A 49,544-nucleotide genomic window follows, 5' to 3' on the forward strand; every position below is an offset into this window, starting at 1 on the left:
CGCAGCCAGTTGCACTGCCGCGGAAACACCGACGGCTAGGCCGCCGATCGCCGCGAAGACGTGCCGCCAGGCTTCCGACGGCACGAGCAGCGCCGAGATCCCAAGCACCGCGTGGTAGCCGGCCACGACCGCCGGTGCGGCGAACAGCAGCGCGATGACGGCCCGCAGGGCGAGCGAGCGCACGGACGCGAAAAGCAGCTGTGCGGCGAACAGCGCCACCACGCCGGCGACGAGGCCAACCAGCGCCGCGCCGATCACGCCCGCGCCCGTCTCGAAAGCCCACATGCCGACCGTCAGCCCGACGAAGATCGGCACGGCGTAGATGGCGAGCGTGAACAGCAGCACGAGCGCCGTGCCGAGGCCGAACAGGCTGACGACAATGCCAAGCGTCATGCGACCCTCCCCGGTCGAGGCGCGATGATGCGCCCCGATTGTAGCGGATCGCGGGCGTGCAGCGGTTCGCCTTTGCGCGAGCGCATCATGGTGCGGGCGGCGCTACCCGCCGCCCCCGCGGAAGTCGAAGAGTGGGATGCCGAGGCGCTTCGCCTTGTCGGCCAGGTTGTCGGTGACACCCGAGCCCGGAAAGACGATGACGCCGATCGGCAGCGTCTCGAGCAGCGCGTCGTTGCGCTTGAAGGGCGCGGCCTTGGCGTGGCGGTGCCAGTCTGGCTTGAAGACGATCTGCGGCACCTTGCGCTGATCGGACCAGCAGGCGGCGATGCGCTCGGCGCCCTTCGGCGTGCCGCCATGCAGCAGCACCATCTCGTGGTGCTTCGCGTGCACGCGGTCGAGCGCGGCCCAGATGCGCTGGTGATCGTTGCAATCGACCCCGCCGGCGAAGGCGATGCGCACGCCCGGGGGCATCAGTGGCTCGGTCTCGGCGCGGCGCCTGGCGGCGAGGAAGTCGCGGCTGTCGATCATCGCCGCGGTCATCGTGCGCCGGCTGACCATTGACCCCGCACGCGGGCGCCAGGCGGAGCCGGTGTGGTTCTCGAAGTGCTCGGCCGCGGCGTCGCGGAGGAACTCGAAGGCGTTGCGGCGCTCGATGAGCGTGAGGCCCTGGGCGAGGAGGCGTTCCAGCTCGACGGAGCGGACCTCGGAGCCGTCCTGCTCGCGCTGGGAGCGCTGCTGCGCGGCCTCGTTGGTGTCGAGCTCGCGGCCGATGCGGTCGATGCCGCGATGGAAGAGGTTGACCAGCGACCAGAGGAGGTCGGGCAGGTCGGGCTCGAGGCGCGTCTCGCCGAGGCTTGCGACGAGTGCGTCGAAGATGTCGCCGACGGCACCGGAGAGGCGGTCGGGATCGGGCAGCGGCCGCGGATCGGGCTCGTCTGCGAAGGGGCGGTAGCCGTGGAGCTGCAGCTCGTCGAGCAGGTGCGCGGTGGCGGTGGCGGCGTGGGTAGGTTCGGCGTCGTCGAAGCGGTCGGTCATGGCCGGGTCCTCGCTGTCACGGGCCGCGCCCATCGCGGCCTTCGTGGCGATCACCCGGCCGGGGGCGGGCCGGACCGGCACCCGCAGGCGAAGCCGGAGGGCCGCAGCGCAGCGGAGGACGGCGGCGCGCGGCTTTCTTGCCTCGCGAGGAAGCGGCCCGTCAGGGCCGCGGGGAAGAAAGGCGCGCGACGGCGTTGCGGGGAGGGAGCGGCTCCGGCCCGATCGCCGGGGAGAAGGCCGTGGACGCGGTCATGTGCGAGGAGAGCCGCTTGGATGAGTTCAGCGCGCAAGAATCCCGAGTGAGTCCCAGGCATCCGAGCATGTCTATCGCGTCGACATTCGCGCCTTGCCGCAATTGAACGGCTGCTTCTGGCGGAGACTGGACAGTCCGCCTTTTCGCGCTGGGCGGCCTCTATACGGACATCGCCTCATGCGGGCGTGAGTCGGTTATGTCGCGAACAGATGACCAGGCGCTTTGCGCCGCGTGTCATCGCGACGTAGAGATGCCTGCGGTCCATCTCGGCGGGATCGAGGATAACTGCGAGATCCGCCTCAAGTCCTTTGAGCAGCAGCGTGCTGCCGACGGTCCGTCGCGCAAAAGGTCGTCCGACCAGCCGCGATCGCTCGCGCTCCTGAACCGCTGCTTCGGCAGGAGCCAAGGTGGCGTCGTCGCTGCAATTCTTGAGCATGCGCAAAGCGCCGCGCAGGATTGCAGGCCGGTGGGTACGGACGCCCGCCTCCTTGCCGATTTCGACCAGAAGATCCGCAGCGGAGCGGTAGCAGGGCGCTCCCGCGAATCGCACCGCAGCCGCTTCGGCCGGCGAGGCGGGTTTACGCTCGCGGCCCTGGCGCAGGGTGGCCACGCGCGCGAGCAGGTTGGTACCCCCGGTGTTGGTCATGACACTGCTGGCAAAATTTACAACATGCTCCAGGGCCCCCGGCGAGGCAAGATCGAGCCCTTCGCCGAATGCGACGAGATCGCGCATATCGACGTTCTCGACCGTGACCGCCCCAACAATCTGACTGGCGAACTGGCGCTGGCCAGCCGGGTTGCGCGAGTCGGCGATGATCAGAACCTTTTCGTCCTCGGCTGCCGCTATGCCGCCTGCACGCAAGCGTTCCTGATGGTCGCTAGCGCCGTCGAGACGGATCCAGGAAACATTTCGTGGTGCTTCCGCGAGATCGATGCCCTGCCCTGCGATCAGCGCGCGGCGAACATCGAGAAGATAACGGCCGAAGCCCTCCTCCCCGACATTGATCCATCGCCAAGGCGTATCGAGTTCGGCTGCAATCGGGAAATACGCGCAGACATGCTTGTCCCAGTCTGCGAGCGCATTGCCTTGAAAGCCAAAGATCGCCTGCAAAGGGTCACCGAGAACACAGGTGTCGAGACTTCGCGCCGCGAAGGCCACGATGGCGTGCTGGATTTCCGAGCAATCCTGATATTCGTCGACGATAAGCCGAGCGTATGTCGCGGCGAGCACATCGGCGACATGGCCGTCGCGCAGCACGATGGCCGCTGCGCGGCGGATTGCCGGGTAATCAGTGCGCGGATTCTGAATCGACATGATCGCCGGATCGTGCCCACCCCGCTTGGGGAACAGGGTCAGCAGGCGAATGCACCAGCCGTCGATGGTCGACAGCCGGTACTGCGACGGCCTGACCCCCGCGTAGTCGAGCCGCGCGCGGAGAGCCGCCACACCGGCGTTGGTGTGCGTGAGGACAAGGATTGGCTTCGAGCTCTCGTGGCGCCCGAGCGCCTGAGCAATCAGATGTGTTTTCCCGCATCCAGCGGGCGCCGTCACGGTGCCACGGGCGATCGAGAGAAGATCGACCTCAGGCATCCGCACACCAGTTGAACACGGCCTCGATCGCTGCGCGAAACTCGGGGCGCGCATTCGGCAGGTCGGGGCCGATGATGTCGCGCGCGGCCTCTTCCATGCAGCTCACTGTCTTGAACCAGCTGTTCTTCTTGTACTTGGCGGCGTCGGCGAGAGTAGTCCGGATAAGGTCTGTCATCCGTCCGCGGCAATCCGCGAGGCTCATGATCCCAGACGAGGTGGTATCAATGTGCGCGGCGATCAGCTCCTCGCCGTGGATTTCGACCGCCCTTTCCAGCAACAGGTGGACCCCATTGTCGCTAACTCCGGCGAACAGCGCCTGTTCCAGCGCCTGCCCGTCCTGCCATTTGAACAGATCACCGCCCCCAACCTCGAAGACACCTTCCTCGCCCGCGTCGGGTTTCACGTCGTCGTCGCGTAGCACTGCAACGCGGTAACCGAGCGACGCTAGCGCGTTCGCTCGAACGTAAATCTTAGTAACGCCGCCCGCGTCGACCAGCGCGACGCCATGGGCATTAAGGGATACTTGGCCGGCGGTCATTCGGTGCAGATCGAGCCCACGAAGGAGGCCGACCTCGCTGGCACCTTCACAGATGAGCACCGATCGCGCGAGAAAGGCGTCAGGCTGCACACGAATCGTTCCCTGGATCGCGTCCTCGGTGCCGACTAGCCCGGATTATGCGCGAGGGCTGCCTGTGGTGGAGTTCCTCGAGGCTCGCCGGCATGAGGGTCTCGGGACCTACGTGTTTCCCGGCCAAGGCGATGACAACGCCTTTGGCAGCTTCCCGAACCATTGGCGGCAGATCTTCGAAGACACGGCGCTCTCCGACATCACGCCCCACGTCCTGCGGCACAGCTTCGCCAGCATCGCCAACGACCTGGGCTTCACCGAGGTGACGATCGCGGCGCTGGTCGGCCACTCGAAAGGTTCGGTGACGAGCAACTACATCCACACGCTCGATACGGCGCTGATCATGGCCGCCGACACGATCTCGGGCTACATCCAGGGCCTGCTCGATGGGATCGAATTCAAGCAGACGGCCTACGCCCTCGATCGTGACTCCCACAAAGCGGCCCTCGCTCGGTTCCTTCAGAAGGCTGTCGGAGACGTAGACGGGGTGAACGATGCTGAACAGCGCCTCGCAGCATGAGCGAGGTAGCGAGATTTCAGTTATTGCAGTTATAGCCTGTCCGACCTATATTGGTCGGGCAGGAGAAAGCCATGACCAGCCAAGTCGTCCAGTTCACCGGGCTGTCTGACCAGGACCGCAAAAAGGTGTCTCCTTTGCCCAAGCTGGCGGAGGGCGATCATGTCGAACTGCACGTCCGACGCCCCGACGGCCGGGAACAGACCTTGTCACTCCCGCCAGCCGCGAACAGCGTCGTCGAGGCGCTGCTGTCGCGCCTTCTCAGCGGCCAGCGCGTCGCGCTGCTGACCGAGGATCAGGAGCTGAGCCCAATGGAAGCGTCGGCAGTGCTCGGCATCTCACGACCGCTCGTTGTCCACCGGATGGACATCGGCGATCTGCCGTTCCGCTATGTCGGCAAGCACCGCCGTGCTCTGCTGAAAGACGTGCTTGTCCTGAAGGACCGTCTCGACGCGCATCAGAAGGCGCTCGACGCGCTGGCCGAGGACACAGAGGACTTGATCAGCAAGCATGGGCTCTAAACCACCTGTCGCGGTCTATGATGCCTGCGTCCTCTATCCCTTCCACCTTCGCAATGTCCTGATCCAGTGCGCCGTCGACGGCTTAGTGGTGGCGCGCTGGACGGACGACATTCACGCGGAGTGGATCAGGAATCTCGCGGCCAATTCGGGCATCCCGATCACGCGGCTCCAAGCCACGCGCGACCGGATGAAGGCTGTCCTGCCGGAGGCCGACGTCAGTGGCTATCAGACTTTGATCCCGACTCTGTCGCTGCCAGATGCCAACGACAGGCACGTTCTTGCCGCCGCCATCAACGGCGGCGCCGCGGTGATCGTGACCTGGAACGCGAAGCACTTCCCGACCGCGCAGCTATGCCATCATGCCTAGCCCGAGCGACCCCTAGGGTCAACAGACTCGACCGTCTTCTACCAACCTCTCTGACGGATCGTCCGACGCCCGCTCTCGCACGCGACATCCTATCCATTTCCCCGCCATCGCTTCCCCCCAAGCTGCTTACGCGATGCTTACGCGGGAAATTTTGCTGGCGTGGCGTTTGCCAGAGAGGCCTCTAACCTACTGTCATTCCGTATCTTTTTCAACAACCTTCGGGCGCAGACACCCTTGACACAAGCCTTCGGAGCGTATCCGGAACGATTTCGCCAAGCCTTCTCTTTCTACGCCATAGCCCTCTAACCTACTACGTAGATTGAGTTTTCCTGGCATCTCCCTCCGCATCGCGTATCCGTCTGCACGTCGAAGTTTCGGCCCGGGTGCTGCCGTGGTGCTTCCGGAAATGGAGCCCACGGGTCCCAACTCGGACCAGGAGCACAGGACGTGGGAAAGCTCAGCAAGCGCACCGTCGATCAGGCAATGCCGCGGGATGCGGACTACTTCATCTGGGATGACGAACTGCCCGGGTTCGGCCTCCGGGTGTTCACCTCGGGACGGCGCAGCTACGTCGTACAGTATCGTGCCAAGGGGCGCACCCGGCGATTCACGATCGGCGTGCATGGCGTCTGGACGCCGGAGACGGCACGGCGGGAAGCCCGCGTGCTCCTCGGCCGCATCGCGCAGGGCGACAATCCGGCAGAGCAGAGGGAGCTCGACCACCGCGCGATCACGGTCAAGGAGCTCTGCGAGCGGTACATGGCCGACGCGAAGGCAGGCCTGATCCTCGGCAAGAAGCAACGGCCGAAGAAGGCCTCGACGATCTACACCGACGAGGGGCGCATCAAGCGCCACATCGTCCCGCTGCTCGGCACGCGGCGCGTGAAGGACCTCACCAGCGCCGACGTGACGCAGTTCATGCGCGACATCGCGTCCGGCAAGACGAAGGCTGACGTGAAGACGCGCAGGCGCGGGCGCGCCATCGTTCGCGGCGGCATGGGGACGGGTCGCCGCACGGTTGGCTTCCTCGGCGCGCTGCTGACCTATGCGCGCGAGGCCGGCATCATCGACTCCAACCCGGCGCATGGCATCCGGAAAGCCGCTGACCAGAAGAGGACGCGGCGCCTCTCGGAAGACGAGTATCGGCTGCTCGGGAAGCTGCTGGCGAAGGCACTCGCTGACGATCAACTCCGCACCTCGGCGAAGATCACCCGTCTGCTCGCGCTGACCGGATGCCGCCGCGGCGAGATCCTCAACCTGACCTGGTCCGAGGTGGACACCGCCAACAGCTGCCTTCGTCTGCACGACACGAAGGAGGGCGCATCCGTCCGTCCGATCGGACTTCCCGCCGTCGACATGCTGGAGGCGGATCGGCCGCGTGAAGCGGTCGGCCCGGTGTTCCGCGGCTTCCTCGATGGCAAGCCGTTGATCGGCTATCCGAAGCACTGGGACAAGATCTTCGCGAAGACACCGCTCGCCGATGTCACCCCTCATGTCCTGCGCCACAGCTTCGCCAGCATCGCGAACGATCTCGGCTTCACTGAGTCGACCGTCGCCGCGTTGCTGGGACATGCGCAGGGATCGGTGACCAGCCGCTATATCCACGCGGTCGACACGTCGCTGATCATGGCTGCGGATAGGACTCACGCCGGAGTAGAGATTTCGGGGCAGCAGAATGACGCCAGACAGAGTCGGAGCGACGCATATGCGTGGACATGGTGCTGCGAGCAGCGACGATAGCAACAAGGTGGGTGCCGTCTGCTCTCCGCACGCTCAGCGACGGCAGGCTTCCGGCTGGCCTGCTCCCTTTGTCCGGCCCAAACCATAGAGCGCGGCGCAAGGCAGCGACCGACACAAGGAGCCTTCATGCAGTCCTTCCGCTACCTCGTCCCGCAGCTGCGGCTGTTCCAGGGTGCTGGCTGCCTTGCGCATCTCGGCCGCGAACTGGCGCGCCTCGGCAGCCATCGAGCCGTGATCGTCTGCGGTTCCTCGGTGAGCAGCGGACCGCTGGTCGAGCTCGCCCGCGAAGCGCTGGGCCCGCGCTTTGCCGGAATCTACGCAGGCGTACGCCCCCACAGCCCGCTGCCGGCCGTGCAGGAGGCGGCCGAGGCGCTGCGCCGGCTGGATGCGGACGCCGCGGTGGCAATCGGCGGCGGGTCCGCCATCGTCACCGCGCGTGCGGCCGCGATTCTGCTCGCAGAAAATGCGGATGTCGCTGCCCTCTGCACCCAGCCGGACGCCACCGGAGAGCTGAAGAGCCCCAAGCTGGCAGCGCCAAAGATCCCGCAGATCGTAGTCCCGACGACGCCCACCACGGCAATCCCCAAGGCAGGCAGCGCCATTCTTGATCCTGTTGCCAATTCGAGGCTGGCCCTCTTCGACCCCAAGACGAGGGCACAGGCCATCTTCCTGCCGCCGGAAGCCGTCGAAAGTGCGCCGCGACCGCTGTTCGCGAGTGCGGGCGTCAACACCCTGACGTTGGCCGTCGAGGGCCTGCTGTCGCGCCTGGAGAATCCCATCTCCGATGCGCTTCTGATGCACGCCGTGCGCCTGCTGAAAGCGCGCCTGCCCGATACCATGCGCAGCGATGATCCTGCGATGCGGGCCGATCTGATGGCGGCCTCGATCCTGGCCGGTCAGGGGTCGGACTTCACCGGGGCGGGCTTGGCGATCCCGCTTGGTCACGCGATCGGCGCGAGATTTCACGTGGACAACGGCGTCACGGATGCGATCGTCCTGCCGCACGTTGTACGCTACAATGCGCCTTTCGCGCGGAAGGGGCTGAGGAAGCTGGCCGATGCCTTCCAGGCTCCAACTACGAGCGAGGAGGAGCTCGAAGCTGCGGTGATCGCCGAACTGGGGGCGATCTCCACGGCACTCGGCTTTCCGCGGCGGCTGCACGACATCGGCGTTGGGGCAGAGTGCTTCGACGACCTGGCCAAGGTGACGTTGCAGGACTGGTTCGTCCGGAACAATCCGCGCCCCATCGCCGACCCAGCGGAAGTACGGAATGTCCTCGAGGAGGCCTGGTGAGGAGTCTCCCCCAAGAGTCGCAAAGAAGGCGCCTGGCGGATGCGTGAGCCGACGATGCCTTAGGAAGCGCCGAGCAGCCGTCTCAGCTCCGTCTTCAGGACTTTGCCGTAGTTGTTCTTCGGCAGCCCGGCCACGAAGCGGTGCTCCTTCGGCCGCTTGAAGCGCGCGATGCGTTCCAGGCACAGGGCATCGAGCGCGGCCGGCGTCGGCGAGGCGTCGCTCCGCGCGACGACGAAGGCCACCACCTCCTCGCCCCAATCGGCATGGGCGCGGCCGACGACCGAGACCTCTGCCACATCGGGGTGGAGCAGCAACACCTCCTCCACCTCGCGCGGATAGATGTTGGTCCCGCCGCTGATGATGAGATCCTTCGAGCGGTCCTTCAGCGTCAGGAAGCCGTCCGCGTCCAGCGCGCCGACATCGCCGGTCCAGAGCCAGCCGTCGCGGAGCGCGGCGGCGGTGGCCTCGGGATTGCGCCAGTAGCCCGACATGACAGTGTCGCCGCGCAGGATGATCTCGCCCGTCTCGCCCGCGGGCAGCGGCTTGCCGTCCGGATCCACCACGCGCAGCTCGACGATCCCCTGCGCGTAGCCGACCGAGGCCAGCCGCTCGAGGTAGCGCGGATGCGCCGTGTCGGCGTGGCAGGCGCGGGGCAGGACGGTGATGGTCATCGGGCTTTCGGGCCACCGAAGGCTACATGGCGGATTGGCAAGAGGCTGAGGACGGCTCGCTTCTGCTGTTCGAGAATCACTGCCCGATCTGCGCCGCCGCTGAATTCTGTCAGGGCTTCTGCCGCGCGGAGCTGGAAGTCTTCAGGATGGTGCTTGGACCAGCGGCTGCGGTCGAACGCACAGAGCATATCGTGAGCGGCGCGCGCCGGTGCACCTACGTCATTCGCCCGGTGGAGGCTTGAAGCTGCCGCCTCGCCCGGGATCGGAGCGCGTATCCGGTTTCATTGGCTCGCATCTCAGACTGGCGAGGCGCTGATTGAGTGCTCGGCGGCGGCGCAGTCGAGCTTCCTCCTCAGGCCCGCAGTCCCGGCGGCTGGACGTCAAGCCACCGCCTCATGCAGCAGCCTGCCACGCACACCCGCCTAAGCGGCCTTCGAATTGCGCTGCCCTTTCTTCCGCAGGAGGAGACGTGGGCCAGGGCCTTCCGCAGCAAGCCGGTCATCAGGGTTGCGCAAGGGGCAGTCGGAAAGCGAAAGGCACCCGCATCCAATGCAGCCCTCAAGGTCGTTCCTGAGCTGCAGAAGGGCTGTGATCCGCTCATCAATCAATGTCTGCCAAGCGGCCGTGAGGCGGTGCCAGTCCTTCTTCGTCAGCGACCGGTCGGTGGGAATCGAGGACAGGTAGTCCTTGACGATCGCCAGGGGGATCCCCGCCCGCTGCGCAATCCTGATCACCGCCACCCTGCGCAGCACGTCACGGGTGTATCGGCGCTGGTTGCCATCCGAGCGCCAGCCCTCGATGAGCCCCTTCGCCTCATAGAAGTGGATCGTCGATACCGCGACCCCGCTGCGCTTCGCGACGACGCCCACACTCAGGTGGGTTGGCTTCGGCTTGGCTGTCGGCATGGCTATCCTTTCCAGACCTCACCCATACTTCGGGAGCCACTTGACCTCAATCATAGTTGAGGTCTTATAAGTCCCGTCGGCCTGCGCATGCGGGCTGTCTGCGCAGTGCGGCGCGGGCCCACTCAGCGCGGAGCCGACATGTCGACGACCACCAGCCAAACCAGCGGCAGCCCTATCAGAACAGTCCCCATACTGCTCTCGGTCCTGGCTCTCGTTCTCATCTTCGGCGGCATTTACTACTGGAGAGCCTCGCGCATCGCGGCGTCCTCCGCAGGCTATGCGCCGCCCCCGGTGGAGGTCACGGCGATCCAGCTGCAGGCTGAAACCCTACCGCAGTTCCTCAGCGCCACGGGTTCGCTCCAGGCTGTCCGAGAGGTGATGCTCGCGCCGGAGGTGGCGGGCCGCGTCGTGGAGATCCGGTTCGAAGCAGGCATGACGGTAAACACCGGTACGGAGCTTGTCCGCCAGTTGGATGCGCCCGAGAGAGCCGATCGCGCTGCTGCAGCCGCCCGCTTGAGGTTCGCCGAAATCCAGATCGGCCGGTCGCGGGAATTGGCGCCTACCGGGGCAGAATCGCGGCAGATCACCGTCACCAACATCACAGCGGAGACCGACCTGCGGAGCTTGGAGGGGTTCCGCAGGATGGTCATCAAGACCGGGAGCGACGGCCTGGTGCGCCTCGAGGATGTGGCGACCATCGAGATCGGTGCGCAGGACTACAACCGCTCCGCCTTCTCGGACGGCGAGAGGGCGATTCTTGTAGGCCTGACGCCGACGCCGGATGGCAATCCGCTCGAAATCGTCGCGGCCGCGAACGCGCTCATTCCTCAGATCGAGCGGGCGGCGCCGCCGGGCATTGCGGTCCGAAGCACCTTCGATGTCGCGCGGTTCGTGAATGCGTCGATCGACGAGGTCGAGCATACCCTGATCGAGGCCGTCGCCATCGTCGTCGTAGTGATCTTCCTGTTCCTCGGCTCGCTCCGGGCGGTGATCATCCCGGTGGTGACCATCCCGCTCTCGCTGATCGGGACGGCAGCGCTGATGCTGATGTTCGGCTTCTCGCTGAACCTGCTGACACTGCTCGCGATGGTGCTCGCCATCGGACTTGTGGTGGACGATGCCATCGTCGTGGTCGAGAACATCCACCGCCATATCGAGGAGGGGCTGTCCCCGGTCGAGGCGGCGCTGGTCGGTGCACGCGAGATCGTCGGGCCGGTCATCGCCATACCCAGCAGGCCCTGCGCTACCTTCCCGGCGTCATGGCAGAACCCTATGGCAGCGATCTCCGCTATGGCTGGAGCACGGTGCGCGGCTACTCCCTGCAGGGCGCGCAATTCCTCGACGGCATGCGGCTGCCCTTCAACACCTATGCCGTACCGCAGGTGGAACCCTGGGGCCTGGAACGGCTTGAGGTGCTCCGCGGCCCGGCCTCCGTGCTCTACGGCCAGATCCCGCCCGGCGGCATGCTGAACATGATCAGCCGACGGCCGACCGACGTCGCGACGCGGGAGCTGCAATTGCAGACCGGGAGCTTCGGCCGGCTCCAGGGCGCCTTCGATCTGGGCGGGAAGCTGGACCAGGATGGGCGCTTTCTCTACCGCTTCACCGGCCTCGCGCGCGATTCGGACACGCAGTCCGACGAGGTGCGGGACCGGCGATTGTTCCTGGCGCCCAGCCTCACCTGGCGCATCAGCCCCGACACCAGCCTCACCTTGCTGTCCTACTGGCAACGCGATGATTCCGGCGTGCAGCAATTCCTGCCGCCGCGCGGCACGCTTTGGTCGAACCCCTATGGGACCGTCCCGATCAACCGCTTCGTCGGCGAGAAGGGCGCCAATAATTTCGACCGGGACCAATGGGGCATCGGCTACGCCTTCGCACACCGCTTCGATGACCGCTTCGCCTTCCGCCAGAACCTGCGCTACTCCCGCCTCGACATCGACCTGAATGTCGTGCGCGGCATGGGGCTGCAGGCCGATCAGCGCACGCTCAACCGGGTGGCCGTCGCCATCCGGGACCACGCCGATGCCTTCACCCTCGACAATCAGGGCGAGGCGCGGTTCTCCACCGGCCCGGTCTCGCACACCGTGCTGGCCGGGCTGGACTACCGGCGTGCCTTCGCCGATTACGGCTTCGGGCGCGGGACCGCCTCCTCGCTGGACCTCTTCAACCCGGTCTATGGCGGCGCCTTCACCCTGCCGACCAGCTACAACATGGCCAGGACCTTCACGACGCAGGACCAGGTCGGCCTCTATCTGCAGGACCAGCTCCGCTTCGATCGCTGGACCCTGACGCTCAGCGGCCGGCATGACTGGGTGGAGACCGACACCGACAACCGCCTGACCGACCGCCGGACCCGGCAGAGCGACCGCGCCGCCTCCGGCCGGGTCGGGCTGAACTACCTCTTCGATTTCGGCCTGGCGCCCTATGTCTCCTGGTCGCAATCCTTCCAGCCGCAGATCGGCACCGATGCCGCCGGCTCGCCCTTCCGCCCGACGCGCGGCGAGCAATGGGAGATCGGGCTGCGCTATCAGCCGCCGGGCCTCAACGCCGCCGTCAGCCTCGCCGCCTTCGACGGCACGCTGACCAATGTCCTGACCACCGACCCGGTGAACACCATGTTCCAGGTGCAGACCGGCGAGGCGCGGGTCCGCGGCATCGAGATCGAGGGCAGCGCCAGCCTCGGCATGGGACTGAGCGCCCTGGCCAGCTACAGCTACACGGACAGCGAGGTGACGCGCACCACCGTCGCGGCCAATCTCGGCAAGCGGCTGACGCTGACGCCGGAGCACAGCGCCTCGCTCTGGCTGGATTATACCTTCCCGGAGGGGCCGCTCGCCGGCCTCAGCATCGCCGGCGGCGCTCGCTACTTCTCCGGCGCCTATGGCGATGCCGCCAACACCCTGGAAGTCCCCACCAACACGCTGTTCGATGCCGCCATCCGCTACGAGCTGGGGCGCTTCGCGCCGGCGCTGGAGGGGGCGCGCCTGGCGGTGAACGCCGCCAACCTTGGAGACAAGCGGGTGGTGACCTGCGCCAACACCTCGGACTGCTTCTTCGCGGCGCGGCGCACCGTACTCGCCACGCTGAGCTACCGGTGGTGAGCGGCGCGTGGCGCGGCATCTGGACCTGATCGGACGCATCTTCGTGTCCTCGAGATAGCGCAGCCAGGGCCGGCGCCGAGAGTCATCCATCTTCATTGCTGCGATGCGGGGCCCGCTGCCCCCCGGGCCGCAGGGCGCAGCGCAAGCGCGAGCCGGCGAGGGCGAGATGCGGCTTGCGCCGGGCCACTGCCCGACCTTCCGCTGCCGGTAGCCGCCCGAACGCCCCGCAGGCGGGTCTCCGCAGATGGCGGCCTTCTCCCCCGCCCGCGCCGAATCCGTTCCGGGGCGGCAGCAGGAATCCGACAGGCCGCGAGACTATGTTAAGCTGACTTAACCTACCTCCGGACCCAAAGGTGAGATTTCAGATGGCGATCGCAGACCTCTTTCCAGCGCCGGACGGAATCCTCTCTCTCTCGCCCAAGAGCAAGAGTGACCTGTTCGAGATGCTGGCGGCCGAGGTGGCAGCCCGGCTCGGCTTGCCCAAGGATGACGTCCTCGAGGCCATTCTGGCCCGTGAGAAGCTGGGTTCAACGGCCCTGGGGCGTGGCGTCGCCATGCCGCATGCCCGCGTGGACTGGTTGGAATCCCCCGTCGCCGTCCTCGCCCGGCTCACCCACCCCATCGATCTGGAGGCACGCGACGGCGAGCCGGTGGACCTGGTCTTCCTCGTCCTCTGGCCGGAAGCTGCCTCGGAAGGCTTCCTGCCGGCGCTGTCGAATATCTGCCGCGTCCTGCGCGACAACCAGCTTCCCCGGCAGCTCCGCCGCGCCCGTTCCGCCTCCGAGGCCTTGCAGACACTTCAGGCCGCGGACCGCCCCGCGCCCTGACCGCGCCTCTATAAGGTCCTGATGCACCCCGTGCCCCGATCGCGGGCGGGCACGGACCCCCGAACCTGTGGAGAGCCGGGCGCCCGATGCAAGACGCCTTCTACCTACTCGCTGCGGTCCTGCTGCCCTATGCGGGGGCCCTGATCACGGCCTTGCTGCCCGCCAATGCCCGCACGGTGGCATGGCTCGCGGGGGGCACCGCGCTCCTGACGCTGCTGATGGTGGTGCTGGGCTACTCGGACATCGCGGCCGGGAGGATCCCTCGTGTCGCGCTGCCCTGGGCGCCGGAGCTCGGCCTCTCCTTCACCCTGAGGATGGACGGCTTCGCCGCCACCTTCGCCGTGATGGCATCGGGCATCGGCTTCCTCGTCGTCCTCTACAGCCGCTACTACATGTCGCCGGACGACCCGATCCCGCGCTTCTTCTCCTTCCTGCTGGCCTTCATGGGCTCGATGATGGGGCTGGTGCTCTCGGCCAACCTCATCCAGCTCGTCTTCTTCTGGGAGCTGACCAGCCTCTTCTCCTTCCTGCTGATCGGCTATTGGCAGAACCTCGCCGCGGCGCGGGATGGCGCCCGCATGGCGCTGACCGTCACCGCCGGCGGCGGCCTGGCGCTGTTCGCCGGCGTGCTGGTGCTGGGCCATATCGTCGGCAGCTATGAGCTGGATGCCGTGCTGGCGGCCGGCAACCTCGTCCGGGCGCACCCGCTCTACCTGCCGGCGCTGGTCCTGATCCTGCTTGGCGCCATGACGAAAAGCGCGCAATTCCCCTTCCATTTCTGGCTGCCGCACGCCATGGCCGCGCCGACGCCGGTCTCCGCCTATCTGCATTCCGCGACGCTGGTGAAGGCCGGCATCTTCCTCCTGGCGCGGCTCTGGCCGGTGCTGGCCGGGACCGATGCCTGGTTCTGGATCCTCTGCCCGGTCGGCCTGATCACCCTGCTGGTGGGCGCCTATGTCGCCATCTTCCAGCACGACATGAAGGCGCTGCTCGCCTATTCCACCATCAGCCATCTCGGCCTGATCACGCTGCTGCTCAGCCTGAACAGCGACCTCGCCATGGTCGCCGCCGTCTTCCACATCATCAACCACGCGACCTTCAAGGCCTCGCTCTTCATGGCGGCCGGCATCATCGACCATGAGACCGGCACCCGCGACATCCGCCGCCTTTCCGGCCTCAACCAGTCCATGCCCTTCACCGCCCGGCTGGCGCTGGTGGCGGCCGGGGCCATGGCGGGCGTGCCGCTGCTCAACGGCTTCATCTCCAAGGAGATGTTCTTCACCGAGGCGCTGACGGCCGCGACCACGCCCACCCTGCTGCACAGCATCCTGCCCATCGCGGCGACGCTGGCCAGCATCCTGGCCGTCACCTACTCGCTGCGTTTCATCCATGGCGCCTTTTTCGGGCCGGAGACGGATGATCTGCCGAAGAAGCCGCACGAGCCGCCGCAATTCATGCGGGTGCCGGTGGAGATCCTGGTCTTCGCCTGCATGGTCGTCGGCATCCTGCCCTCCGCCACGGTCGGTCCGCTGCTTGACCTCGCCGCGCGCTCGATCCTGGGCGACGCCACCCCGGAGTACAGCCTGGCCGTCTGGCACGGCTTCAACCTGCCGCTGGTGATGAGCCTCATCGCACTCGCCGGCGGGGTGGCGCTCTACCGCCTGCTGTACCGGCATCTGAATGCCGGCATCGATGGCACGCCGCTGCTGGAGCGGCTCGATGGCCGCCGGGCCTTCGATCAGGTGATGGTCTTCATCTCCTGGCGCTTCGCCCGCGCGCTGGAACGGCTGATGGCGACCGACCGGCTGCAGATGCAGCTCCGGCTGCTGGTCTGCATCGCCTTCCTCGCGGCCACCCTGGCGCTGCTGCCGCATGGCCTCGCCCCTGGCGGCGTGCAGCTCACCCCGGTCGATCCGGTCGTCGCGCTGATGTGGGTGGTGGGCGGCGCCTGCGCCATCGCCGCCGCCTACCAGGCCAAGTACCACCGGCTGGCGGCGCTGGTCATGCTGGGCGGCGCCGGGCTGGTCACCTGCCTGACTTTCGTCTGGTTCTCCGCGCCGGACCTGGCGCTGACGCAGCTTCTGGTCGAGATCGTGACCACGGTGCTGATGCTGCTCGGCCTCCGCTGGATGCCGAAGCGCATCGAGAGCGCAGGCTCGGGCCATATCCTCGCCCGGCTGCGGCGCCTGCGCGACCTCGCCATCGCCGCGGCCGCCGGGCTCGGGCTGACGGCGATCTCCTACGCCACCATGACGCGCGTCTCGCCCGACGGCATTTCCCGTCAATTCCTGGAACGTGCCTATACCGAAGGCGGCGGGACCAATGTGGTGAACGTGATCCTGGTGGATTTCCGCGGCTTCGACACCATGGGCGAGATCACCGTGCTCGGCATCGTGGCGCTGACGGTCTTCGCCCTGCTGCGCCGCTTCCGCCCGGCGGCGGAGAGCGTCGGCATGCCGGAGCAGCAGCAGGGCGAGGCGCGGGACTGGCTGCTGATCCCCGCCGTGACCATGCGCCTGATCTTCCCGGTGATCATCGCCGTTTCGCTCTACCTGCTGCTGCGCGGGCATGACCAGCCGGGTGGCGGGTTCATCGCCGGGCTGATGCTCGCCATCGGCATCCTGTTGCAATACATGGCTGGCGGGACGCGCTGGGTGGAGGACCATCTGCGCGTGCTGCCCCTGCGCTGGATGGGCTTCGGCTTGCTGCTGGCGGCGGGCACGGGCGCGGCGGCGATCGCCTTCGGCAAGCCCTTCCTGACCTCCTACTTCGCCTATGCGGATCTCGGCCCGCTGGGGAAGCTGCCCCTGGCGAGCGCGGTGATCTTCGATCTCGGGGTCTTCGCCCTGGTCTTCGGCGCCACGGTGCTGATGCTCATCGCGCTCGCCCACCAATCGGTGCGCCGCCCGCGCGCGGCGCCGCCACCGCCGGTCGCCGCCCTGCCCGAACCCGCCGCCGCCGCCGCCGGAGAGAATTGATGGAGCTCGTCCTTGCCCTTGCCATCGGCATCCTTGGCGGCTCCGGCGTCTGGCTGCTCATGCGGCCGCGCACCTTCCAGCTCATCATCGGGCTGTCGCTGCTCTCCTATGCGGTGAATCTCTTCATCTTCAGCATGGGCCGCTTCCCCGTCGGCGCGGCGCCGATCCTGGAGCCGGGCGGCAAGGGCGATCCCGCCAGCTTCGCCGACCCGTTGCCGCAATCCCTGGTGCTGACGGCCATCGTGATCGGCTTCGCCACCACCGCGCTCTTCCTGGTGGTGATGCTGGCTGCCCGCGGCTTCACCGGCGGCGACCATGTGGATGGGAGGCCGCCGCGGTGAATGGCTGGCAGCAACACCTCGCCATCCTGCCGATCGCGCTGCCGCTGATCCTCGGCGCGATCATGGTCGCGCTGGACGAGCACCGGTGGCGGCTGAAGGCGGCGATGGGCCTCGCCTCGATCCTCGCCATGCTCGCCGCCGCGGCCGCCCTGGCGGTGCAGGCGCATGCCGGCGGGGCGGCCTCCCTGCAGGTCTATCGCCTTGGCAATTGGCCGGCCAGCTTCGGCATCGTGCTGATGGTGGACCGGCTCTCCGCCCTGCTCCTGCTCGTCACCGCGCTGCTCGGCCTGGCGGCGCTGCTCTATGCGCTGGCGCACTGGCAACGGATGGGCGCGCATTTCCACGCCCTGCTGCAATTCCAGCTCATGGGGCTGAACGGCGCCTTCCTCACCGGGGACCTGTTCAACCTCTTCGTCTTCTTCGAGGTCCTGCTCGCCGCCTCCTACGGGCTCGCGCTGCACGGCTCGGGCGTCGCGCGGGTGAAGGCGGGGCTGCACTACATCTCGATGAACCTGGCGGCCTCGCTGCTCTTCCTGATCGGCGTCAGCATGATCTACGGCGTCGCCGGCACGTTGAACATGGCCGACCTCGCCGCCCGCCTCCCGCGGATGCCGGCGGCGGACCGGCCGCTGCTGGAAGCGGGTGCCGCCATCCTCGGCGTCGCCTTCCTGGTGAAGGCGGCGATGTGGCCCCTCGGCTTCTGGCTGATGCCGACCTATGCCGCTGCCAGCCCGCCCGCGGCGGCCATCTTCTCGATGATGAGCAAGGTCGGCGTGTATGCCGTGCTGCGGCTCGTCCTGCTGCTCTTCGGGCCGGAGACGGGGGAATCCGCCGGTTTCGGCAATACCTGGCTGATGGCCGGCGGCGTCGTGACGATCGTCTTCGGCGCCATCAGCGTCCTCGGCACGCAGGACCTGCCGCGCCTTGCGGGCGGCTGCGTCCTCATCTCCTCCGGCACGCTGCTCGCCGCTGTCGGCGCCGGGCAGATCGCGGTAACGGGCGGGGCGCTCTTCTACCTGACCAGCTCCGCGCTGGCGATCGGCGCCCTCTTCCTGCTGATCGAGCTGCTGGACCGCGGCCGCGACCTCGGCGCCGACGTCCTCGCCGTGACGCTGGAAGCCTTCGGCGACGGCGATGACGAGGAGGAGCAGCAGGGCGATGACGGGATCGGCGTGCCCATCCCCATGACCATGGCGGCCCTTGCCACCTGCTTCCTCTGCTGCGCGCTGGTGCTGGCGGGCCTGCCGCCGCTCTCGGGCTTCATCGCCAAATTCGCGATGCTGGACGGCATCCTGAACCCCGCCGGGCTGGGGAAGGGGCCGGCCCTGGTCACGCCGGGCGGCTGGGCCCTGCTGATCGCGCTGATCCTCTCCGGCTTCGCGACGCTGCTGGCGATGACGCGCGCCGGCATCCGCAACCTCTGGGCCGATCTCGACCGCGCCGTGCCGCGGGTCGGCGCGGTCGAGATCGCGCCGGTGCTGCTGCTGATCTTCGTCTGCATCGGCATGACCGTGGCTGCGGGCCCGGTGATGCGCTACATGCAGGCCACGGCCGCCTCGCTCCATACGCCGCAGGATTATGTGCGCCAGGTGGTGGGGCGGCCGCGATGAGGAAGCTGCTGCCCCACCCGCTGGTCTCGGCGGCGCTCCTCCTCCTGTGGCTGGTGCTCGACCAGACCCTGGCGCCGGGGCCCGTGCTGATCGGCAGCATCATCGCCCTGATCGGCGGCTGGACGCTGGCCCAGCTCGATCCGGGCCGGCCCCGGCTGCGGCGTCCGGGCGTCGCGCTCCGGCTGGCGGGCCAGGTGCTGCTGGATGTGGCCCGCTCCAACCTCGCCGTGGCGCGCGCCATCCTCGGGCGACCCAAGGATCGTCGCGCCGGCTTCATCCGGATTCCTCTGGCCCTGCGGGATCCCAGGGCGCTGGCCGTGCTGGCCGCCATCCTCACCGCGACGCCGGGATCCGCCTGGGTGGAGTATGATGGCGAGGAGGGTTGCCTCCTGCTGCATGTGCTCGACCTGGGGGAAGAGGAAGAGTGGATGCGCCTCGTCAAGGACCGCTACGAGCAGCCCCTCATGGAGATCTTCGCATGACGGCAATGGTACTGAGCTGGTGCCTTCTCCTCGCGCAACTCATGCTTGCCCTGGCGATGCTGTGCGCGACCTGGCGCGTGCTGCGCGGGCCGCGCGCCCAGGACCGCGTGGTCGGGCTGGATACGCTCTACGTGAACGCGATGCTGCTGCTGGTGACCTTCGGCATCCGCTCCGGCACGCAGGTCTATTTCGAGGCGGCGCTGGTGATCGCGCTGCTCGGCTTCGTCAGCACCGCGGCGCTGGCGAAATTCCTGATGCGTGGCGAGGTGATCGAATGATTCCGCAGGCGGCCGAGCTCCCCTGGTTCGCGGCGCTGCCGGTGGCGCTGCTGCTGCTGGGCGGCGCCGGGCTGACGCTGATCGGCTCGATCGGGCTGCTGCGCCTGCGCAGCTTCTATGAGCGCGTGCATGCCCCGACGCTCGCCACCTCCTACGGCATGGGCTGCATCCTGATCGCCTCGATGATCTTCTTCTCCGTGCTGCAGACGCGGCTCGTCATCCATGAGGTCGTGATCGGCGCCTTCATCGTGCTGACGACGCCGGTCACGCTGATGCTGGTCGCCCGGGCCGCGCTGCACCGGGACCGGCTGGAGAAGAATGCGACGGTGCCACCCTCGATCAACCAGCCTGCCACCTGACATCGCCGGCGTGGCCCGGCGGCCGGCGGGCTTCGCGGCCGCCTCCTCCTGCCCGCGGCAGCGGCGGGACAGGCAGGAAGAAGATGACGACGCGGCGATGGCGCCGCGCGAAAGGCCGGCGCCTGCCGGGCGGATGCCAGGCTGGCGCCGCATCTTTCAGGCAGTGCGGATCCAGACGGATTTTACGTTGAGGTATTCCTCGACATGCTGCTTGCCGCTCTCGCGCCCATAGCCGCTCATCTTGTAGCCGCCGAAAGGCACGGCGGGGTCCATCGCCTGATAGCAATTGATCCAGACGGAGCCGGCGCGGATGGCGCGGGCCAGCTTATGCGCCTTGGTCACGTCACGGGTCCATAGCCCGCTGCCGAGGCCGAATTGCGTGGCGTTGGCGCGGGCGATCACCTCCTCGATGTCGTCGAAGGGGATGGCAGAAATCACCGGCCCGAAGATTTCCTCCTGTGCGATGCGCATCTCGTCCTTGACGTCGGCAAAGACGGTGGGCGGCACGAAGAAGCCCTTGGCCATGTCGCCCTCGGTCAGCCTTTCGCCGCCCGAGAGCGGGCGGGCACCTTCCTGGCGGCCGATCGCCAGGTAGCCGGTGACGCGGTCGAGCTGTTCCGTCGAGACCAGCGGGCCGACCTGCGTCGCCGGGTCGCTGCTGTTGCCGACCTTCAGCGACTTGCCGTAGTCGGCGACGCGCTGGGAGAATTCCTGGTAGATCTTCCGCTCGACGAAGAGCCGCGTGCCGGCGGAGCAGATCTGGCCGGAATTGGCGAAGACCGCCATGCCGGCGCCGGGCACCGCCGCATCCAGATCGGCATCGGCGAAGACCACATCGGGGCTCTTGCCGCCGAGTTCCAGCGAGACGCGCTTCAGATTCCCGGCGGAGGCCTGGATGATCTTCTGCCCGGTGAGATGGGAGCCGGTGAAGGCCACCTTGTCCACGTCGCGGTGATTGGCCAGCGCGGCGCCGGCGGTCTCGCCATAGCCGGGCACGACATTCACCACCCCCGGCGGCACGCCCGCCTCCTGGCACAATTCGGCCAGGCGCAGCGGCGTCAGCGGCGCCTCCTCGGCCGGCTTCAGCACCACGGTGCAACCGGTGGCCAGCGCCGGGCCGATCTTCCAGATCGTCGCGGTCAGCGGGCCGTTCCAGGGGATGATGGCGCCCACCACCCCGACCGGCTCCTTCAGGGTGAAGGAGGCATATTCGCCTGGCAGGGAATTCTCGATGGTCTCGCCATGGATGGAGACCGCCTGGCCGGCATAGTAGCGCAGCATGCCGAGGGCGCGCAGCTTGTTGCCCACGGTGCGGCTGATCGGCGCGCCCATGTCGAGCGTGTCGAGCGCCGCCAGCTCCTCGAAATGCTTCTCCACCAGCTCGGCCAGCTTGAGCAGCAGATTCTGCCGCTCGAAGGGCTTGAACTTCGACCAGGGGCCGGTGAAGGCGCGACGCGCCGCGGCGACGGCACGGTCGATATCCTCCGCATCGCCCTCGGCGACCTCCGCCAGCACTTCGCCGGTGGAGGGGTTGATGGTCTGGAAGGTCTTGCCGGAGGCGGCCTCCAGCCATTTGCCATCGACCAGCATCCGTTTCGGCTTGCCGTCGAGGAAGGGATGCCGCGTGGTGAATTGCGTGATCTCGTTCATCTCATGCGCCTTGCCAGAGCGTGACCGCCTGCGGTGACGTCACCGCAGGCGTGACTCACGCGATCGAATGAAGGCCTGGAGCGCGGGCCGCGAGCGTCGGCGAACGGCTCATGCTCCAGGGGTAAGGGATGGTCAGAGCAGCGCCGCGACGGCCTTGGTCTCGGTGTAGAGCTCGATCGCCTCGTAGCCCATCTCGCGGCCCCAGCCGGATTGCTTGTAGCCGCCGAAGGGCAGCGCGACGTCGTTGAAATTATGCACGTTGATCCAGACCGAGCCGGCCCGCAGCTTGCGCGCCAGCTTGTGCGCGACGCCGATGTCGCGGGTCCAGATGGACGCCGCCAGCCCGTATTCCGTGGCGTTGCCCTGCTTGGCGATGCGGTCGAGGTCATCATCGCCGTAGCGGATGGCGCAGACCACGGGACCGAAGATCTCCTCCCGCACCACCTTCATCTCCGGCGTGGTGCGCGTCAGGATGGTCGGCTCGACGAAATAGCCGGCATTGCCGTGGCGCTTGCCGCCGGTGACCACCTCGGCGCCCTGTTCGCGGCCGGAGGCGAGGAAGCCGGTGACGCGGTTGAGCTGCTCCTCGGAGACCAGCGGGCCGATGCGCGTCTCCGGATCGAGGCCCGGGCCGATCTTCAGCTTCGTCGCCTCGTCGGCGAGGCCGGTCATCATCCGGTCGAACACCTTCTCATGCACGAAGAGGCGCGAGCCGGCGGTGCAGCACTGGCCCATATTGAAGAAGATGCCGTTGGCCGCGCCCGGGATGGCGACCGAGAGATCGGCATCCGGGAAGACGATGGCCGGCGACTTGCCGCCCAGTTCCAGGCTCACCTTCTTCAGGTTGCCCGCGGCGGCCTGGACGATGAGCTTGCCGACCTCGGTGGAGCCGGTGAAGGCCACCTTGTCCACATCCGGATGCGCGGCGAGCGCGGCGCCCGGCACATGGTCGCCGGTGACGATGTTCACGACCCCGGGCGGGAAGCCGGCCTCCAGGATCAGCTCGCCCAGGCGGAGCGCGGAGAGCGGCGTCTGCTCGGCGGGCTTCAGCACGATGGTGCAGCCGGCGGCCAGCGCGGGCGCGATCTTCCACACCGCCATCAGCAGCGGGAAATTCCATGGGATGATCTGGCCGACCACGCCGACCGGCTCCCGAATGGAATAGGCGTGCCACTCGCCCGGCGCCGAGATCGGGATCTGCTGGCCGCAGATCTTGGTGGACCAGCCGCCCATATAGCGCAGCAGCTCGCAGCCGAAGGGCAGGTCGACGGCGCGCGCATCGGTGATGGGCTTGCCGTTGTCGAGGGATTCCAGCTCCGCCAGCTCCTCGGAATGGGCCTCCAGCACATCCCCCAGCTTCCAGACCAGCTTGCCGCGTTCGGTCGGCTTCAGCCGGCTCCAGGGACCGGCCTCGAAGGCCCGGCGGGCAGCGGCGACGGCCAGGTCGATATCCGTGGCATTGCCCTCGGCGACGCTGGCGATCTGCTGGCCGGTGGCGGGATCGAGCACCGGGAAGCGCTTGCCGGAGCTGGGTTCCACCCATTTGCCGTCGATCAGCAGCCGGTGCGGCCGGGCGATGAAGTCGCTTGTGACGGGGCTGAGCCGGCCATGCGCGCTGGCGAGGTCCATCTTGTGCTCCTCCAGTCGTTATATCTTGTCGTTTATAACGAAAGCTTGGCTCCCTTGTCGAGCCAGGGCTGTCGGCGGGGCGTCCCGGCCGGGCGTTGCCGGCCTGGGGCTCCCCATGCCCGGCAGAAACGCTATAATCGCACGATTATAGCGATGCGGGAAGCAGCCCATGTCGATGCGCCGCCTCTACCCCGATCCGGCCCCGCGGCCCGCGATCTTCGAAGGCCTCCCCGCACCGGGCAGCACAGGCCCAGGCTGCTGCGCCATCCGCTTCCCGCCGGTCCGGCCCGCCGCCGCTGCCCTCTTCGCGGCGGCGGCGGAGCCCCAGTCGCCGCCCCGGCGCCGGCGGATCTGGGACCTTGGCGCCACGCTGCATTGCTCGATCATCGGCACCTGCCTGTCGACGGACGAGCTCCGCCGGCTGCTGCGCAAGCTCGGGCTGCCTGCGGGCGACATGACGGACCACGAGTTGCACAAGATCGGCGTTGAGCTGGCGGCGCAGCAGGGCCAGGCATCGCGCCTGCTGAACAAGGCGCTGGAGGAGCGGCACCGGTCGGCCATTCGCCGCTTCGGCGCGGCGGCCGGGCGCGACTCCGTCAGGCGCCTGTGGCGGGAGGCGCTGGAGTCAGGCGACATCCCTGGCGCCTATTGGGCGCTGCTCACCCATCCCGCGACGGACCAGCCCCTGGTCGCCGAGGCCTTCGGCGATGTGCACATGCTCTCCCACCTGGTGGGCGCGGCGAATCGCGCGGATATCCGCCGCCTCGCGGCGCAGGACCGGGAGATTGCCACGCTGCGCGAGACGGTGGCGCGGCAGCAGGCAAGGCTGCGCCACGACCTGACGGAGCGTGATGGCCGCATCCGCGGCCTGCAGGCCCTTCTGGTGGCGCAGGCCGGGCGCGAGGCTGCACCCTCTCCGGCCGTCATGTCCGAAGACCCCGCCGCCGAGTGGCGGGAGGCGTTGCGGCGCGAGGCGTCGCGCCGCGACACCGCCGAACGGCGGCGCGCCGCGGCGGAGGAGGCCCTGGCAAGGCGGAGTGCGGAATGCCAGGCCCTGGCGGCGGAAGCCGAGGCGCTGCGGCGCGAGCTGGCCGCGGCGGAGGCCGCGCTGGCGCCGGCCCCGGCCCCGCCTTCCGGCCCGGTGCCGGCCATGGTGCTTTATGTCGGTGGCCGTTCCGGCCAGACTGCGGCGCTGCGCGCGGCGGCGGAGCGCGCGGGCGTTTCGCAGCTCATCCATCATGACGCCGAGGCCGGGGCGGCGCAGCTCCCCGGGCTGATCGGGCGCGCCGATCTCGTCGTCTTCCCGGTGGATTGCGTCAGCCATGACGCGGCGCTCAACGTCAAGCGGCTCTGCCGGCAGCTTGGCCGGGCGTTCCGGCCGCTGCGCTCGACCGGTGCCGCCAGCCTGCTGGCCGCGCTCCGCGCCGGACATGGCGGCGGGCGCTGAACGCCCTGTCCCGCGCCGCCAGAGCGCGGTCGGTTGAGGTCGACCGAAGCCGAACTACGCGACCGGACAATGAGCTGGAGCGGGACGGGTGAGCGAAAGCGAAGGCGGGATGCTGTTGTTTTCAGTGGCCTGCTTGTCCGCTGCGTTCGCTGGAAAATCCAGCGAACTTCGCGGGCAGGACTGGCAGCCGGGTCGGCCTGCAGCGGGCGTAGCCTGGCGATGCCAAGGCGGCACTGCGCCCGCGCCGCCGGGACGGCGCCGAATCGGGGCATCTCACGGCGCAAAGCTTGGGTAAGGTAGCCGGCGGAAAGCGGCAGCGCCGGGAGAACCAAGGCCGCCGCCCCGGCGGACCCCGCGCGGGCCGTCCCGCAAGAACCGGAGGAAATGTAGATGGACAGACGCATGATGCTGACGGCCGGCGCCGTCCCGGCGGCGCTCGGCCTGGCCGCGCCGGCCCTGGCGCAGACCCGCCCCAAGGTGAGCTGGCGCCTCACCTCCAGCTTCCCGCGCAACCTGGATACGCTCTACGGCGCCGCCACCACCTTCGCGCGGATGGTCAGCGAGGCCACCGATGGCGATTTCACCATCCGCATCTTCTCCCCGGGCGAGATCGTGCCGGCGCTCGAGGCGCGGGAGGCGACCTCCAAGGGCTTCGTCGAAAGCTGCTTCACCGCTTCCTCCTACTCCATCGGCACCGATCCGGCCTTCATGTTCGGCACCGTCCTGCTGTTCGGGCTGAACAGCCGGCAGCAGATGGCCTATCTCTACGAGCTGGGCGGCAATGAGAAGCTGAACCGCCTGCTCTATGAGAAGCACAACGTCCTCTGCTGGCCGCTGATCAGCACCGGCGCGCAGATGGGCGGCTGGTTCCGCAAGGAGATCCGCTCGCCCGAGGATCTGAAGGGGCTGAAATTCCGCATCGGCGGGCTGGCGGGGCATGTGTTCCAGCGCCTTGGCAGCGTGCCGCAGCAGATCGCCGCGGGCGACATCTATCCCTCGCTGGAGCGCGGGACGATCGATGCGGCCGAGTGGATCGGGCCCTATGACGACGAGAAGCTCGGCCTCCACAAGGTCGCGCCCTATTACTACTATCCAGGCTGGTGGGAGGGGACGGGCATTCTCTCCCTCATCGTCAACAAGCAGAAATACGACGAGCTGCCGCCTGCCTATCGCAGCATCGTGCAGACTGCGGCGGCGGCCACCACCTCGCTCGGCCTGGCCAAATACGACGCGCTGAACCCGCAGGCGCTGAAGCGCTTGGTGGCGGCGGGGGCGCTGCTGCGGCCCTTCCCGCAATCCGTGCTGGATGCCTGCTTCGACGAGACGACGAAGATGCATGAGGAGTATTCCCGGGCGGACCCGGTCTATGCCGAGATCTACAAGGAGATGACGGCGTTCCGGCAGGACGGCTATCAGTGGCTGCAGCTCTCCGAATACGCCTTCGACAGCTACCAGATCCGGCGGCTGCGGCGGTAGGCGGCGCTCCGCCAGCCGCGCCCGGCAGCGCCTGGGCCGGCTGGGGCCTGCCCGCGCTGTCGGAGCAACTCCGATCGGACGGAATCGCCTGACCGGATTAACTCTCTAATTGAAGACAAGGGCTGGTGTCCCGCTTCCGCGTCGCCGTGCTGGCAGCTTCGTCGCGGAGCTCATCGGACATCGCCCTCCCGCTGCCGCTTCCGGCAGGCGCCCCGCGTCATTCAGCCTGGGCGAGCTGGGGTCCCGCGCCGGACGACGACGCGCAATTCGCCCAGCTTGCGCGCCTGCGTGCCGGAATCGAGGTGCATGGCGGCACCCGGATCGCCCGCGGCGCCGCAGCGATCGGCGCCGCCATGGCCGCCTGTATCGGCCTCAAGCCGCATATGGATGCGGTGACGCATCACGTCACGTAATCCGGCGATTTCGCCATGACGCACTCGCAATGGCTGATCACCGGGGAGGACAAGGACGGCAACCGCATCGGGCTGCATCATCACAGCATGGAGGTCTATCACCGCGGCGAAGACGGCACCTGGTACTTCTTCCTCGCCCACCCCTTCGGCGCCGATTTGTCCTGGGCCATGCCCCGTCCGCCGCGCACGGATCGAGGCGTCCGGCGAAGGCCTGGCCCCGGCATGGGGGGGCTGCGCAGCCGGCCGTTCCGCCTTCTCAGCCCCGCGCCACGAACAGGGAATTCCCCACCGTGCGGAACGCCTCCGCATAGCCGCGCGCCTGCAGCAGCGTCGCCATGTCGGAGCCGGCATCCTGGTCGCCGCCGCTCACCACCTCCGCGCAGATGATCCGCGGCCCGGCGCCGCGCCGCAGGCTGGAGGCCGCCAGCACCGCGATATCCTGGCCTTCGATGTCGATGCTCAGCAGGTCCGGCCAGATGCCGCCACAATGCCGCGCCACCACCTGGTCCAGCGTGATCACCGGAATGGACCGCACCTCGCGGATGGCGAAGGCCGGATGCGCTGCGACGAAGGCCTCGGCCGCCGCGCGGTCGAAGCTGTTCCGCCCGGACCGCTCGTCGATCATGTAGAAGGGCAGCTCGCCCTCCGCCGGGCCGACGCCGATATTCACCATCACATCCTCCGGCCGCAGCTCGGCGAAAGCGGGGATGAGGTTCGGGTTCGCCTCGACGCAGACGCCGCGGCCGCCCAGGGCATAGAACAGCGCGGTGTTGCTGCAATGCACCGGATGGTGGGCGCCGATGTCGAGGTAGCTCGGCCGCTCCACGCCGAGCTGGCGGAACAGGTTCAGCAGGATCAGGTCCTCGCCGAACTGGGCATAGCTCAGCGGCCCGAAGGGCTGGTCCGGATGGCCGCGATAGCCCCAGGGGCCGAGGCCGGGACCTTCCCCCGGGGCTTCCAGCCGCGCCAGGATGCGCCGCAGCGGCTCGCCCAGCCGCTGCTCGATCACCGCCTCCAGCGTCGCCGCCGGCGTCGCCTCGGGCTGGGTCACGCCGCGACCTCCGCCACCGGCGCCAGCGCCGCCAGCACCTGCGCGGCCACGCCCTCCGGCGCCTGGTGCTGCAGGCACAGCGCGGTGGCATAGCCCTTGGCGCAACTGTCCATCCAGGTCCGGGTCATCCACCAGCAGCCGCCGCAGACCGGCGGCGCAATGTTGAGATTCTGCGGATAGCCGAAATAATCCACTGGCGTCGGGCCGAACAGCACGGCGGAACGGGTGCCGAGCGACGCCGCCAGGTGCACCAGCCCGCCCTCATTGTCCAGGTGCAACTGGCTGCCGGCGAGGATCGCCGCCACCTCCGGCATGCTGGTGCGGCCGATCAGCACCTGGTCGCAGGAGGGGATGGGCGTGCTGGTGGCGGTGCCGAGCTGGATGACGGCCAGGTCGGGCCGCGCCGCCTTCACCTGCGCCACCACCGCGTCGAAATGCGGGTAGCATTTCGTGGCGCGGCGGCCGGCGATGATGAATTCCGTGTCGAAGCCGTTATGCACCGTGACGTAGCCGCCCGGGCTGAGGCCGAAGCGGCGCAGCGCCGCCGCCTCCTGCGGCACCGCCATCCGGTCGCCGCGATACTCCAGCCCGGCCAGGTGGTGCAGGAAGTCCCGCCGGCTGCGGCCGCCGAACACCGCCTTCTGCGCCAGGAAATTGTCGTGCCAGGGGTGCTGTGCGACGAAGGGGTCGATCACCGGGCGGTTGCGGATCAGCGTCGCCACCGCCTCCGCCAGGGCCGGGTTGTCCCGCACCGCCGCCCAGCGCAGGTCTTCCTGGTAGAGGACGACCATCTGGTTGGCGCGCAGCGCCACATCGTATTCCCGGCGCAGCCCGTCGAACAGGATGTCGTAATGCACCTGCCGCAGGCCCGGCAGGCCGCCCAGCGCCCAGGCGGCCAGCGCCGGGCGCGGGCAGAAGATGTCGAAGCCCGCGCCGCCGGCATGCGCTTCCAGGTCGCGCAGGAAGCGGCCGATGACCAGGAAATCGCCGATCCCGCCAGTGATGGCGACGGCGATGCGGGGCACCCCGCCCGGGGTGCGCTGCCGCTCTTCACGCAATGCCTGCCGCAACTCCCGCTCCCGCATGCCGGCGCCGACCTGGCGCAGCAGCAACGTACCCTTGCGGAGCGCGGTGCTGAAGCCGTAGCCCGCCGCCGCCATCAGCCCATGCTGCCGCCAGGTCGCCTGCAGCAGCGCCGCCGCATGGCGGAACCGCGGCAGGATGGCCCCGGCCGGCGGGGGCGTGAAGCCCCCGCCGCCCAGGGCGCCGCCCGGCAGCGCCATCAGACGATAGCCCAGTCGGCCGCGGTGACGCCGAGGCCGATGCCGGCCACCGCCACGCCGTCCTGCACTTCCCAGAAGCCATAGGTATCGCCCTGGGCGAAGAGCAGGTCGGCGACCCCGTCGCCGGTGTAGTCGCCGCTGCTGACGAGGCTCCAGCCCGGCGCCAGATTGCCGACCGAACCGGCCGCGGCCACCGCGCCGTTGCCGTCCAGCCGCCAGGCGGCGACCGAGCCGTCGGTGTGGCTGAACACCAGATCCTGGTGGCCATCGCCATCGACATCCGCGACGGCGCCGAAGCTCCAGCCCGCGGCCAGCTTGCCGATGCCGGGGCCGGCGGTGGCGACGCCGTCCTGCACCAGCCAGGCGGCGACATCGCCATCGGCGCTGATGAAGACGAGGTCGTCCGTGCCGTCGCTGTTCACATCGGCGGTGCCGCCCAGGGTCCAGGCGGCGTTGGTGGTGCCGACCACCGTCTCGCCGGTGACTGCGCCGTTCGCGACCGTCCAGGCGAGGATCCGGTCATCGGCGCCGCGCAGCAGGATGTCCTGCGTGCCGTCGCCATTGACGTCGCCGAGGCCGGCGAAGCTCTCCCCTTCGCCCAGCAGGCCGATGCCCTGCGTGGCGGTGACCACGCCCTGGCTGGTCGTCCACAGGGCGATGTCCCCGGCCTCGCTCTGGAACACCAGATCGGCGATGCCGTCGCCGGTGAGGTCGCCGGCCGCCACCGCCGACCAGCCGGCGGCGGTGACGCCGAGGCCGGTGGCGGCGGTGACGTGCCCGTCCTCCACCGCCCAGAAGGCCAGCGTGCCGCCGCTGTGCTGGAAGAGCGGGCTGGAGGTGAGGGTGCCGAGAAAGTCGTTCGCCAGCGGCAGCAGCGAACGGTCGCCATCGGTGAAGTGCAGCCGCTCCACGCCGGTCAGCGTGTCGGTGCCCTCTGCGGTGGTCACGGTCCAGGTCTCGAAGCCGGTCTTCACCACCGTCGCCTCGGCCCGCGCCGCGCCGATGACGGCGATGTCGAGGCCCGCGCCGCCATCGATGCTGTCATTGCCGGCGCCGGAGGTGATGACGTCATTGCCGGCCAGGCCGTTCAGCACGTCGTCGCCGGCGGTGCCGAACAGGTTGTCGTCGCCCGCCGTGCCCTCGGGGTCCGGCAGCACGTCGTCCTCGCGGGCGGCGAGGTTCTGCACGCGCTCGTCGAGGTCCGGCGTCGTCTCGGCCGTGCCGTAGGCCGCCTCCGGCGTGCCGTAATGCGCCGCCATGTAGTCGGCGAAGGCCTTCTGCTCGCGCCCTTCCGTCGTGTAGCTGCTGGGGTCGGCCGGGTTGAACAGGTCCACCCGGTCGGTCGGCGTGACGACCGCGCCGCCGCTGCCGCCGAGATAGCCGTCGCCGCCATCGGCCAGGAAGTTCAGCGTCACCAGCCGGAAGCTGCGGCTGGCATCGCCGACCACCGCGCCATCCTGCACCACCACGTCGATGAGGTAGCCGGCCTCATCCACCACGGCCAGGCTCAGCACCCGGTCACCCGGGGCCCGGCTGGGGTCGAAGCTGAATTTCAGGCCGGAGACCTGCGGGAAGCTGCCCGGCGTCGCGCCCGGCGCCACGCCGCGGACGGCGTTCTCCAGGATGTCGAGCAGGCCCTGCGCGGTCACCGTGACCAGCGACAGGCCGTTGTTGAAGCGCAGCGCGTTCTCGATGTCGAGCTGGGTGACGCGGCCGCCCGCCGGCGGCTCGTAGCTCGGGATCTCGCCCGCGCCGACGGTGCCGACGCCCTCGCGGATGCCGCCGCCATTCTTGATGCTGATGACCACGCTGTCGTCGACCGACCTGGCGTAGGAGAGGTTGGCGTCGGCCGAGAGGTTACCGAAATTCGTCTCCTGGGTGCGGGTGAAGGCCCGCTGGCCCTGGAGATAGACATCGGTGTAGCCGGCGACGACGGCGGTCTTGGCGTCGATGATCGCGTCGACGGCGTCGACGAGCTGCTTCACCTCGCCGCCGCGCGTGCCATCGGCATAGGGATCCTCACCCTCGCCATAGAGCTCGTCGACCGTCTGGTCATCCGCCACATAGGCGCCGGACACCTCGGGGTCGATGCTGTCGGGCAGGATCACGCCATTCGCGTCGAAGCCGATCACCAGCCGGCCGACATCGTAGTACTCGCCGCCCGTGTTCACGACCGCGACGGCATTGCCGTCCACGCCGGTACGGATCACCGGATAGGTCTCGTCGGCGGTCACCCCTTCCGTCAGCCGGTCGGTCTCATCCGCGAAGACCGAGTGGCTGCCGCCGGCGATGATGATGTCGACGCCCGCGAGCTTGCCCGCCAGCTCCAGCTCCAGCCCGTATTGCTGCAGATGGCTCAGCAGGATGATCTTGTTGATCCCCTGCGCCGTCATCTGGTCCACATAGGGCTGCAGGATCTGCGCCAGCTCGTCGGTGTTGTTCTGCCCGCCATCGCCGGCCGAGTCCAGCACCCGCACGCCGGTGACGGAGGAGATGCTGGCCAGCACCTGGGTAGTGAGGCCGAGCACGCCGATGGTCTCGCCATTCTCCTCGATGGTGGTCCAGGGCGCGATCTGCTTGTCCGCCGCCTCGGCCGCGATATTCGCCGGGTCGAGATCGGCGGCGGTCGTCGCATAGCTCGCCGCGTCGCGCAGCGCATCGGTGAACAGCGGCGCCAGGTCGGCATCGCCGGAGAAGTCCAGATTCGCCGAGAGGTAGGGGAACATGGCGCCGATCGCGGTGGCCAGGCCGCCCGACTGCGTCATGTCGATGGCGTTCAGGATGGTGCGGGTGCCGAGGTCGAATTCATGGTTGCCGAAGACGCTCGCCTGCACGCCTAGGGCGTTCATGATGGCGATGTCGACGCGGCCGAGATCGGAGGTGAGGCCGGAGAGCGTCTCGACCGGCACGCCGAGGAGCTGCGCGTAGAATTCCTGCAGCACCGCATTCATCGTCGGATCGCCCTGGGCATTGAGGAAGGGCGAGGGGATGTAGTTGTCGCCGGAGGCCAGGGTGATGCTGTTGGCGTACTGGTCTTCCAGCCTGTCCACGATGGCGGCGAATTGCGGCGCCCGATCCACCGCCTGCACGCCGGCCTCGAAATCCGAGGCATGCAGGATCTGCAGGGTGAAGGCCGGGCCGGTCGGCTCCTCCGCCGCCGCGACCGCGCCGGGCGAGCCGATCGCCGTCGCGTCGCCCGGCGCGGCGAAGGCGCCATCGGTGCCCGCCGCCGCAAGCTGCGTGACGGTGGCGGCGTTCAGCCCCGCGGCGTTGTCGAAGGTGCCGAAGGGGGCTGCCTCCGGGGAGGCGCCGAAGGTCAGGCTCGCCCGCAGCGCGTTGCTGGCGTCGTAGAGATGCACCGCGTCGCCATCGGTGCTGAGGCCGACGCCGGAGCCGCTATAGGTGCCGATCTGCAGCCCCGCCGGCGCGGTGCCGCCGAACCAGGTGTCGATGAAGGCGGCGATTGTGGCTTCGGGATCGTCGGTCTCGAGGAAGATCACCGATTCGCCCGCGGCGATGGTGGTGATGCCGTTGAGCGCCACCGCGGCGGCCGGCGAGCCGGAGCTGTCATCCATCTTCCAGCCGGTGATGTCGAGGTCGAAGCCCGTGCCGTTCGTCACCTCGAACCAGTCGGCGCCGACCGGGCTGTCGCCGCTGGACCAGGGCGCCACTTCCGAGATGAAGACCCGGCCGACGGTGCCGGGGGAGCCGATCTCCGCCGCGTCGCCCGGCGCGGCGAAGGCGCCGTTGGTGCGCACCTCGCTGAGCGCCGTGACCTCGGCATTGTTCAGCCCGGCCGCGTTGTTGAAGCTGGTGAAGGGGGCGTCGGCCGGGGAAGCGCCGAAGCTCACGCTCGCCTGCTTCTCGCCGACGGCGTTGTAGAGGTTCACCGCGTCGCCGCCGGTGCTCAGCCCGACACCGCCGCCGCTATAGGCGCCGATCTGCAGCCCGGCCGGGGCGGTGCCGCCGAACCAGGTGGCGATGAACTCGGCCTTAGCCGCCTCGAGGTCGTCGGTCTCGAGGAAGATGACCGACTCGCCGGCGGCGATGCTGGTGATGCCGGTGAGGCTGACGGCCTGGGCGAAAACGTCGGAGCTGTCATCCATCTTCCAGCCGGTGACATCCACCGCACTGGTGCCGGCATTCGTCACCTCGAACCAATCGGCGCCGACCGGGCTGTTGCCGCTCGACCAGGGCGCGATCTCGGAGATGTAGAGGCCCGCCGGCGCCGGGTTGTCGGCCACATCCGTCAGCGTCAGGGTGTAGCTCGTCGTCGCATCCGGCGTGCCGCCCACGCCTTCGTCGTCGATCGCGACGGTGACGGAAAAGCTCGACTGCGTCTCGTAGTCCAGCACGGTGCCGGCCTTGATGTAGAGGCCGGTGTTGTCCACCTCGAACATCGCCGCATCGGCGCCGCTGAGCGAGAAGGTATGGGAGCCGAGGCCGTCATCGGTAATGACGACATTGGCCACCCGGACGCGGGAGGAGGTGCCGGTGTCCTCCTCCAGCGTGGTGACGGCGCCGTCCAGCGCGATGGCGGTCGGTGCGGTGTTCGCCGCGGCGGAGGGCGCATAGACCCAGAGCTGCGGGTGGTCGAAATCGCCGCCGCCATTCTCGCTGACGACATAGAGGATGCCGTCATCATCCATCGCCAGCCCCTCATGCTGCTGGTCGGGCAGGGCGAGGGGGTTGCCGGGATCGGTGAAGATGGTGAGCGTGCTGAGGATGTTGCCGTCGCGGTCCACCTCGACGATCCGGCCATCCTCCTGGCTCAGCACCAGCAGGTGCTCGGCCTCGTCGGTGCCGGTCAGCAGGGCGACGTTGGAGAAGGCGAAGACGTCGGCGATGTCGGTGAGGCCGAGCAGCCCGGGGTCGAACAGGTTGGTCGAGTTCTCGGTGCTGGCGGAGCCGTTGCTCGCCGTGCCGGCGTCGAAGTCGATCGTGGTCTGGAAGATGCCTTCCGGGTCGGCTTCCTTGACGAAGATGTAGCCGTTGGTCAGCGGGTCGTAGGTCAGGCCTTCCAGGCCGATATTGCCGACATTGGTGCCGAGGGTGACGGTCTGCGCCTCGTCGCGGGTCAGGGTGCCGTCGGCCTCGTAGGTGAAGAGGACGGCGCGGCGGTCGCGCTCCTCGGTCATCACGAACATGCCGTTGCCAATATAGGCGAGGCCTTCGGGATCGTAGAATTCGGTGTTCTGCGGGCTGCCGCCGGGCGCCAGCGTCATCGAGTCGATGAGCTCGCCTTCCTTCGAGATCTGCACGATCGAGGTGCCGCCATCGCCGACGACGAAGAGCGTGTCGGTATCCCGGTTGTAGGTGACGGCGGAGACTTCCTGGGCCAGGACACTGTCTTCCGGGGCGTCGGTCCGGGTGGGCTCGGGCAGGTCGTAGCGGCCGATGCGGACATAGGTGGAGAGATCGATATTCGTCCCGGACATAAGGATGGCTCCCGCAGGCTGGCCGTGAGGCGTTCCGTCCGCCATGGCAAGAAAGGCGGACGGATCTCGCTCTACCGGGAGGCGACGCGGTCATCTCGCGTCTTGGGACGACGGATTTGTAATGGTTTCGTTAAAATTTGAATTGTGCGCTACCATACTCTGACAATGGCGCCCGCCGCTCGGGGGCCGGCCCGGCCCGATCGCGGCCGGCGAGGCTGGGATCCGACCCCAGGAGGGCGAGGCGCCCATCCCCGCCGCCCATGTCCGCCCGAGCAAGAAGGCGGCAGACATCACGGCACATCGCCCAGTGAAAGAGCAGTTCATGTCCAGGACACCTCCTGTAAGGCAGTGTCCGGCCATGGATGCCCCGGCCGTCGGGTGGTGTTATCGTCGATAATCCGATCGGTTATCCTTTCTGCGACGGTCGGCGGAGACCTCTTCCGGAGGCGAAGGACGGCGATGGATGCCTCGGATACGGACCAGGCGGTCCTGGCAGCTTCCTGTTGCTCGCAGGCTGGGGGGGCGCAACCGCGGGCGGGGGGGCTGCTGCCGGCTCGCCGGCCCGGGGCCGCAGCCCAAGCCCCTGGGGCCGCCGCATGATCGCGCTGGTCCGCGTCGCCCTCTCGCGTCCCTACACCTTCGTGGTGATGGCGCTGATGATCGTGCTCGGCGGCGGCCTCGCCGCGCTGCGCACCCCGGCGGACATCTTCCCCAACATCCCCGTGCCGGTCATCGCCGTGGGCTGGACCTTCAACGGGCTGACGCCGGAGGACATGGCGGGCCGCGTCCTCACCCCCTATCAGCGCTCGCTCACCACCACGGTGAACGACATCGAGCATATCGAGGGCACCTCCTATCCCGGCCTCGGCATCGTGAAGATCTTCTTCCAGCCGGGCGCCGATGTCCGCCTTGCCAATGCCCAGGTCACCGCCGTCTCCCAGACCCTGCTGCGCCAATTGCCGCCGGGCACCACGCCGCCGCTGATCCTGAATTACAACGCCTCCACCGTGCCCATCCTGCAGCTCGCCCTCTCCGGGGTCGGGCTCAATGAGCAGCAGCTCTACGACCTCGGCACGAATTTCATCCGGCCCCAGCTCGTCACCGTGCCGGGCGCCGCCATGCCGGGCCCGGCGGGCGGCCGCACCCGGCAGATCCAGATCGACCTCGACCCGCAGGCGCTGCAATCCAAGGGCCTCTCGGCGCAGGATGTCGGCAACGCCATCGCGGCGCAGACCCAGATCACCCCCGCCGGCTTCGTCAAAATCGGCGACTACCAGTACAACCTGCTGCTGAACAACGCCCCCGGCACGGTGGCGGAGCTGGCGGCGCTGCCCATCCGCACCGTCAATGGCGCGACGCTCACCATCGGCGACGTCGCCAATGTGCGGGACGGCGCCCAGCCGCAGCAGAACGTGGTGCATGTGGACGGCCAGCGCTCGGTGCTAATGACGGTGCTGAAGAACGGCTCCGTCTCCACCATCAGCATCGTGAACGGCATCCTCGCCATGCTGCCGCAGCTCATGCCGAGCCTGCCCTCGCAGCTCCGCATCGCGCCGCTGAACGACCAGTCCATCTTCGTGAAGGCCGCCATCACCGGCGTCGCCTTCGAGGGCGCGCTGGCCGCGGCGCTGACCTCGCTGATGATCCTGCTCTTCCTCGGCTCCTGGCGCTCCACCGTCATCATCGCCACCTCCATCCCGCTGGCGATCCTGGCGGCGATCTTCACCCTGGCGGCCTTCGGCCAGACGCTGAACGTGATGACCCTGGGCGGCCTGGCGCTCGCCGTCGGCATCCTGGTGGACGACGCCACCGTCACCATCGAGAACATCAACTGGCACCTGGAGCAGGGGAAGGACGTCCGCACCGCCATCCTGGACGGGGCGCAGCAGATCGTGGTGCCGGCCTTCGTCTCGCTGCTCTGCATCTGCATCGTCTTCGTGCCGATGTTCTTCCTGCCCGGCGTCTCCGGCTTCCTCTTCGTGCCCATGGCGATGTCGGTGGTCTTCGCCATGGTTGCTTCCTTCATCCTCTCCCGCACCCTGGTGCCGACCATGGCGGCCTATCTGCTGAAGCCGCATGCCGGCGGGCTGCACGGTCATGGCCACGCGCCGCCGCCCACCCATCTCCTCGGCCGGTTCCAGCGCGGCTTCGAGACGCAATTCGAACGCTTCCGCCTGGGCTATGGCAGGGTGCTGCGCCTCGCCATCCGGCTGCGCTGGACCACCCTGCTGCTCTTCCTGATCTTCGCCTTCGGCAGCCTGGCGCTGGTACCCTTCCTCGGCCGCAATTTCTTCCCCGAGGTGGATAGCGGCACCATCGCGCTGCATGCCCGCGCCCCCGCCGGCACCCGCATCGAGGAAACCTCCGCCCTCTTCGACCAGATCCAGCGGGAGATCCGCCGGCTGATCCCGCCGGAGGAGATCGACACCATCGTCGACAGCATCGGCCTGCCGAACAGCACCATCAACGTCACCTACAGCTCCTCCGGCACGGTCGGCCCGATGGATGGCGACATCCTCATCAGCCTCAGGCACGACCACCGGCCGACGGCCGAGCATATCCGCCGGCTGCGGCTGGAGCTGCCGCGGTTGTTCCCCACCGTCACCTTCTCCTTCCTCCCCGCCGACATCACCAGCCAGATCCTCAATTTCGGCGCGCCGGCGCCGATCGAGGTGCAGGTCACCGGCCCCAACATCGCCCAGAACCAGGAGCATGCGCAGCGCATCCTGCGCGCCATCCGCGGCATCGACGGGCTGGTGGACGCCCGCATCCAGCAGCCCGCCGGCAGCCCCACCCTGCGCTTCCTGGCCGACCGTACCCGCATCAATGCGCTCGGCCTGGATGAGCGCGACGTGACCACGAGCCTGGCCGGCGCCATCGCCGGCTCCCTGCAGACCGCGCCGGTCTACTGGCTGAACCCGGCCAACGGCGTGACCTACCCGGTGGTGGCGCAGACGCCGGAATACCTGGCCGATACGATGGAGGAGCTGGAATCCCTCCCCGTCACCGGCCCGCGTGCGCCGGAGCCGCAGATGCTCGGCGCGCTCGGTACGCTGGTGCGCGCGAACTCCCCCTCCGTCGTCTCGCAGTACAACATCCAGCCCATGGTGAGCGTCTATGCCGCGACCCAGGGCCGCGACCTCGGCGCCGTGGCCGATGCCGTGCAGCGGGAGATCGCGAAACTGGATGCGGAGAAGCCCGCCGCCGTCCGCGTCACCCTGCGCGGCCAGTACCAGACCATGACCACCGCCTTCACCGGCATGGGCTTCGGCCTGCTCGGCGCGGTGGTGATGATCTACCTGCTCATCGTCATCAACTTCCAGTCCTGGGCCGACCCCTTCGTCATCGTCGCCGCCCTGCCTTCGGCGCTGGCCGGCATCGCCTGGATGCTCTTCCTCTCCGGCACGCCGCTTTCCGTGCCGGCGCTGACCGGCGCCATCATGTGCATGGGCGTTGCCACCGCGAATTCCATCCTGGTGGTGAGCTTCGCGCGGGAACGGCTGGAGGCGGTGGGCAATGCCGCGATCGCCGCCTTCGAGGCCGGCACCACCCGCTTCCGCCCGGTGCTGATGACGGCGCTCGCGATGATCATCGGCATGGCGCCCATGGCCTTCGGCCTGGGCGAGGGCGGCGAGCAGAACGCGCCGCTCGGCCGCGCAGTGATCGGCGGGCTGCTGGTCGCCACCTGCGCCTCCCTCATCTTCGTTCCCACCGTCTTCGCCATGATCCACGGGCGGCGGCGCCATGCCGCCAGCGCCGTCCGCCCGGGAGGAGCCACCGCCCATGCCTGAAGCGCCCGTGCCAGAAACCCAGCCGGCCGAGCCTCCCGCGGCCGGAACCGAGGCCGAGCAGCCTGCCGCCAGCCCGCGCCGGGTGGGGCTGGTGCTCTGCCTCGGGTTGCTGGCGCTGCTCGGGGCCGGGGCGCTCAAGGTCAGCGCCCGGCTCGACGCGGAGGAGGAGTTGCGGGAAGTCACCGCCGCCGTCGCGGTGCCGAGCGTGCGCATCATCCAGCCCAGCGCCGTGGCGCCGCGGCCGCTGACCCTGCCCGGCCGGCTGCAGGCCTGGGCGGAGGCGCCGGTCTATGCCCGCACCAATGGCTTCGTCGCCCGCCGCCTCGCCGATATCGGCGACCGGGTGCAGGCCGGCCAGGTCCTGGCGCTGATCGACACGCCGGACCTCGACCAGCAATTGGCCGCGGCGGAGGCGGCCGTCGCCACCGCCCGCGCCCAGCGGGACCTCGCCGCCCGCACCGCCCAGCGCTGGAACGAGCTGAACGCCCGCGCCGTCGTCTCCCAGCAGGCGACGGATGAGCGCCGGGGCGACCTGGCGGCGCGCACCGCCCAGCTCAGCCAGGCGGAGGCGGAGGTAAACCGGCTGCGTGCCCTGACCGGCTTCAAGCAGGTGACCGCGCCCTTCGACGGCACCGTCACCAGCCGCGCCATCGATGTGGGCGGGCTGATCGTCTCCGGCAGCACCAGCTCGCCGCCGCTCTTCACCGTGACCGATATGAGCCATCTGCGGCTCTATGTGCGCGTGCCGCAGGCCTATACCGGCTCCATCCGCCAGGGGATGAAGGCCGAGTTCAGCGTGCCGGAATATCCCGACCGCAGCTTTACCGCGGAGCTGACCCGCACCGCCGATGCGGTGGATGTGCAATCCGGCGCCATGCTGGTGCAGTTCACCGTGGACAATGCGGATGGCGCGCTGAAGCCCGGCGGCTATGCCCAGGTGCGGCTGGAGCTGCCGCCCCAGGCCAGCGCCGCGCCGCAGCTCCGCGTGCCGGCCAGCGCGCTGATCTTCCGCGCCAGCGGCACCGCCATCGCCGTCGTGGATGCCGAGGGCAGGGTGGTGGTGAAGCCGGTGCGCATCGCCCGCGACCTGGGCGCCGAGCTCGACATCGCATCCGGCCTGGAGCGGGGGGACCGGGTGATCGACAGCCCTTCCGACGCCATCCGCAGCGGGGACCAGGTGCGGCCGACGGAGGGGTGAACGGGGGCTTGGCTCCCGAACCCCCGCGAAGAGGACGTCGCGGCCAGTGCCCGCGACCCTGCACCGCCGCCGGGGAGAAAGAGCTTCCCCCCAGATCCCGCCGTGAGTCTCCAGGTTCAACCGTCGGGTCTGAAACTCACGCCGGGGTCCGGGGAGGCGCCCGCCTCCCCGGCGGGGGTGCGGGGGGCAGCGCCCCCTGCCGCGAGCATGGAGCGAAGCAACTCCCACCCGCTACTCCACCCGAATCCCCCCGGCCCGGGCGATGGCGCCGAATTCCGCCTTCTCCGCCCGGATGAATTCCAGCGTCTCCGCCGGCGTGGAAAGCCGGGGGGCCGCCCCCAGCTCGCGGATGCGGCCCGCCACCGGCGCCTCCTGCAAAGCCTGGTTCACCGCCGCGTTCAGCCGCCCGATCACCTCCGGCGGCGTCGCCTTGGGCGCCATGAAGGCGTACCAGGCGACCCATTCCCGCGTATCCAGCCCGGCCTCCAGCGCCGTCGGCACCTCCGGCAGCCGGTCCGACCGGGTGCGGCCGGTGACGGCCAGCGCCCGCAGCCGGCCGGAGACCAGATGGCCATGGCTGGCGCCGAGGCTGTCCACCGTCACCGGCACCTCCCCGGCGATCACCGCCAGCAGCGATTGCGGCGTGCTGCGATAGGGCACCGCCGGCAGGTCCAGCCGATGGCGGCGCTTGAAATCCTCCGCCACCAGATGCGGGATGCTGCCGGAGGCGGGCAGGCCGTAGCGGTGCGCGCCCGGCTCCTCCTGCACCCGCGCCACCATCTCCGGCAGGCTGCGGAAGGGCGCGCCGGGGTTCGCGGACCAGACCAGCGGCGAGGTGACGGCGACGGCGATTGCGGCCAGGTCCTCCACCGGGTCCAGCGGCATGTTCGGGTAGATGGCGGTGCCGATGGAGATCGCCCCGACATGGGCGAACATGAAGCTGTAGCCGTCGGCCGGGCTGCGCTGCAGCTCCTGCATGCCGATCGTGCCATTGGCGCCGGGCCTGTTGTCCACCACCACCGGCTGGCCGAGCAGCTCCGAGAGGCGCGGCGCCAGGATGCGGGCATAGATTTCGTAGCCGCCGGCGGCGCTGGGCACGATGCAGCGCAGCGGGCGGCCGGGCCAGGGGGCGGGCTGAAGCCGGGGCTGGGCGAGGGCCGGGGCTGCAGCGAGCAGTCCGAGCACGGCGCGGCGAGGCGGGCGCATGGATGGTTCCTCCCGGTTTTCCCGGGATGAGAGCAGGAATGCCCCGGGCGGGGAACCATCCGCGCGACCCGGGGCAGGGGGGCAGGCCGGGGGCGGGCCGCGCCCGGGAAGACGCGCCAGAGCGGGACCGGCCGATGCGGCCTCACCCGGTCACGCTCTAGAGCGGGATCGGTTGGGCTGCGCTCACCCGCCCCGCTCTAGCTCATTGTTCGGTGGCGTGATTCACGGTTTCGGTCGATTCGACCTCAACCGATCACGCTCTAATCGGCCCGCACGCCGGTTTCCGTCACGAAGCGCGACCAGCGCGCCGTCTGCGCTTCCAGATAGGCGCCGAATTCCACGCGGCTTGCCGGCATCGGGTCGGCGCTCAGCGCCTGCGTGCGCTGCCGCAGCTCCGGCCTGGCGAGGATCGCCGCCAGGTGGCGATGCAGCAGGTCGAGGATCGGCTCCGGCGTCCGCGCCGGCGCGAAGAGCCCGTACCAGCCGACCAGCTCGGCCGCCGGGAACCCGGCCTCCGCCATGCTGGGCACGCCCTGGACGGCGGCCACGGAAGTGGGCGCGGTCACCGCCAGCGCCCTGACGCGGCCGGACTGGATATAGGTCAGCGTCTCCGGCAGCGGGTAGATCATGGTGTCGGCGCGCCCGGCGAGCAGGTCGACGAAGGCGGCGGCGCCCACCGGGTAATTCACCTGCTCCAGCCGAAGCCCCGCGGCGAGGTGGAACAGGACATTAGCGACATGGGAGGAGCTGCCGACGCCCGCCGTCGCATAGACCAGCTCGCCCGGCCGGCTGCGCGCCAGGGCGACGAATTCCGCCACGGACCGGGCGGGCAGGGTGTTGCGGACGATGAGCACGTTGGGCGCCGAGACCAGCAGGCTGACCGGCGCCAGATCCTCCAGCCGGTAGGGCACCGACCGGTAGAGGAAGGGGCTGCTGGTGATGCCGGTGCCCGCCAGGAGGAGCGTATAGCCATCCGGCTCCGCCCGGGCTGCCACCGCATAGCCGATATTGCCGCCCGCGCCCGGCCGGTTCTCCACCACCACGGGCTGGCCCAAAGCCGCCCCCAGCTCCTGGGCGAAGAGGCGGCCGACCATGTCCGTGGTGCCGCCGGCGCCGAAGGGCACGATCAGGCGCAGGGGCCGGTCCGGAAAGGCCTCCGCACGCCCGGCAAGCAGCGCCAGGACCAGCGCCGCGCCCAAAGCGGCCAGGTATCTCCTCATCGTTTCCCCCGGGGCAGCTGGCGCCGACGCGGCGCCAGGGCTGCCTTTGCCGGCGCTGCCGCCATGCTCGCTCTTGCTGGCCGGAAGGCTGCCGCAGCGGGTCGCCGCCGTCAACGCGGCGGCAAGGCCCGGCCCCGGGCGGCAGGGCGGTGCAGGCCGCCGGCCTGGCGGCGCAGGTGCCGGCCACCCGGCAGGGCCTCCACGCCGTCACGCCGCGCCCCGCCGAAATCCCGCGCCCGGTCAACGGGCTGCGCCACATGCACCCTTCAGCGCGCGGCCATCATGGTCTAGTTGTGTCGGCAGCAGCGGCAGCCCGCATCCCAGCGGCTGCGCTCATCCGGCAGGGGCTCAGCATGGCATCGTCTCCGGCGCGTCGTGGCCAGATGCATCTCGGCGCGTTCTTCCACCCCACCGGCAATCATGTCGCCTCCTGGCTGCATCCCGGCGCGCAGCCCGATGCGGGGCTGAACATCGACCACTACATCGAGATCACCCGCATCGCCGAGCGCGGCCGCTTCGACATGATCTTCCTGGCCGATGCGGTGGCGACCCGCGACGGCAACCTGGACGCGCTGAAGCGCTGGCCGCAATACATGGCCTATTTCGAGCCGACGACGCTGCTCGCCGCGCTCGCCGTGGCGACGCAGCATATCGGCCTCGTCTGCACCGCCACCACCTCCTACAACGAGCCCTACAACATCGCCCGCCGCTTCGCCTCGCTGGACATGATCAGCAAGGGCCGCATCGGCTGGAACGTCGTCACCTCCGCCAACCTCACCGAAGCCTATAATTTCGGCCGGGAGGCGCATTTCGAGCATGGCGAGCGCTATGACCGCGCCCTCGAATTCACCGAGGTGGTGCAGGGGCTGTGGGATAGCTGGGACGACGACGCCTTCCTGATCGACCGCGCCAGCGCCACCTATTTCGATCCCACGAAGCTGCATTACCTGCACCACAAGGGCGAGCATTTCTCCGTCCGCGGGCCGCTGAACGTGGCGCGTTCGCCGCAGGGCCAGCCGGTGCTGTTCCAGGCCGGCTCCTCGGAGGCGGGGAAGGAGGCGGCGGCGCGCTTCGCCGAAGGCGTCTTCACCGGGCAATACACGCTGGAAGGCGCGCAGGGTTTCTACCGCGACCTGAAGGGGCGCATGGCGAAATACGGCCGCACGCCGGACCAGCTCCTCATCCTGCCCGGGCTGAACGCCATCCCCGGCCGCACCGAGGCGGAGGCGAAGGAGAAGCACGCCGCGCTGCAGGCGCTGATCCACCCGGATGTGGGGCTGGAGCTGCTCTCCAACGCCCTCGGCGGCTTCGACCTCAGGCCCTACGACCTGGATGCGAAGCTGCCGGAAGCGGCCTATGCGATGACCACCAATGGCAGCACCACGGCGCTGCGCAACGTGCTGCGCTGGGCGCGGGAAGAGGAGCTGACCATCCGCCAGCTCTACCAGCGCTTCGCCGGCGCGCGCGGCCAGCGCACGCTGGTGGGCAGCGCGGTGCAGATCGCCGATGAGATGGAGCAGTGGTTCCTGAACCACGGCTCGGACGGCTTCCTCATCCAGCCCTCGCACCTGCCGGAGGGGTTGGAGGATTTCGTCGAGCTGGTGGTGCCGATCCTGCAGGAGCGGGGGCTGCTGCGGCGGGACTATGAGGGGACGACGCTGCGCGAGCATCTGGGCCTGGCGCGGCCGGTCAGCCGCCACGCCGCCCGGCCGGAAGCGGCGGAATAGGCGCAGGCCGGGGCGGCGCCCTGCCTCAGGCCTTCGCTGCCCGCGCCTCCTGCCGCGCAGCCTGCCACACCTCGCGCGCCGCGTCGGCGTTCAGCGCCGCGATCCCCAGCCCCACCACCAGGTCCGGCCAGGCGCTGCGCCACAGGAACGCCGTACCAGGCCGGCCGCGATGATGGCGAGATCGGCCATCGCGTCATTCCGCGCTGAGAGGAAGGCCGCCCGCATCAGGCTGCCCGCTTCCCGCCGGCCGTCCACAGCGTCGCCACCCCCGGCACCAGCAGCAGCAGCGCCAGCCCCATGCCGAGGCGCGCCCGCGCCGGCGCGGGCCAGCCCAGGGCCAGCAGGATCAGCAGGTTCACCGAGGCGTCCTCGAGGAAATCCACGCTGTCGGCGAAGAGCGCGACGGAGCCGATGCCGAGCGCCACGGCGAATTCCACGCCGAAATAGCCGAGGTTCAGCGCCGCCACCCAGGCGACCCTCCGGCGCAGCCCGTCATCCATCCGCTCCACCCTTGCCATGCTGCCAGCACCGTCCCACCGCCACCGGCATGCCGATTGCTTTCCACCCGGCGCCGGAGGTGATCGAAGCCGGGTCGCTCCGCTCTGGAAAGGCCGCCATGCCCCTTACGTCAAGCGCGCATCCCGTCGCGGATGCGGGCCGCTTTCACCCATTGCCGCACGCCGGTGCCGCCAGGATGAGCACGCCATGAATTTCGAGACGACACGCCGCGGCGGCTTCGCCCTTGCCGCCGCCCTGCTGGCTGCCGGCCGCGCCACCGCCCAGCAGGCGCGCGGCGAGTTGCGCATCGGCATGACCGCCGCCGACATCCCCACCACCCGCGGCGCGCCGGACCAGGGCGCCGAGGGCATCCGCTGGATGGGCTTCACCCTCTATGACAGCCTCGTCTACTGGAATCTGAACCAGGAGAGCGAGATTCCGCACATCGTGCCGGGCCTCGCCGAGCGCTGGTACCAGAACCCGGAGAACCAGGCGGAATGGATCTTCGAGCTGCGCCGCGGCGTGAAATTCCACGACGGCGCGGAATTCGACGCCGATGCGGTGATCTGGAATTTCGAGAAGCTGCTGGACCGCAACGCCCCGCATTACGACCCGCAGCAGCGCCTGACCCTGGCCTTCCGCATCCCCAGCGTGAAAAGCTGGCGGAAGATCGAGAGCCACAAGCTGGCCATCGGCACCGGCACGCCGGATGCCTACCTGCTGGACCAGATCGTCTTCCTCCACATCTCCAGCCCGGCGCAGTGGAAGAAGCTGGGCGGCTGGGACGCCTTCAGCCGCTCTCCCTCCGGCACCGGCCCCTTCAGGGCGCAGGAGATCACGCCGCGGCAGCGCGCCGTGCTGGTGCCCAATGCGGAATACTGGGACGTGCCGCGCCGCCCGAAGGTGGAACGGCTGCTGCTGCTGCCCATCCCGGATCCCAATACCCGCGTCGCCGCCCTGCTCTCCGGCCAGGTGAATTTCATCGAGGCGCCGCCGCCCGACGCGGTGCCGGCGCTGCGCGCCCAGGGCATGGTCATCAAGACCAACCCCTACCCGCATATCTGGCCCTATATCCTCCGCATCGCCGGGGAGAACACGCCGCTGGCGGATGTGCGGGTGCGGCGCGCGCTGAACCTTGCCGTCAACCGGGACGAGATCGTGGCGCTGCTCGGCGGCATGGCGGTGCCGGCCACCGGCATGGTCCTGCCGGACAGCCCCTGGTTCGGCAAGCCGGGCTTCCGGATCCGCTACGATCCGGCGGAGGCGAAGCGGCTACTGGCGGAGGCCGGTTACGGCCCGCGCAAGCCGCTCAGCATCACCTTCATGATCTCCCCCTCCGGCTCCGGCCAGATGCAGCCCCTGCCGATGAACGAGGTGGTGCAGCAGCAGCTCCGCAATGTCGACGTCGACCTGAAATTCGAGGTGGTGGAGTGGAACGCGCTGCGTGGCCAGCGGGTGAAGGGGCCGTTGGATGCCAGCGCGCGCGGGCTGCATGCGCTGAACAACAGCATGGGCATCTCCACGCCCTTCGATGCCTTCCAGCGCTTCTTCTCCTGCGACGCCGCGCCGCCCGAGGGGCTGAACTGGTCCGGCATCTGCGAGCCGCCGCTGCAGGCGCTGCTGGACCAGGCGACGCGGACCTTCGACGAGGCGGAGCGCGACAAGCTCCTCGCCCGCGTGCACGAGCATGTCGTGGACAATGCCTATTGGCTGTGGGTGGTGCATGACGTGAACCCGCGGGCGCTGCGGCCGGAGGTGCAGGGCTTCTTCCAGGCGAAGAGCTGGTACCAGGATCTGACGCAGGTCACGATCCGGCGTTGAGTTTGCGGCCGTGCCGCAGCCCGCCACCTGCGAAGGGCCGAACGGCCCTTTGAACCCCTGAGCCTGGACCCGACGGTCGCAGCCCAAACTCAAGGTTTCCAAAGGCCCTTCGGCCTTTGGTGGATCGGACGCACTGCGTCCGATGCCCGAGAGGGGGAGAGCCCCCTCTCGGAATCACGCCGCGGGCAGCTCCTCCTTGCTCGCCAGCACCTTGTCCACCCGCCGCCCATCCATGTCGATGATCTCGAAACGCCACCCGGCCCAGACGATCCGGTCCCCCTCCCGCGGCACCCGGCGCAGCAGCGCCAGCATCAGCCCCGCCACCGTGTGGTAGGTGCCGCGCGCCGGCAGTTCCGGCAGGTCCAGCCGCGCCCGCAGCTCGTCGCTCGGCATCATCCCGTCCAGCAGCAGGCTGCCATCGGCCCGCTGCACCGCCTCGCCCGGCGTCGCCGGCTGTTCCTCCGGCCCCAGCTCGCCGATGATCGCCTCCAGCAGGTCGCTCGCCGTCACCACCCCCTCGAAGCTGCCGTATTCGTCCAGCACCAGGGCGATGCCCAGCGGGTCATGCCGCATCCGCTCCAGCGCATCCATCGCCGAGAGATTGTCCGGCAGCACCAAAGGCTGGCGCAGCGCCCGGCCGAGGCTCAGCGCCTCGCCCTCCAGCGCCAGGTCCAGCAGGTCCTTCGCCACCACCACGCCGACCACATTGTCGATCCGCCCATCCGCCACCACGAAGCGCGTCACCGTATGGGCGCGGATGGCGGCGGCGATGTCGGGCGCCGTGGCGTTGCGGTCGATCCAGGCGACGTCGTTGCGCGGCGTCATCAGCGCCCGCACCGGCTTGTCCGCCAGGCGCAGCACGCGCTCGATCATGTGCCGCTCCTCGCGCTCCAGGGCGCCGGCCTCCACGCCCTCGGCGACCACGGCCTTCACCTCCTCCTCCGTCACCGCCTGGTCCTGCGGCCCGGTGGCGCCGAGCAGCCGCAGGAAGAGGTTGGAGGATTGCCCGAGCACCCAGACCACCGGCCCGGTCCAGCGGGCCAGCCAGGCCATGGGCCGCGCCACCACCACGGCGAATTTCTCCGGGTCGCGCAGCGCAAGCTGCTTCGGCACCAGCTCGCCGAGGATGAGGTTGGCATAGGTGATGGCGACGACCACGAGGAAGAAGGCCGTCTCCGTCGCCAGCGGCGCGAAGCCCGGGATCTTCGCCAGCAGCTCCGCCAGCGGCCCCGCCAGCCGCGCGCCGCCGAAGACGCCGGCAACGATGCCGACCAGGCTGATGCCCACCTGCACGGTCGGCAGGAAGCGCTGCGGGTCCTCCGCCAGGGCCAGGGCGGCGGTGGCGCCCGGCCTGCCCATGCGCTGCAGCGTCAGCAGCCGGCCGCGCCGGGCGGAGACGATCGCCAGCTCGCTGAGGGCGAAGGCGCCGTTCAGCGCCACCAGGAGCAGCAGGATGGCGAGTTCGATGACGGTATCCATGCGCAGCCTATACCGCCTTCGGCGGCAGGACGGCAGGGCTGCGGCCGCGGAGCGATGCCGGCATGGATCACGTCCTGGGACGCTGTATCAATTTATTAACCATTTCTCTGGACAGGCACGGGCGCCGCATTTACTCTTTCTTCATCCCCGGATGAGGAGCGCGCAGCATGTCGGACCAGCCCATCGCCGCGACCGTGCTCGCCTTCCCGGAGCGGCCGGAGGACCGGCTGCGCCGCGCGCTGCGCGGGCTGGAAGTGGCGCTGGCCGAGCAGGCCGCCGCGGTGGCCGGGCTGCGCGCCGAGCTCGGCGCCCTTTCCGGCGCCATGGCCGGGCTGGAGGGCAGCATGACCGGCTATGTGGCGGAGCTGGACCGCACCGCGAGTGCGGTCGCCGGCGCCAACCAGGCCGCCCGCGTGCTGGAAGCCACCGCCGACAGGATGCTGCTCGCCGCCAACGCCTGAACGCCCCGGGCGCGCCGCCCGCGCGCTGGCCTCCTTCCGCCATCCGCCGCAGGATGGGGGCGGGAGGACCCCGGAAGATGCCGCACCCGCTGATCGCCGAATTCCGCCGCGCCCGGGTGGTGCCGGTCATCCGCACCCACAGCGCCGCGCATGCCACCACCGCCTGCGACTGGCTGCGGGCGGAAGGCATGCATATTCTGGAGATCACGCTCACCACGCCGGATGCGGTGGGGCTGATCCGCCGCCTGGCCGTGGAGCCGGACCTCGTCATCGGTGCCGGCACCGTGCCGGATCAGGCGGCGGCGGAGGCCTGCCTGGCGGCCGGGGCGCGCTTCCTCGTCACCCCCTGGGTGGCGCCGGAGATCGCCGCCGCCGCCCGTGCGGCCGGGGCCTGCGCCATGCTGGGCGCCGCCACGCCCACGGAAATCCGCGCCGCGCTGGCCGCCGGCGCCGAGGTCGTAAAAATCTTCCCCGCTGCCTCCTTCGGCGGCCCGGCGCATGTGAAGGCGGTGCGCGCCGTGTTCCCGGAGGCGGTGTTCTGCCCCACCGGCGGCGTCGATGCCGCCAACGCCCCGGCCTATCTGGCGGCCGGCGCCGCCTTCGTCGGCATCGGCGGCAAGCTGGTGGATGAGGCGGCGATCGCCGCCGGCAACCGCGCCGCGATCGCCCGCGCCGCGCGGGACGCGCTCGGGCTGATGCAGGCCTGACCGCCATGGCGGCGATCCTCTGCCTCGGCGAGCCGATGCTGGAGCTGAACCAGCTTCCGCCGGATGGCAGCGGCCGGGTGCTCTACCTGGAAGGCCATGGCGGGGATACCAGCAACGCCGCCATCGCCGCCGCCCGCCAGGGGGCCAGCGCCGGCTATCTCACCGCCATCGGCCAGGACCGGCCGGGCGACTCCTTCCTGGCGCTGTGGCAGCGGGAAGGCGTGGATGCACGGCACGTGCTGCGCCGGGCAGAGGCGCCGACCGGCCTCTACACCGTCACCCATGACGCGGCGGGCCACCATTTCACCTTCTACCGCCGCGGCAGCGCCGCCAGCCTGCTGACCCCGGCCGAGATCCCGGAGGACGCCATCCGCGCCGCGCGGGTGCTGCATGTCTCCGGCATCTCCCAGGCCATCTCGCCGAGCGCCTGCGACGCGGTGTTCCATGCCATCGCCGTGGCCAGGGCGGCGGGGGTGGCGCTGTCCTACGACACCAACCTCCGCCTCGGCCTGTGGCCCGCGGCACGGGCGGCGGCGGTGATCCATGCGGCGATCGCCCAGGCGGATATCGCCCTGCCCTCGCTGGACGATGCCCGGGTGCTGACGGGGAAGGAGGCGCCGGAAGCGGTGCTGGACTTCTACCTGCGGCTCGGCTGCCCTTTGGTGCTGCTGAAATGCGGCGGGGAGGGGGTGTGGGTGGCAACGCCGGGGACGCGCCTTCGCATCCCGCCCCATCAGGTCCAGGCGGTGGACGCGACCGGCGCGGGCGACACCTTCGCCGGCGCCTTCCTGGCGCGCTGGGTGGCGGGTGACGCGCCGGAAGCAGCGGCGCGCTATGCCAATGCCGCCGCGGCGCTCTCCACCACCGGCTATGGCGCCATCGCGCCGATTCCGCGACGGGAGGAGGTGCTGGGGCTGCTTGGGGGCTCCACCTCCTAGAGCGGTTTCACGCTGACTGTGCAGCGCGAAACCGCTCTAGAGCATGCTGTGTTTAGGCGGAAGCATATCCTGAGTTGGCGAGATAGTTGGCGCATTCGGTTGGGCTGACGAGGTCGAGGATGGCGCCGACCTTGCGCCAGGTGGTGCCGATAGTTCGCTGCTCGGCGGCGCGCATGAGGTGCTTGATCTTGGCGAAGAGTTGCTCGATCGGGTTCAGG

The 49,544-nt window shown here is 69.2% G+C and carries 39 protein-coding genes and 2 pseudogenes (1 of these 41 cut by a window edge); 24 read left to right on the forward strand and 17 right to left on the reverse strand.

Features of this window, described 5'->3' with window-relative positions; translation table 11 throughout:
- The 4 genes from E5N76_RS06530 to E5N76_RS06545 form a co-directional block, all read right to left on the reverse strand.
- Positions 1-393, reverse strand: the 5' portion of a protein-coding gene (locus E5N76_RS06530) for a hypothetical protein (protein WP_187830011.1). Its footprint begins 147 nt before the window's first position; the window shows 393 of its 540 coding nt (coding positions 1-393); it begins with the start codon at positions 391-393; its stop codon lies off the left edge, out of view.
- Positions 394-495: 102 nt separating this feature from the next.
- Positions 496-1,428, reverse strand: coding sequence for a DUF2493 domain-containing protein (locus E5N76_RS06535; protein ID WP_207791880.1), 933 nt, complete (start codon positions 1,426-1,428; stop codon positions 496-498).
- Between the two features lie 428 nt (positions 1,429-1,856).
- The gene (locus E5N76_RS06540; RefSeq protein WP_235907591.1) at positions 1,857-3,272 is read right to left on the reverse strand and encodes a UvrD-helicase domain-containing protein; all 1,416 of its coding nucleotides are present in this window, start codon (positions 3,270-3,272) and stop codon (positions 1,857-1,859) included.
- Complete coding sequence (locus tag E5N76_RS06545; RefSeq protein ID WP_187830012.1) at positions 3,265-3,900, reverse strand: TOPRIM nucleotidyl transferase/hydrolase domain-containing protein; 636 nt, start codon at positions 3,898-3,900, stop codon at positions 3,265-3,267. The genes E5N76_RS06540 and E5N76_RS06545 overlap by 8 nt, the downstream gene beginning before the upstream one ends.
- A 67-nt stretch (positions 3,901-3,967) precedes the next feature.
- Here E5N76_RS06545 and E5N76_RS06550 point away from each other — a divergent pair, with 67 nt between their 5' ends.
- From E5N76_RS06550 to E5N76_RS06570, 5 genes are all read left to right on the forward strand, one after another.
- A complete protein-coding gene (locus tag E5N76_RS06550; protein ID WP_235907592.1) occupies positions 3,968-4,420 on the forward strand; it encodes a tyrosine-type recombinase/integrase in 453 nt (150 codons plus the stop codon).
- Positions 4,421-4,491: 71 nt separating this feature from the next.
- Positions 4,492-4,938 (forward strand): DNA-binding protein, encoded by a 447-nt coding sequence (locus tag E5N76_RS06555; protein WP_149536473.1) that lies wholly within the window; start codon positions 4,492-4,494, stop codon positions 4,936-4,938.
- Complete coding sequence (locus tag E5N76_RS06560; protein ID WP_149536474.1) at positions 4,928-5,305, forward strand: PIN domain-containing protein; 378 nt, start codon at positions 4,928-4,930, stop codon at positions 5,303-5,305. Before E5N76_RS06555 ends, E5N76_RS06560 begins: the two co-directional genes overlap by 11 nt.
- A 447-nt stretch (positions 5,306-5,752) precedes the next feature.
- On the forward strand, positions 5,753-7,045 hold the full coding sequence (locus tag E5N76_RS06565; protein ID WP_149536475.1) for a site-specific integrase: 1,293 nt from the start codon (positions 5,753-5,755) through the stop codon (positions 7,043-7,045).
- Positions 7,046-7,171: 126 nt separating this feature from the next.
- Positions 7,172-8,338 carry an iron-containing alcohol dehydrogenase family protein gene (locus E5N76_RS06570; RefSeq protein WP_149536476.1) on the forward strand — a complete coding sequence of 389 codons (1,167 nt, stop codon included), beginning with the start codon at positions 7,172-7,174 and terminating at the stop codon, positions 8,336-8,338.
- Positions 8,339-8,397: 59 nt separating this feature from the next.
- Here the strand turns inward: E5N76_RS06570 and E5N76_RS06575 are convergent, their stop codons facing one another.
- On the reverse strand, positions 8,398-9,009 hold the full coding sequence (locus tag E5N76_RS06575; protein WP_149536477.1) for an AMP-binding enzyme: 612 nt from the start codon (positions 9,007-9,009) through the stop codon (positions 8,398-8,400).
- A 26-nt stretch (positions 9,010-9,035) separates the two neighbouring features.
- Between E5N76_RS06575 and E5N76_RS06580 the strand changes: the two genes are divergently transcribed.
- Entirely contained in the window at positions 9,036-9,251 is a 216-nt protein-coding gene (locus E5N76_RS06580; protein WP_207791881.1) for a helix-turn-helix domain-containing protein, read from the forward strand.
- Positions 9,252-9,431: 180 nt separating this feature from the next.
- Here E5N76_RS06580 and soxR read toward each other — a convergent pair whose 3' ends face one another.
- Positions 9,432-9,914: a redox-sensitive transcriptional activator SoxR gene (gene soxR / locus E5N76_RS06585; RefSeq protein WP_149536478.1), complete on the reverse strand. Its 483-nt coding sequence runs from the start codon at positions 9,912-9,914 to the stop codon at positions 9,432-9,434.
- 432 nt (positions 9,915-10,346) lie between these two features.
- Here soxR and E5N76_RS30310 point away from each other — a divergent pair.
- From E5N76_RS30310 to mnhG, 9 genes and pseudogenes are all read left to right on the forward strand, one after another.
- Positions 10,347-11,150 (forward strand): annotated as a pseudogene (locus tag E5N76_RS30310) (efflux RND transporter permease subunit); the annotation flags it as partial.
- Between the two features lie 23 nt (positions 11,151-11,173).
- Entirely contained in the window at positions 11,174-13,018 is a 1,845-nt protein-coding gene (locus tag E5N76_RS30315) for a TonB-dependent siderophore receptor (RefSeq protein ID WP_149536480.1), read from the forward strand.
- A gap of 365 nt (positions 13,019-13,383) precedes the next feature.
- Entirely contained in the window at positions 13,384-13,845 is a 462-nt protein-coding gene (locus E5N76_RS06600) for a PTS sugar transporter subunit IIA (protein ID WP_149536481.1), read from the forward strand.
- 86 nt (positions 13,846-13,931) lie between these two features.
- Positions 13,932-16,823, forward strand: coding sequence for a monovalent cation/H+ antiporter subunit A (locus E5N76_RS06605; RefSeq protein WP_149536482.1), 2,892 nt, complete (start codon positions 13,932-13,934; stop codon positions 16,821-16,823).
- Positions 16,823-17,164, forward strand: coding sequence for a Na+/H+ antiporter subunit C (locus tag E5N76_RS06610; protein ID WP_149536483.1), 342 nt, complete (start codon positions 16,823-16,825; stop codon positions 17,162-17,164). Before E5N76_RS06605 ends, E5N76_RS06610 begins: the two co-directional genes overlap by 1 nt.
- Positions 17,161-18,774, forward strand: coding sequence for a monovalent cation/H+ antiporter subunit D (locus E5N76_RS06615; RefSeq protein ID WP_149536484.1), 1,614 nt, complete (start codon positions 17,161-17,163; stop codon positions 18,772-18,774). Before E5N76_RS06610 ends, E5N76_RS06615 begins: the two co-directional genes overlap by 4 nt.
- Positions 18,771-19,256, forward strand: a complete 486-nt coding sequence (locus E5N76_RS06620) for a Na+/H+ antiporter subunit E (protein ID WP_149536485.1) — start codon at positions 18,771-18,773, stop codon at positions 19,254-19,256. Before E5N76_RS06615 ends, E5N76_RS06620 begins: the two co-directional genes overlap by 4 nt.
- Positions 19,253-19,534, forward strand: coding sequence for a K+/H+ antiporter subunit F (locus E5N76_RS06625; RefSeq protein ID WP_149536486.1), 282 nt, complete (start codon positions 19,253-19,255; stop codon positions 19,532-19,534). Before E5N76_RS06620 ends, E5N76_RS06625 begins: the two co-directional genes overlap by 4 nt.
- Positions 19,531-19,893, forward strand: coding sequence for a monovalent cation/H(+) antiporter subunit G (gene mnhG, locus E5N76_RS06630; protein ID WP_149536487.1), 363 nt, complete (start codon positions 19,531-19,533; stop codon positions 19,891-19,893). The genes E5N76_RS06625 and mnhG overlap by 4 nt, the downstream gene beginning before the upstream one ends.
- 156 nt (positions 19,894-20,049) lie before the next feature.
- Here mnhG and E5N76_RS06635 read toward each other — a convergent pair whose 3' ends face one another.
- Positions 20,050-21,543: an aldehyde dehydrogenase family protein gene (locus E5N76_RS06635; RefSeq protein WP_149536488.1), complete on the reverse strand. Its 1,494-nt coding sequence runs from the start codon at positions 21,541-21,543 to the stop codon at positions 20,050-20,052.
- A 132-nt stretch (positions 21,544-21,675) separates the two neighbouring features.
- Positions 21,676-23,172, reverse strand: a complete 1,497-nt coding sequence (locus E5N76_RS06640) for an aldehyde dehydrogenase family protein (protein WP_149536489.1) — start codon at positions 23,170-23,172, stop codon at positions 21,676-21,678.
- Positions 23,173-23,341: 169 nt separating this feature from the next.
- Between E5N76_RS06640 and E5N76_RS30320 the strand changes: the two genes are divergently transcribed.
- Together E5N76_RS30320 and E5N76_RS06650 are read left to right on the forward strand one after the other, a co-directional pair.
- On the forward strand, positions 23,342-24,619 hold the full coding sequence (locus E5N76_RS30320) for a DUF2325 domain-containing protein (RefSeq protein ID WP_149536490.1): 1,278 nt from the start codon (positions 23,342-23,344) through the stop codon (positions 24,617-24,619).
- Between the two features lie 390 nt (positions 24,620-25,009).
- A complete protein-coding gene (locus tag E5N76_RS06650; protein WP_149536491.1) occupies positions 25,010-26,095 on the forward strand; it encodes a TRAP transporter substrate-binding protein in 1,086 nt (361 codons plus the stop codon).
- A gap of 221 nt (positions 26,096-26,316) precedes the next feature.
- Here E5N76_RS06650 and E5N76_RS06655 read toward each other — a convergent pair whose 3' ends face one another.
- From E5N76_RS06655 to E5N76_RS29375, 4 genes are all read right to left on the reverse strand, one after another.
- Positions 26,317-26,589, reverse strand: a complete 273-nt coding sequence (locus tag E5N76_RS06655; protein ID WP_149536492.1) for a hypothetical protein — start codon at positions 26,587-26,589, stop codon at positions 26,317-26,319.
- Positions 26,590-26,764: 175 nt separating this feature from the next.
- The gene (locus E5N76_RS06660; protein ID WP_187830013.1) at positions 26,765-27,559 is read right to left on the reverse strand and encodes an FkbM family methyltransferase; all 795 of its coding nucleotides are present in this window, start codon (positions 27,557-27,559) and stop codon (positions 26,765-26,767) included.
- Positions 27,556-28,842, reverse strand: a complete 1,287-nt coding sequence (locus E5N76_RS06665) for a glycosyltransferase family 9 protein (protein WP_187830014.1) — start codon at positions 28,840-28,842, stop codon at positions 27,556-27,558. Before E5N76_RS06665 ends, E5N76_RS06660 begins: the two co-directional genes overlap by 4 nt.
- A complete protein-coding gene (locus E5N76_RS29375) occupies positions 28,842-34,280 on the reverse strand; it encodes an SdiA-regulated domain-containing protein (RefSeq protein WP_187830015.1) in 5,439 nt (1,812 codons plus the stop codon). The genes E5N76_RS06665 and E5N76_RS29375 overlap by 1 nt, the downstream gene beginning before the upstream one ends.
- A gap of 596 nt (positions 34,281-34,876) precedes the next feature.
- On the opposite strand from E5N76_RS29375, the gene E5N76_RS06690 reads away from it, so the two are divergent.
- Positions 34,877-38,071, forward strand: coding sequence for an efflux RND transporter permease subunit (locus tag E5N76_RS06690; RefSeq protein ID WP_149536493.1), 3,195 nt, complete (start codon positions 34,877-34,879; stop codon positions 38,069-38,071).
- Positions 38,064-39,269, forward strand: a complete 1,206-nt coding sequence (locus tag E5N76_RS06695) for an efflux RND transporter periplasmic adaptor subunit (RefSeq protein WP_149536494.1) — start codon at positions 38,064-38,066, stop codon at positions 39,267-39,269. The genes E5N76_RS06690 and E5N76_RS06695 overlap by 8 nt, the downstream gene beginning before the upstream one ends.
- A gap of 231 nt (positions 39,270-39,500) precedes the next feature.
- Here the strand turns inward: E5N76_RS06695 and E5N76_RS06700 are convergent, their stop codons facing one another.
- Both E5N76_RS06700 and E5N76_RS06705 read right to left on the reverse strand, forming a co-directional pair.
- Positions 39,501-40,475: a Bug family tripartite tricarboxylate transporter substrate binding protein gene (locus E5N76_RS06700; RefSeq protein ID WP_149536495.1), complete on the reverse strand. Its 975-nt coding sequence runs from the start codon at positions 40,473-40,475 to the stop codon at positions 39,501-39,503.
- A 260-nt stretch (positions 40,476-40,735) separates the two neighbouring features.
- Positions 40,736-41,695 carry a Bug family tripartite tricarboxylate transporter substrate binding protein gene (locus E5N76_RS06705; protein ID WP_149536496.1) on the reverse strand — a complete coding sequence of 320 codons (960 nt, stop codon included), beginning with the start codon at positions 41,693-41,695 and terminating at the stop codon, positions 40,736-40,738.
- Between the two features lie 353 nt (positions 41,696-42,048).
- Between E5N76_RS06705 and E5N76_RS06710 the strand changes: the two genes are divergently transcribed.
- Entirely contained in the window at positions 42,049-43,422 is a 1,374-nt protein-coding gene (locus E5N76_RS06710; protein WP_235907593.1) for an LLM class flavin-dependent oxidoreductase, read from the forward strand.
- A 224-nt stretch (positions 43,423-43,646) separates the two neighbouring features.
- Here E5N76_RS06710 and E5N76_RS31565 read toward each other — a convergent pair whose 3' ends face one another.
- Complete coding sequence (locus E5N76_RS31565; protein WP_235907594.1) at positions 43,647-43,940, reverse strand: cation transporter; 294 nt, start codon at positions 43,938-43,940, stop codon at positions 43,647-43,649.
- 187 nt (positions 43,941-44,127) lie between these two features.
- Between E5N76_RS31565 and E5N76_RS06720 the strand changes: the two genes are divergently transcribed.
- A complete protein-coding gene (locus tag E5N76_RS06720; protein ID WP_187830016.1) occupies positions 44,128-45,741 on the forward strand; it encodes an ABC transporter substrate-binding protein in 1,614 nt (537 codons plus the stop codon).
- Between the two features lie 174 nt (positions 45,742-45,915).
- On the opposite strand, the gene E5N76_RS06725 is transcribed toward E5N76_RS06720, so the two are convergent.
- Positions 45,916-47,220, reverse strand: coding sequence for a hemolysin family protein (locus E5N76_RS06725; protein WP_149536498.1), 1,305 nt, complete (start codon positions 47,218-47,220; stop codon positions 45,916-45,918).
- 167 nt (positions 47,221-47,387) lie between these two features.
- Between E5N76_RS06725 and E5N76_RS06730 the strand changes: the two genes are divergently transcribed.
- The 3 genes from E5N76_RS06730 (at position 47,388) to E5N76_RS06740 (ending at position 49,326) form a co-directional block, all read left to right on the forward strand.
- Positions 47,388-47,681, forward strand: coding sequence for a hypothetical protein (locus tag E5N76_RS06730; RefSeq protein WP_149536499.1), 294 nt, complete (start codon positions 47,388-47,390; stop codon positions 47,679-47,681).
- 77 nt (positions 47,682-47,758) lie between these two features.
- Positions 47,759-48,388 (forward strand): bifunctional 4-hydroxy-2-oxoglutarate aldolase/2-dehydro-3-deoxy-phosphogluconate aldolase, encoded by a 630-nt coding sequence (locus tag E5N76_RS06735; protein ID WP_149536500.1) that lies wholly within the window; start codon positions 47,759-47,761, stop codon positions 48,386-48,388.
- A gap of 5 nt (positions 48,389-48,393) precedes the next feature.
- Positions 48,394-49,326: a sugar kinase gene (locus tag E5N76_RS06740; protein WP_149536501.1), complete on the forward strand. Its 933-nt coding sequence runs from the start codon at positions 48,394-48,396 to the stop codon at positions 49,324-49,326.
- A 52-nt stretch (positions 49,327-49,378) separates the two neighbouring features.
- Here the strand turns inward: E5N76_RS06740 and E5N76_RS30330 are convergent.
- Positions 49,379-49,544, reverse strand: a pseudogene (locus tag E5N76_RS30330) (IS630 family transposase); the annotation flags it as partial.

Origin of the sequence: Siccirubricoccus phaeus, assembly GCF_008360935.1 — a bacterium.
Classification (GTDB): Bacteria; Pseudomonadota; Alphaproteobacteria; order Acetobacterales; family Acetobacteraceae; genus Siccirubricoccus; species Siccirubricoccus phaeus.

Excerpts from the sequence above, each read along its gene's own strand:
- E5N76_RS06535 (WP_207791880.1), bottom strand. The coding sequence starts at position 1,428 with ATGACCGACCGCTTCGACGACGCCGAACCTACCCACGCCGCCACCGCC.
- E5N76_RS06540 (WP_235907591.1), bottom strand. The coding sequence starts at position 3,272 with ATGCCTGAGGTCGATCTTCTCTCGATCGCCCGTGGCACCGTGACGGCG.
- E5N76_RS06555 (WP_149536473.1), top strand. The coding sequence starts at position 4,492 with ATGACCAGCCAAGTCGTCCAGTTCACCGGGCTGTCTGACCAGGACCGC.
- E5N76_RS06560 (WP_149536474.1), top strand. The coding sequence starts at position 4,928 with ATGGGCTCTAAACCACCTGTCGCGGTCTATGATGCCTGCGTCCTCTAT.
- E5N76_RS06570 (WP_149536476.1), top strand. The coding sequence starts at position 7,172 with ATGCAGTCCTTCCGCTACCTCGTCCCGCAGCTGCGGCTGTTCCAGGGT.
- E5N76_RS06575 (WP_149536477.1), bottom strand. The coding sequence starts at position 9,009 with ATGACCATCACCGTCCTGCCCCGCGCCTGCCACGCCGACACGGCGCAT.
- E5N76_RS06580 (WP_207791881.1), top strand. The coding sequence starts at position 9,036 with ATGGCGGATTGGCAAGAGGCTGAGGACGGCTCGCTTCTGCTGTTCGAG.
- soxR (WP_149536478.1), bottom strand. The coding sequence starts at position 9,914 with ATGCCGACAGCCAAGCCGAAGCCAACCCACCTGAGTGTGGGCGTCGTC.
- E5N76_RS30315 (WP_149536480.1), top strand. The coding sequence starts at position 11,174 with ATGGCAGAACCCTATGGCAGCGATCTCCGCTATGGCTGGAGCACGGTG.
- E5N76_RS06600 (WP_149536481.1), top strand. The coding sequence starts at position 13,384 with ATGGCGATCGCAGACCTCTTTCCAGCGCCGGACGGAATCCTCTCTCTC.
- E5N76_RS06605 (WP_149536482.1), top strand. The coding sequence starts at position 13,932 with ATGCAAGACGCCTTCTACCTACTCGCTGCGGTCCTGCTGCCCTATGCG.
- E5N76_RS06610 (WP_149536483.1), top strand. The coding sequence starts at position 16,823 with ATGGAGCTCGTCCTTGCCCTTGCCATCGGCATCCTTGGCGGCTCCGGC.
- E5N76_RS06620 (WP_149536485.1), top strand. The coding sequence starts at position 18,771 with ATGAGGAAGCTGCTGCCCCACCCGCTGGTCTCGGCGGCGCTCCTCCTC.
- E5N76_RS06625 (WP_149536486.1), top strand. The coding sequence starts at position 19,253 with ATGACGGCAATGGTACTGAGCTGGTGCCTTCTCCTCGCGCAACTCATG.
- mnhG (WP_149536487.1), top strand. The coding sequence starts at position 19,531 with ATGATTCCGCAGGCGGCCGAGCTCCCCTGGTTCGCGGCGCTGCCGGTG.
- E5N76_RS06635 (WP_149536488.1), bottom strand. The coding sequence starts at position 21,543 with ATGAACGAGATCACGCAATTCACCACGCGGCATCCCTTCCTCGACGGC.
- E5N76_RS06640 (WP_149536489.1), bottom strand. The coding sequence starts at position 23,172 with ATGGACCTCGCCAGCGCGCATGGCCGGCTCAGCCCCGTCACAAGCGAC.
- E5N76_RS30320 (WP_149536490.1), top strand. The coding sequence starts at position 23,342 with ATGTCGATGCGCCGCCTCTACCCCGATCCGGCCCCGCGGCCCGCGATC.
- E5N76_RS06650 (WP_149536491.1), top strand. The coding sequence starts at position 25,010 with ATGGACAGACGCATGATGCTGACGGCCGGCGCCGTCCCGGCGGCGCTC.
- E5N76_RS06655 (WP_149536492.1), bottom strand. The coding sequence starts at position 26,589 with ATGATGCAGCCCGATGCGGTTGCCGTCCTTGTCCTCCCCGGTGATCAG.
- E5N76_RS06665 (WP_187830014.1), bottom strand. The coding sequence starts at position 28,842 with ATGGCGCTGCCGGGCGGCGCCCTGGGCGGCGGGGGCTTCACGCCCCCG.
- E5N76_RS29375 (WP_187830015.1), bottom strand. The coding sequence starts at position 34,280 with ATGTCCGGGACGAATATCGATCTCTCCACCTATGTCCGCATCGGCCGC.
- E5N76_RS06690 (WP_149536493.1), top strand. The coding sequence starts at position 34,877 with ATGATCGCGCTGGTCCGCGTCGCCCTCTCGCGTCCCTACACCTTCGTG.
- E5N76_RS06695 (WP_149536494.1), top strand. The coding sequence starts at position 38,064 with ATGCCTGAAGCGCCCGTGCCAGAAACCCAGCCGGCCGAGCCTCCCGCG.
- E5N76_RS06700 (WP_149536495.1), bottom strand. The coding sequence starts at position 40,475 with ATGCGCCCGCCTCGCCGCGCCGTGCTCGGACTGCTCGCTGCAGCCCCG.
- E5N76_RS06705 (WP_149536496.1), bottom strand. The coding sequence starts at position 41,695 with ATGAGGAGATACCTGGCCGCTTTGGGCGCGGCGCTGGTCCTGGCGCTG.
- E5N76_RS06710 (WP_235907593.1), top strand. The coding sequence starts at position 42,049 with ATGGCATCGTCTCCGGCGCGTCGTGGCCAGATGCATCTCGGCGCGTTC.
- E5N76_RS31565 (WP_235907594.1), bottom strand. The coding sequence starts at position 43,940 with ATGGCAAGGGTGGAGCGGATGGATGACGGGCTGCGCCGGAGGGTCGCC.
- E5N76_RS06720 (WP_187830016.1), top strand. The coding sequence starts at position 44,128 with ATGAATTTCGAGACGACACGCCGCGGCGGCTTCGCCCTTGCCGCCGCC.
- E5N76_RS06725 (WP_149536498.1), bottom strand. The coding sequence starts at position 47,220 with ATGGATACCGTCATCGAACTCGCCATCCTGCTGCTCCTGGTGGCGCTG.
- E5N76_RS06730 (WP_149536499.1), top strand. The coding sequence starts at position 47,388 with ATGTCGGACCAGCCCATCGCCGCGACCGTGCTCGCCTTCCCGGAGCGG.
- E5N76_RS06735 (WP_149536500.1), top strand. The coding sequence starts at position 47,759 with ATGCCGCACCCGCTGATCGCCGAATTCCGCCGCGCCCGGGTGGTGCCG.
- E5N76_RS06740 (WP_149536501.1), top strand. The coding sequence starts at position 48,394 with ATGGCGGCGATCCTCTGCCTCGGCGAGCCGATGCTGGAGCTGAACCAG.